The 57116-nt window shown below is 62.4% G+C and carries 50 protein-coding genes, 2 tRNA genes and 1 pseudogene (1 of these 53 running past the window's edge); 28 read left to right on the plus strand and 25 right to left on the minus strand.

Annotated elements, in window-relative coordinates; translation table 11 throughout:
- The 9 genes and pseudogenes from VCB98_RS14005 to VCB98_RS09055 all read left to right on the plus strand — a co-directional run.
- Positions 1-95 (plus strand): annotated as a pseudogene (locus tag VCB98_RS14005) (tryptophan 2,3-dioxygenase); the annotation flags it as partial.
- A gap of 89 nt (positions 96-184) precedes the next feature.
- Positions 185-616 (plus strand): hypothetical protein, encoded by a 432-nt coding sequence (locus VCB98_RS09020; RefSeq protein ID WP_346051895.1) that lies wholly within the window; start codon positions 185-187, stop codon positions 614-616.
- Positions 617-674: 58 nt separating this feature from the next.
- A complete protein-coding gene (locus tag VCB98_RS09025) occupies positions 675-2720 on the plus strand; it encodes a TonB-dependent copper receptor (protein ID WP_346051897.1) in 2046 nt (681 codons plus the stop codon).
- Positions 2721-3142: 422 nt separating this feature from the next.
- Positions 3143-4201, plus strand: coding sequence for a 4-hydroxyphenylpyruvate dioxygenase (gene hppD / locus VCB98_RS09030; RefSeq protein ID WP_346051899.1), 1059 nt, complete (start codon positions 3143-3145; stop codon positions 4199-4201).
- A gap of 116 nt (positions 4202-4317) precedes the next feature.
- Positions 4318-5622 carry a homogentisate 1,2-dioxygenase gene (gene hmgA, locus VCB98_RS09035; RefSeq protein WP_346051901.1) on the plus strand — a complete coding sequence of 435 codons (1305 nt, stop codon included), beginning with the start codon at positions 4318-4320 and terminating at the stop codon, positions 5620-5622.
- A gap of 199 nt (positions 5623-5821) precedes the next feature.
- Complete coding sequence (locus VCB98_RS09040; RefSeq protein WP_346051903.1) at positions 5822-6802, plus strand: fumarylacetoacetate hydrolase family protein; 981 nt, start codon at positions 5822-5824, stop codon at positions 6800-6802.
- 171 nt (positions 6803-6973) lie between these two features.
- Positions 6974-7636: a maleylacetoacetate isomerase gene (gene maiA / locus VCB98_RS09045; RefSeq protein WP_346051905.1), complete on the plus strand. Its 663-nt coding sequence runs from the start codon at positions 6974-6976 to the stop codon at positions 7634-7636.
- An 8-nt stretch (positions 7637-7644) separates the two neighbouring features.
- Positions 7645-7944, plus strand: coding sequence for a hypothetical protein (locus VCB98_RS09050; RefSeq protein WP_346051907.1), 300 nt, complete (start codon positions 7645-7647; stop codon positions 7942-7944).
- Positions 7945-7986: 42 nt separating this feature from the next.
- A complete protein-coding gene (locus VCB98_RS09055) occupies positions 7987-10476 on the plus strand; it encodes an acyl-CoA dehydrogenase (protein ID WP_346051909.1) in 2490 nt (829 codons plus the stop codon).
- Between the two features lie 115 nt (positions 10477-10591).
- Here VCB98_RS09055 and VCB98_RS09060 read toward each other — a convergent pair whose 3' ends face one another.
- The 18 genes from VCB98_RS09060 to VCB98_RS09145 form a co-directional block, all read right to left on the minus strand.
- Entirely contained in the window at positions 10592-11080 is a 489-nt protein-coding gene (locus tag VCB98_RS09060) for a DUF4826 family protein (protein ID WP_346051911.1), read from the minus strand.
- 30 nt (positions 11081-11110) lie between these two features.
- A complete protein-coding gene (gene zapE / locus VCB98_RS09065) occupies positions 11111-12250 on the minus strand; it encodes a cell division protein ZapE (RefSeq protein WP_346051913.1) in 1140 nt (379 codons plus the stop codon).
- Entirely contained in the window at positions 12222-14180 is a 1959-nt protein-coding gene (locus tag VCB98_RS09070; protein WP_346051915.1) for an acetoacetate--CoA ligase, read from the minus strand. The genes zapE and VCB98_RS09070 overlap by 29 nt, the downstream gene beginning before the upstream one ends.
- 36 nt (positions 14181-14216) lie before the next feature.
- Positions 14217-15155, minus strand: a complete 939-nt coding sequence (locus VCB98_RS09075) for an electron transfer flavoprotein subunit alpha/FixB family protein (protein WP_346051917.1) — start codon at positions 15153-15155, stop codon at positions 14217-14219.
- Positions 15152-15901: an electron transfer flavoprotein subunit beta/FixA family protein gene (locus VCB98_RS09080; RefSeq protein WP_346051919.1), complete on the minus strand. Its 750-nt coding sequence runs from the start codon at positions 15899-15901 to the stop codon at positions 15152-15154. Before VCB98_RS09080 ends, VCB98_RS09075 begins: the two co-directional genes overlap by 4 nt.
- A gap of 224 nt (positions 15902-16125) precedes the next feature.
- Positions 16126-17727 (minus strand): electron transfer flavoprotein-ubiquinone oxidoreductase, encoded by a 1602-nt coding sequence (locus tag VCB98_RS09085; protein ID WP_346051921.1) that lies wholly within the window; start codon positions 17725-17727, stop codon positions 16126-16128.
- Between the two features lie 90 nt (positions 17728-17817).
- Entirely contained in the window at positions 17818-18576 is a 759-nt protein-coding gene (locus tag VCB98_RS09090; RefSeq protein ID WP_346051922.1) for a sulfite exporter TauE/SafE family protein, read from the minus strand.
- Positions 18566-18808 (minus strand): cbb3-type cytochrome oxidase assembly protein CcoS, encoded by a 243-nt coding sequence (ccoS, locus tag VCB98_RS09095; protein ID WP_346051924.1) that lies wholly within the window; start codon positions 18806-18808, stop codon positions 18566-18568. Before ccoS ends, VCB98_RS09090 begins: the two co-directional genes overlap by 11 nt.
- 159 nt (positions 18809-18967) lie before the next feature.
- On the minus strand, positions 18968-21361 hold the full coding sequence (locus VCB98_RS09100) for a heavy metal translocating P-type ATPase (protein WP_346051925.1): 2394 nt from the start codon (positions 21359-21361) through the stop codon (positions 18968-18970).
- A gap of 60 nt (positions 21362-21421) precedes the next feature.
- The gene (locus VCB98_RS09105) at positions 21422-21985 is read right to left on the minus strand and encodes a FixH family protein (protein ID WP_346051927.1); all 564 of its coding nucleotides are present in this window, start codon (positions 21983-21985) and stop codon (positions 21422-21424) included.
- A gap of 15 nt (positions 21986-22000) precedes the next feature.
- The gene (ccoG, locus tag VCB98_RS09110; RefSeq protein ID WP_346051929.1) at positions 22001-23407 is read right to left on the minus strand and encodes a cytochrome c oxidase accessory protein CcoG; all 1407 of its coding nucleotides are present in this window, start codon (positions 23405-23407) and stop codon (positions 22001-22003) included.
- Between the two features lie 5 nt (positions 23408-23412).
- Positions 23413-23682 carry a hypothetical protein gene (locus VCB98_RS09115; protein WP_346051931.1) on the minus strand — a complete coding sequence of 90 codons (270 nt, stop codon included), beginning with the start codon at positions 23680-23682 and terminating at the stop codon, positions 23413-23415.
- A complete protein-coding gene (gene ccoP, locus VCB98_RS09120; protein ID WP_346051933.1) occupies positions 23669-24595 on the minus strand; it encodes a cytochrome-c oxidase, cbb3-type subunit III in 927 nt (308 codons plus the stop codon). Before ccoP ends, VCB98_RS09115 begins: the two co-directional genes overlap by 14 nt.
- Positions 24588-24767, minus strand: a complete 180-nt coding sequence (locus tag VCB98_RS09125) for a cbb3-type cytochrome oxidase subunit 3 (protein WP_346051935.1) — start codon at positions 24765-24767, stop codon at positions 24588-24590. The genes ccoP and VCB98_RS09125 overlap by 8 nt, the downstream gene beginning before the upstream one ends.
- A complete protein-coding gene (gene ccoO / locus VCB98_RS09130) occupies positions 24767-25378 on the minus strand; it encodes a cytochrome-c oxidase, cbb3-type subunit II (protein WP_346051937.1) in 612 nt (203 codons plus the stop codon). Before ccoO ends, VCB98_RS09125 begins: the two co-directional genes overlap by 1 nt.
- Positions 25379-25381: 3 nt before the next feature.
- Positions 25382-26815 (minus strand): cytochrome-c oxidase, cbb3-type subunit I, encoded by a 1434-nt coding sequence (ccoN, locus tag VCB98_RS09135; protein WP_346051939.1) that lies wholly within the window; start codon positions 26813-26815, stop codon positions 25382-25384.
- Positions 26816-27100: 285 nt separating this feature from the next.
- Positions 27101-27382, minus strand: coding sequence for a peptidylprolyl isomerase (locus VCB98_RS09140; protein WP_346051940.1), 282 nt, complete (start codon positions 27380-27382; stop codon positions 27101-27103).
- Positions 27383-27456: 74 nt separating this feature from the next.
- A complete protein-coding gene (locus VCB98_RS09145) occupies positions 27457-29073 on the minus strand; it encodes a sensor histidine kinase (RefSeq protein WP_346051942.1) in 1617 nt (538 codons plus the stop codon).
- Positions 29074-29238: 165 nt separating this feature from the next.
- On the opposite strand from VCB98_RS09145, the gene sucC reads away from it, so the two are divergent.
- The 3 genes from sucC to VCB98_RS09160 all read left to right on the plus strand — a co-directional run bounded on the left by sucC (position 29239) and on the right by VCB98_RS09160 (position 33062).
- Positions 29239-30402, plus strand: coding sequence for an ADP-forming succinate--CoA ligase subunit beta (sucC, locus tag VCB98_RS09150; RefSeq protein WP_346051943.1), 1164 nt, complete (start codon positions 29239-29241; stop codon positions 30400-30402).
- Positions 30403-30449: 47 nt separating this feature from the next.
- Positions 30450-31319, plus strand: coding sequence for a succinate--CoA ligase subunit alpha (sucD, locus tag VCB98_RS09155; RefSeq protein WP_346051944.1), 870 nt, complete (start codon positions 30450-30452; stop codon positions 31317-31319).
- A 120-nt stretch (positions 31320-31439) separates the two neighbouring features.
- Positions 31440-33062 carry an NAD+ synthase gene (locus VCB98_RS09160; RefSeq protein WP_346051946.1) on the plus strand — a complete coding sequence of 541 codons (1623 nt, stop codon included), beginning with the start codon at positions 31440-31442 and terminating at the stop codon, positions 33060-33062.
- A 3-nt stretch (positions 33063-33065) separates the two neighbouring features.
- Here VCB98_RS09160 and bamD read toward each other — a convergent pair whose 3' ends face one another.
- Positions 33066-33884, minus strand: a complete 819-nt coding sequence (bamD, locus tag VCB98_RS09165; RefSeq protein WP_346051948.1) for an outer membrane protein assembly factor BamD — start codon at positions 33882-33884, stop codon at positions 33066-33068.
- Between the two features lie 168 nt (positions 33885-34052).
- Here bamD and rluD point away from each other — a divergent pair, with 168 nt between their 5' ends.
- From rluD to mrtJ, 4 genes are all read left to right on the plus strand, one after another.
- Complete coding sequence (gene rluD, locus VCB98_RS09170; protein WP_346051950.1) at positions 34053-35021, plus strand: 23S rRNA pseudouridine(1911/1915/1917) synthase RluD; 969 nt, start codon at positions 34053-34055, stop codon at positions 35019-35021.
- A complete protein-coding gene (gene pgeF / locus VCB98_RS09175) occupies positions 35018-35773 on the plus strand; it encodes a peptidoglycan editing factor PgeF (RefSeq protein WP_346051951.1) in 756 nt (251 codons plus the stop codon). Before rluD ends, pgeF begins: the two co-directional genes overlap by 4 nt.
- 117 nt (positions 35774-35890) lie before the next feature.
- Positions 35891-38494 (plus strand): ATP-dependent chaperone ClpB, encoded by a 2604-nt coding sequence (clpB, locus tag VCB98_RS09180; protein ID WP_346051971.1) that lies wholly within the window; start codon positions 35891-35893, stop codon positions 38492-38494.
- Complete coding sequence (gene mrtJ / locus VCB98_RS09185) at positions 38491-38976, plus strand: JDVT-CTERM system glutamic-type intramembrane protease MrtJ (RefSeq protein WP_346051953.1); 486 nt, start codon at positions 38491-38493, stop codon at positions 38974-38976. The genes clpB and mrtJ overlap by 4 nt, the downstream gene beginning before the upstream one ends.
- Before the next feature lie 269 nt (positions 38977-39245).
- Here the strand turns inward: mrtJ and aspS are convergent, their stop codons facing one another.
- The 3 genes from aspS to VCB98_RS09200 all read right to left on the minus strand — a co-directional run bounded on the left by aspS (position 39246) and on the right by VCB98_RS09200 (position 42277).
- Positions 39246-41039, minus strand: coding sequence for an aspartate--tRNA ligase (gene aspS, locus VCB98_RS09190; RefSeq protein ID WP_346051954.1), 1794 nt, complete (start codon positions 41037-41039; stop codon positions 39246-39248).
- Positions 41040-41282: 243 nt separating this feature from the next.
- On the minus strand, positions 41283-41981 hold the full coding sequence (locus VCB98_RS09195) for a DUF502 domain-containing protein (RefSeq protein WP_406672048.1): 699 nt from the start codon (positions 41979-41981) through the stop codon (positions 41283-41285).
- On the minus strand, positions 41978-42277 hold the full coding sequence (locus VCB98_RS09200; protein ID WP_346051955.1) for an FmdB family zinc ribbon protein: 300 nt from the start codon (positions 42275-42277) through the stop codon (positions 41978-41980). Before VCB98_RS09200 ends, VCB98_RS09195 begins: the two co-directional genes overlap by 4 nt.
- A gap of 250 nt (positions 42278-42527) precedes the next feature.
- Here VCB98_RS09200 and VCB98_RS09205 point away from each other — a divergent pair, with 250 nt between their 5' ends.
- The 4 genes from VCB98_RS09205 (at position 42528) to VCB98_RS09220 (ending at position 46077) form a co-directional block, all read left to right on the plus strand.
- Positions 42528-43394: an SDR family NAD(P)-dependent oxidoreductase gene (locus VCB98_RS09205; RefSeq protein WP_346051957.1), complete on the plus strand. Its 867-nt coding sequence runs from the start codon at positions 42528-42530 to the stop codon at positions 43392-43394.
- A gap of 11 nt (positions 43395-43405) precedes the next feature.
- Positions 43406-43849: a dihydroneopterin triphosphate diphosphatase gene (nudB, locus tag VCB98_RS09210; protein WP_346051958.1), complete on the plus strand. Its 444-nt coding sequence runs from the start codon at positions 43406-43408 to the stop codon at positions 43847-43849.
- A 774-nt stretch (positions 43850-44623) separates the two neighbouring features.
- Entirely contained in the window at positions 44624-45289 is a 666-nt protein-coding gene (locus VCB98_RS09215; protein WP_346051959.1) for an alpha/beta hydrolase, read from the plus strand.
- A gap of 29 nt (positions 45290-45318) precedes the next feature.
- Positions 45319-46077 carry a DUF3429 family protein gene (locus VCB98_RS09220; protein WP_346051960.1) on the plus strand — a complete coding sequence of 253 codons (759 nt, stop codon included), beginning with the start codon at positions 45319-45321 and terminating at the stop codon, positions 46075-46077.
- Here the strand turns inward: VCB98_RS09220 and mutS are convergent.
- Positions 46063-48672: a DNA mismatch repair protein MutS gene (mutS, locus tag VCB98_RS09225; RefSeq protein ID WP_346051961.1), complete on the minus strand. Its 2610-nt coding sequence runs from the start codon at positions 48670-48672 to the stop codon at positions 46063-46065. The genes VCB98_RS09220 and mutS overlap by 15 nt on opposite strands.
- Positions 48673-48831: 159 nt before the next feature.
- Between mutS and VCB98_RS09230 the strand changes: the two genes are divergently transcribed.
- From VCB98_RS09230 to VCB98_RS09265, 8 genes are all read left to right on the plus strand, one after another.
- A complete protein-coding gene (locus VCB98_RS09230) occupies positions 48832-49353 on the plus strand; it encodes a CinA family protein (RefSeq protein WP_406672926.1) in 522 nt (173 codons plus the stop codon).
- 4 nt (positions 49354-49357) lie between these two features.
- On the plus strand, positions 49358-49891 hold the full coding sequence (gene thpR, locus VCB98_RS09235) for an RNA 2',3'-cyclic phosphodiesterase (RefSeq protein ID WP_346051963.1): 534 nt from the start codon (positions 49358-49360) through the stop codon (positions 49889-49891).
- Between the two features lie 248 nt (positions 49892-50139).
- Positions 50140-51186: a recombinase RecA gene (gene recA, locus VCB98_RS09240; protein ID WP_346051973.1), complete on the plus strand. Its 1047-nt coding sequence runs from the start codon at positions 50140-50142 to the stop codon at positions 51184-51186.
- A 69-nt stretch (positions 51187-51255) separates the two neighbouring features.
- On the plus strand, positions 51256-51741 hold the full coding sequence (locus VCB98_RS09245) for a regulatory protein RecX (protein WP_346051964.1): 486 nt from the start codon (positions 51256-51258) through the stop codon (positions 51739-51741).
- A gap of 208 nt (positions 51742-51949) precedes the next feature.
- Entirely contained in the window at positions 51950-54589 is a 2640-nt protein-coding gene (gene alaS, locus VCB98_RS09250) for an alanine--tRNA ligase (RefSeq protein ID WP_445353996.1), read from the plus strand.
- A gap of 296 nt (positions 54590-54885) precedes the next feature.
- Complete coding sequence (gene csrA / locus VCB98_RS09255; RefSeq protein ID WP_346051965.1) at positions 54886-55077, plus strand: carbon storage regulator CsrA; 192 nt, start codon at positions 54886-54888, stop codon at positions 55075-55077.
- Positions 55078-55212: 135 nt separating this feature from the next.
- Positions 55213-55302 (plus strand) — tRNA-Ser (locus VCB98_RS09260).
- Between the two features lie 345 nt (positions 55303-55647).
- Positions 55648-55724 (plus strand) — tRNA-Arg (locus VCB98_RS09265).
- Positions 55725-55820: 96 nt separating this feature from the next.
- Here the strand turns inward: VCB98_RS09265 and VCB98_RS09270 are convergent.
- Both VCB98_RS09270 and VCB98_RS09275 read right to left on the minus strand, forming a co-directional pair.
- A complete protein-coding gene (locus VCB98_RS09270) occupies positions 55821-56591 on the minus strand; it encodes a nuclease-related domain-containing protein (protein WP_346051966.1) in 771 nt (256 codons plus the stop codon).
- 22 nt (positions 56592-56613) lie between these two features.
- A protein-coding gene (locus VCB98_RS09275; RefSeq protein ID WP_346051967.1) for a nuclease-related domain-containing protein crosses the window boundary here: on the minus strand, positions 56614-57116 show its 3' portion. Its footprint extends 292 nt past the window's final position; only the last 503 of its 795 coding nucleotides appear in the window; its start codon lies off the right edge, out of view; its stop codon occupies positions 56614-56616.

The following is a 57116-nucleotide window of genomic DNA, read 5'->3' on the forward strand; positions in this document are numbered from 1 at the left end:
CCGGCACCGGCGGGTCGTCCGGAGTGAGCTTCCTCAAGCGTGCCCTGGACCTGCAGTTCTTTCCGGAACTGATCGAGGTTCGTACTGAATTGTAATCCGCCCGCCGCAGGGGTTCTTGACGGCCTTAATCTCGAGAATTGATCAGAGGTTCCTTAGACTTGGACCCAGTCTGAAAGGACTGTGAATGAAGATGGCTTCTATCCTGACCCGTTATGGTTTCCTGCTGCTGTTGTCCCTGTCACTGGGGCTTCGGGCAGTGGTGCCGGCGGGCTTCATGCCCGGGCAGTCGGATTGGATTGATTTCTGCCCTCATCAGGGTTGGGATTCGGGCTTTCTTGAGCGAGTGCAGGCTGGCGGCGACCATGAGTCGGACCACCACGCCCACCATTCCCACCATTCCCACCATGCCCACCACGAGGGTGGTGATGCCGAAGGCAATCCCCCTCATTGTCCCTGGTCTCCCCTGGGCAGTGCCGTGCCCGGCCCCTGCCCGCCGGCGGAACAGCCCTTGCCGCTTGCCAGTCGGCTTCAGCCGGCAGCGGCTTCCCAATGGCTCGGCAGAGTCAGCGGTTTCCTTCCCCCCGTCCGTGCGCCTCCCCTCAATCGTATTGCCTGAATGCATCGACCTGCTCCGGCAGGTCGGCACAAGAATCACAAACGATTGAGGACGGATCATGAATCGAATTCTGACGACCGCCCTGGTGGTGGCGCTCGCCTGCGCCCCTGCCTGGGCAAAACAAACTGAGGGGGCCGAGCAGGCCCAGGATCATTCTGCTGGCGAGAAGGCCAGTGACACCGAGTCGCAGTTAGGCTTGCTGGAAGACTTGCGTCGCTCCCTGCGCCTGGACACTGTGGTGGTGACCGCGCCGGCCATGCTTGACCCTTACCGGCTTCTTCTGGATCCCCGGCAACCACAGGTGGGGATGCCGGCCCACGATGGCGGTGCCTATTTGAAGTCCATTCCGGGGTTTGGACTTAGCCGCAAGGGGGGCACCAGTGGTGACCCGGTATTGCGGGGCATGGGTGGCTCGCGTCTCAGTATCCTGCTGGATGAAAGCGTCATCCTGGGCGGCTGCGGTGGACGCATGGACCCGCCCACGGCTTATGTCTACCCGGAAGCCTTCGACCGAATCGAGGTAATCAAGGGCCCGCAGTCAGTGCGCTACGGTGCCAGTAGTGCCGGCGTGGTCCGCTTTGAACGGGAGCGCAGTCGTTTTCATGAACAGACCATTGAAGGCTACGCCGGCTTCTCCGCAGGCAGTTTCGAGCGGCGGGATTTCACCGGCGAGGTGACCAGCGGCGGTTCCCAGGGTTATGCCCGCCTGATTGGTACCACTTCCAGTCAGGGCGATTACCGGGATGGGGATGGCGAGCGGGTCCATTCCGCCTACCAGCGATGGAGCAATAGCGTGGTGCTGGGCTGGACGCCCGACAGTCGCACCCATGTGGAACTCAGTCACGAGCGCAGCGATGCCGAGGCTGCCTACGACGATCGCGGCATGGACGGTACCCGTTTCGAACGAACCGGCTACAGTCTCCGGGCCTCACGAGAGGACCTCAACGGCTGGCTGGACGAGATCGAAGCGCTGGCCTTTTACAATTACATCGACCATGTCATGGACAACTTCCGCCTGAGACAGCCACCCATGATGCCCATGGTCAGCTATCCCGATCGGCACACCCGGGGCCTGAGGGCGACGGCCAGCATGACGCCGGCGAGCCATTGGCAGCTGCAGTTGGGAGTGGACTGGATGGAAAACCGGCATCGAGGCAATCGGATCATGGGATCGGATGCCTTCGGGTTTCGGCAGGTGCCGCGCGAGGATACGGCTGAGTTCAACGACGCAGGTGTTTTCCTGGAAGCGGAGCGGATGCTCGACGAGCGCCGTGGCGTGAAACTGGGTTTACGCCTGGACCGGGCCAGGGCCACCGCCTTGGATGAAGACGGCTTCGGCGGCGCGACGACGGGTGAACGAGCTCGTTCCAGCCAAAGTAGCGGATTCATTCGCTATAGCCACGATCTCGTTGAGCAGCCGCTGACCTTGTACGTGGGCCTGGGACACGCTGAGCGAGCCCCCGATTTTTGGGAGCGGCGTCGGGTGTTCGATCTGAATGACGAGGCGCTGACCCAGCTGGACATGGGAATGCAATACCGTGGCGAACGCGTGAGCGCCAATCTGTCTCTGTTCTACGGCCAGGTGCGAGACCATGTTCTGATTGTCGAGCCGGGCCGGGAGGCGAGTGAGGCGCGGAATATTGATGCCACCACCCAGGGTGGCGAGGCGGATCTCACTTATCGATTCAATTATGCCTGGCACTTCAACGCCAGTCTGGCCTGGCTGCGTAGCACCAATGACAGCGACAATCGCCCACTGGCCCAGGCTTCGCCCCATGAACTTACCCTGGGCCTGGGGCATGACAACGGACGCTATTTTGGCGGTGTCCATGCCCGTGCCGTCGCGCGTCAGGACCGGGTTCACTCGGGCTACGGCACCATCTACGGCCTCGACAGCGACACGACACCGGGTTTCTGGGTTCTTTCCGCCTATGCCGGCGGCCACCTGGGTGATCATTTCCGGCTGAGCCTGGGGATAGATAATCTTCTTGACGAGGCCTATGCAGAACACATCCAGAGGGGCGAGGCTGAGCTGGGGGCGGTCAGTGCCCGGATCCCGGAGCCGGGGCGCAATGTGTGGCTGCGTCTGGCTAGCGAGTTCTAGGCAATTCCATGCTGAAGCGCGGACACAGGGAGGTGTCCGACCGTTTCTGTCCGAATTTGTCGGAATCCAGACCGGTTTGGATTGAAGGGCAGGATAGACGGATCGCGATTGGCCGGTCATAAAGGCTTGAATTGGGCCTCGACGCCGCGAATCCGCTCCGTGGGGGTGCGCTGAGTCGAGGGTAGAGCCCTCTGGGCGGTTCATTAGGGTTTTCTCATAAGTCCAGGCGGGGGCAAAAGAATTTGATTTGGATCAATGCGGTGAGCCCCCATTGCCTGACGGTAGCGGTCGGCCTCCGGTATAATGGCCGCCAGAATTCAGTTGTGGCGGCACTCCCCACAAGAAGCCGGGCCCGCAGCGAGCCGGGAGGGGCGGACCTTGTGGGGTGGCCGCGTTGTATGGCTTTTCAATGGAGAGCGATCATGAGCGAACAGTATGACAATCCCATGGGCACCGACGGTTTTGATTTCGTCGAGTACGCCGCGCCCGATCCGCAGTTGCTGCACGACCTGTTCAAGGCCATGGGCTTCACCGCCGTGGCCAAGCACAAGAAGCGCAATGTCACCCTGTATCGCCAGAATGACAGCCATTTCCTGGTGAACGAGGAGCCGGGCAGCTTTGCCGAGGACTTTGCCAAGGCGCACGGCCCCTGTGCCACCGGCTTCGCCATCCGCGTCAAGGATGCCGATCACGCCATGAAACTGGCACTGGAAAAGGGTGCCACCAAGTTTGGCAAGAAGCCCGAGACCCTGGCGGTGGATGTCCCGGCCATTGAAGGCATCGGCGGCAGCGCCCTGTATCTGGTGGATCAGTACGGTGATCAGGGCGATCTCTATGAAGACCAGTTCGACTTCTTCGAGGGTGTTGAGAAGAATCCCAAGGGCTTTGGTCTGGAATATGTGGACCACCTCACCCACAACGTCCACTTCGGCAACATGGACGAGTGGTGCAAGTTCTACGAGGATCTCTTCAACTTCCGCCAGATCCGCTACTTCGACATCAAGGGCAAGAAGACGGGCCTGAACTCCCGGGCCATGACCAGCCCTGACGGCATGGTGCGGATCCCGATCAACGAGTCCTCCGACGACAAGTCCCAGATCGTCGAGTACCTGAATGAGTACAACGGTGAGGGCATCCAGCACATTGCCCTGTTCACCGATAACATCTACGACACGGTGGAGAACCTGCTCAGCAAGGGCATCGATTTTCTCGACACACCCGATGCCTACTATGAGCTGATCGATGAGCGCATCCCCGGCCACGGCCAGCCCGTGGACAAGATGAAGGACCTGCGTCTGCTGATCGATGCCGATCAGGAAAACAAGGACCGTCTGCTGCTGCAGATCTTCACCAAGAACGTCATCGGCCCGATCTTTTTCGAGATCATCCAGCGCAAGGGCAACGAAGGCTTCGGCGAAGGCAACTTCACTGCCCTGTTCGAAGCCATCGAGCGCGACCAGGAGAAGCGGGGCGTTCTCTGAGCTACGAGCTACGAGCTACGAGCTACGAGCTACGAGCTGGCTTGCTGCCGGCTCGTGGCTCGCTGCTCGCCGCTCGCAGCCCCTGTGAGATTGGTTCTATCAACTGGGGGTAAGCAATGAATGGATCGAAGGGCTACATGACCGGCTTTGGCAGCGAATTTGCCACCGAAGCGGTCGAGGGGGCCTTGCCGGAGGGGCAGAATTCACCCCAGCGGCCGCCCCATGGGCTGTATGCCGAACAGCTGTCGGGCACGGCCTTCACCGCACCCCGGCATCGCAATCTGCGTAGCTGGCTGTATCGTATTCGTCCGGCGGTCATTCACGGTGAATTCCGCCAGATCAAGGAAGGCAGCTTCCACAACCGTTTTGAGGAAATGCCGCCGACGCCCAATCAGTTGCGCTGGGGCAAGTTGCCCATGCCAAAGGGCAAGGTGGATTTCGTGGACGGTCTGTTCACCCAGGCCGGCAATGGTTCGGCGGCTGCCCAGGCGGGCATTGCGGTCTACCAGTATCTCGCCAACCGCTCCATGGAAGATCGTTTCTTCTACAGCGCCGATGGTGAGTTTCTGATCGTGCCTCAGCAGGGCCGTCTGCGCCTTGACACCGAGATGGGTGTGATCGAGATCGAGCCCCAGGAAATTGCCGTCATCCCCCGCGGGGTGCGGTTCCGGGTCGTGTTGCTGGATGAGATTGCTCGTGGCTATGTGGCCGAGAACTTCGGCGCGGCCCTGCAGCTCCCGGATCTGGGCCCCATCGGTGCCAATGGTCTGGCCAATCCCCGTGACTTCCTCTATCCGGAAGCGGCCTGGGAAGATGAAGAAGGGGATTTCGAGCTGGTGGCCAAGTTCCAGGGCCATCTGTGGTCGGCAGCCATCGACCATTCCCCGCTGGACGTGGTGGCATGGCATGGCAACTACGCCCCTTACAAGTATGATCTGCGCCGCTTCAACACCATCGGCTCGATCAGCTATGACCACCCGGATCCGTCCATCTTCACCGTGCTGACGTCGCCCTCGGGTAAGCCCGGTGTGGCCAATATGGATTTCGTGATCTTCGGACCGCGCTGGCTGGTGATGGAAGACAGCTTCCGTCCGCCCTGGTATCACCGCAACATCATGAGTGAGTTCATGGGGCTCATTCATGGCGAATATGATGCCAAGGAAGCCGATGAGGAAGGCGGTTTCGCACCGGGTGGTTCCAGCCTGCACAACTGCATGTCCGGCCACGGGCCGGATGCCGGCAGCTTCGAGAAGGCCACCGCAGCCGATACCTCGAAACCGCAAAAGATCGAAGACACCATGGCCTTCATGTTCGAGACCTGTCTTACCTACAGGCCCACGAAACAGGCCATGGAAAGCCCGGCCCTGCACAAGAACTACCAGGATTGCTGGAAAGGTCTTAAAAAGCATTTCAAGGCCTGAGGCCTTGAAATGCCAGCAGCGAGCGACGAGCGGCGAGGGACGAGCAGGTAATGCTTGCGCCTGGCTCGTTGACCTGAATCGCAGATCATGCAGGCGTCGAGCTATGAAGAATCACTTTTGAGCTTGCACGGCCAGCTCGCCGCTCGCCGCTCGAAGCTCGCAGCTCGCAGCTTAAAAACAACTGAAAGGAGTTTTCCAAATGAAACTGGCATCCCTGAAAAAGGGTCGTGATGGTGAGCTGATCATCGTCAGCCGTGACCTCAAGCAGGCCGTGAAGGCCAGTGATATTGCCCCGACGCTGCAGGCCGCTCTGGAAGACTGGGCCAATGTGGAGTCGAAGCTCAAGGCCCGCTCTGATGAGCTGGAGGCCGGCAAGGCCGAAGGCAGTTTTGCCTTCAAGCAGGATGACGTGGATGCCGTGATGCCACGCAACTTCCAGTTTCTGGATGGCAGCGCCTATCTGCCCCACGTGGAGCGTGTTCGCAAGGCCCGTGGTGCCGAGCTGCCGCCCCAGCTTCTGGATGATCCCCTGATGTATCAGGCCGTCAACGACGGCTATGACAGCCCGCGGGATCCCATTCGGGTGGCCAGCGAAGATTACGGCATCGATTTCGAGTCCGAAGTGGGCGTGATCGTGGATGATGTGCCAATGGGTGTCTCCGAGGAAGAGGCCGGCGAGCATATCAAGCTGATCCTGATCCTCAATGATGTCTCCCTGCGCAAGCTGATTCCCTCCGAACTGGCCAAGGGCTTTGGCTTCATTCACGGCAAGCCGCGTTCGGCCCTGTCCCCGGTCGCCATCACCCCGGATGAGCTGGGTGAGGCCTGGAAAGGCTATAAGGTCCATCTGCCGCTGATTACCCATTACAAGGGTGAGGAATTCGGGCGTCCGAACTGTGGCGTGGACATGCAGTTCAGTTTCGCCCGCCTGGTGGCCCACGCCGCCAAGACCCGGCCGCTGGCCGCCGGCACACTGGTGGGCTCCGGCACCATTGCCAACCGGGACGAATCTCTCGGTTCTTCCTGCCTGGCCGAGAAGAACGTGCTGGAAGTCATCAATGAAGGCGAAGCCAAAACCGGCTTCATGCGTTTTGGTGATACGGTCAAGATTGAAATGCTGGATGCCGATGGCAACTCCATTTTCGGATCCATCGAGCAGACCGTGGAAGAGTATAAGTGAACAGTGAACAGTGCCCAGTGAACAGCAGGCCGTGCCCACGGGGTTGCCGTGCCGCTTCGGCAGGGCAGCGCACGCTCCAGGCTTGGAACTCAACAGTAGACAAGCCGTGAATGCTCGGCGAGCCTGTTCACTGGGGACTGGGAACTGTTTGCTCTCTATAGGAGGGCCGGGATGAAGCTGTATACCTATTGGCGCAGTACCGCCGCCTACCGGGTTCGCATTGCCCTGCATCTGAAGGGCCTTCGCTGTGAGCAGGAGCCCGTGCATCTGGTCAAGGACGGTGGTGAGCAGCACAAGGGCGAGTATCGCGCCATCAACCCCCAGGGCCTGGTGCCAACACTGGTGGATGGCGGCCATGTGATAACCCAGTCACTGGCCATTCTCGAATACCTGGAGGAAAAGCACCCGGAGCCGGCGCTGTTGCCGTCCAAGCCGGTGGAACGCGCGCGGGTTCGCAGTCTGGCCCAGATCATTGCCTGTGAGGTGCACCCGCTGAATAATCTTCGGGTGTTGCAGTACCTGAGCAATGAACTGGACGTCAGCGACCGCCAGAAGACCCGCTGGTATCACCACTGGCTGGAGCAGGGTCTGAAACCCCTGGAGCGTCGGCTTGCCAATGAGGGCCGCACCGGGCGTTTCTGTCATGGTGATTCGCCGACGCTGGCGGATGTCTGTCTTGTGCCTCAGCTCTACAATGCGCGGCGCTTCGATTTTCCGCTGGATGCCTATCCCACCCTGCGCCGAATCGATGAGGCCTGTCGTGAACTCAATGCCTTTCGGGCGTCGGCACCTGAAGCCCAGCCGGACGCCGTGGGCACGGCGGGCAGCAACTGAGGCTCCCCATGCGGCGTAGTGGTCTGATTCTCAGCCTCTCCGGTGCCTTGATGGCAGTATTTGCCGCGGCCTTGTTGCTTTACACGGCTGCTCTTATCCTCACCGAAAGTCTGCTGCCGGCGGTTCGAATGGAGCAGCCGGAACTGGCCCGGGCAAGCATTCTCGGGCAGGAGTTCTCGGGTTATGCCGTATTGTTCCCGGCGGTCGCCTATCTCTTGATGGGCTTTATCGCTCTCGCCCTGGGAATCCGGCAGGCCCGTCGCGGGCGGTTGATCTGGCGGGGCGATGACGACGGGGATGAAACCTGAATTGCAATCTGCGCCACGCGCGTGTTGCCGGAGTATGGATGAATGGAAACCTATCTTGCTGAACAATCCCTTTGGTGGGCCCTGCTGATCTTTCTGCTGCTTGGCAGTGTTCTGTTCTCCATCAATCGATGGGTCTGGGCGCCTCTGTCCCTTGCCGCGACGGCCGGCCTTGTCCACTTTGCCAGTCCCGGTCCGCTGTCGCTGGGTTTTGCCGTGGTCCTGGTCTTGCTGCCTGCCCTGATTGCCTTGCTGGGGCCGCTGCGCCGTCTGCTCTTGGTCTGCCCGGTAATGGCATTCTATCGCCGTGCCATGCCGGAAATCTCCGAGACGGAGCGGGCGGCCCTGGAGGCCGGCAGTACCTGGTGGGATGCCGAGCTATTCACCGGTCGGCCGGATTGGCATTCTCTGCTCCGATATACGCCCGCCAACCTCAGCGAGGAAGAACAGGCATTCCTGGATGGTCCGGTGGAAGCACTCTGTGCCCTGTTGGACGATTACCAGATCGATAATGTGGATCGGGATTTGCCGTCTGAAGCCTGGGAACTGATTCGTAAAGAGCGCTTCTTCGGCATGGTCATTCCCAGGGAATATGGCGGGCTGGGCTTTTCCCAGTACGGCCATGCGGCCGTGGTGATGAAGATTGCCACACGCAGCATTAGCGCCGCATTGACTGTGATGATCCCCAATTCCGTGGGGCCTGCCAAGCTGCTGCTCAAGTACGGCAGCACCAGTCAGAAGCAACACTATATTCCCCGCCTTGCCCGGGCCGAAGAAATTCCCTGTTTTGCCCTGACCAGCAACGACGCCGGCAGTGATGCCGGCTCGCTGCAGGACAGTGGCGTTATCTGTCGCGGCAAGAATGATGATGGCGAAGAGGTGCTTGGGATCCGCCTCAATTTCGACAAGCGCTACATCACCCTCGGTCCCGTGGCCACCCTCCTGGGTGTCGCCTTCCGTCTCTACGATCCAGAAGGTCTGCTGGGGGATAACAAGGATCTGGGTATTACCCTGGCGCTCGTGCCGGCCACCGCGGCGGGGGTGGAGACCGGTCAACGTCATGACCCCAATCAGATGTCCTTCATGAACGGGCCGGTTCGCGGCAAGGATGTCTTCGTGCCCCTGGCCAACGTTATTGGCGGTCGGGAGTTCGTGGGGCGTGGCTGGCGCATGCTGATGGAAAGCCTGACCGACGGCCGGGCCATCTCCCTGCCGGCCCTGAGCACGGCGACTGCCAAGTCCAGTCTGCGACTGGCCAGTGCCTATGCTCGGGTGCGTGAGCAGTTCGGTGTCGCCATTGCCGAGTTTGAAGGCATCCAGGAAAAGCTGGGCCGCCTGGCCGGGAACACCTATGCCATGGATGCCGCCCGCCTGGTTACCCTCGCCGCGCTGGATGAGGGGCACAAGCCCTCGGTGATCTCCGCGATCATGAAATACAACATGACCGAGCGTGCCCGTGAGGCCGTGAATGATGCCGTGGAAATCCACGGCGGTGCCGGCGTCTGTCTTGGGCCGCGCAATCCCCTGGGTCAGCTCCAGCGTTTCCCCGCCATTGGCATCACCGTGGAAGGCCATAATATCCTGACCCGGACCCTGATCACCTTTGGTCAGGGCGCCATTCGCTGTCATCCCCATCTGCTGGATGAGCTCAACGCGGTTCAGGGCCAGGTAGCCGGTGACCCGCTCAAGGCCTTCGACCAGGCCTTCAGTGGTCATCTGGCCCACGGTATCCGCAATGGACTGAGAGCGATTCTGCTGGGCATCAGCGATGGTCGTTTCAGCAAGGTTCCAGGCGGGACGCCGAGAGAACTGAAGCGGATCTACCGTCGCCTGAATCGCGCATCCGCCAGTTTTGCCATCATCTCGGATCTCCTGCTGCTGAGCTATCGAGGTGAGCTCAAGCGCAAGGAACAGCTCTCTGGTCGAATGGCCGATGCCCTGAGCCAGCTCTACCTTGCCTCCGCCGTGCTCAAGCATGGCCATGACCGTGGCTATCCCGAGGCGGAACGTGACGCCATGTTGTGGAGCCTGGAAGACAGTCTCCATCGCATTCACGTGGCCTTCGAGACACTGTCCCATAACGTCGGCGGGCCCATTGGCTGGTTTATCCGTCGTCTCGCGTTCCCGGTGGGTCGCCGTTGGCGGTCCGTGGCCGACGAGAGGCAGCGCAGTCTGGCTGCTCAGGTGAGTCGGCCGGGTGAGGTTCGCGACACCTTGAGCCAGGGAATGTATCTTCCCGATGCCGACGGTGATGAGCGGATGGCGGTGCTGGATCGCGCCCTGGCGCTGATGCTTGAGACCGGCAAGCTTCGGCGCAAGCTGCGAAAGGCGGCGCGCAAGGGCCAATTGGGTGAACCCGGCGCCGATTACGAAACCATGATCAAGACCGCCCTTGCCAAGGAACTCATTACCGCCGAAGAGGCCGAGTTGCTGGAGCGGACCGAACAGGCCCGGCGCGAAGCCATCCAGGTGGACGAGTTCGACAGCCTGGGCCTGATGCGGGAGGAAGGCAGCCGCGTGGCCGGAATGGGCTAGGGTGAGTCTATAAAGAGACTGACTGTATGGCTGGATAGGGGCGTGCCCGTTAGCAGCCGCTTATGCCGAAACCGCCGAGGGGCGAATTGATTGCCAATTCGCCCCTCGGTCTCCATCAATCCTTCCGGTCGCTCCCCGCGCCTGGCTCGTCCTCGAGATTCGGCCACATATTGTCATCCTCGGCCAGGGCGTACATGAGTTCCGCCTGCTCCTGCAGGGACTGATCCATGGAGCCCCAGTCGAGCTGGCCCTGCTCCTCACCTTCCTTCGCGTCCCCGGCACTGGCCAGCCGTGCACCCTTGGCTTGCCAGTCGAGGGCAAGGTGCCGGGCAACTTCACGGGGATTGCGGGCCACCTTCAGGGCAACAAAGTCAGGCGTGATCTGCTCGCCGCCCACGACCCAGAGTTTGCTCTGCGCCGGATTGGATTTCTCGAAAGCCACACCAATGACCAGCCTGCCAGGCCAGACCCAGCGGCTCTCCACTCGCGTGTCCTTGCCAAGGATCTCACGCTGCACCAGACGGCGCGCCAGATCCTGGCAAACGGATTCCACCCATCGGGTCAACTGCTCCCGCTGCTGGGGCGTCATTTCATCATGAGGCATTACATCTCACTCCTGATTGGAGCCCTCCCTTCAAGGCAGGTGGGGGAGGGCCAGATATTCACGTGTCTGCATTTCCTGCAGCCGACTGATCGTCCGTTGGAATTCGAATCTCAGCCGTTGCCCCTGATAGAGGGTTTCCGGTTCCGCTTCCGCGGAAACGATAAGCTTCACGTTGCGATCGTAGAATTCATCCACCAAGGCAATGAAGCGGCGGGCCGCATTCTCCCTGGTTCTGTCCATCACCGGTACATTGGCGATCAGGACCGTGTGGTACTCGCGGGCCAGCTCCATGTAATCATTCTGACTTCGCGGGCCTTCGCACAGTGCCGGGAAATCGAACCAGGCAACGCCGTCGCCGTCGGCGATGACCGGAATTTCCCGTCCCTCGATGGCGAGAGAGTCCAGGTCGTATCGGCCGTCGGGGGCAAGACGGGAAAAGCTGTCCCTCAAGCGTTCATCGGCTTCCGCGTCCAGGGGGGCATGATAGATCTCCGCCTTCTCCAGCACACGAAGGCGATAATCCACCCCGCTATCCACGTTCATGATCCGGGTATGGCGCTTGATGGCATCGATGGCCGGCAGAAAGCGCTGCCGCTGCAAGCCCCCCTCATAAAGACGGTCGGGGGGAATGTTGGAGGTTGCCACAAGGGTGACACCACGACGGAACAAGGCCCCCATGAGCGTGCCCAGGATCATGGCATCGGCGACGTCCGAGACGAAGAACTCGTCGAAACAGAGCACTCGCGTATCCCGCGCCACTTCATCGGCCACGGCTTCCAGGGGGTCCTGACGGTCTCCGAATCGTTTCAGGCCCTCATGGGCCTGGCGCATGAAACGATGAAAATGAAGCCGCCGCTTCTGTGGGAAGGGCAGGCTGTCGTGAAACAGGTCCACCAGGTGCGTCTTGCCACGGCCCACGCCACCCCAGAGATAAAGTCCGGTGACAGGACTCAGATCCCGGGATGGACCGAACAGGCCGCTCCTGAGCCTCTCCAGCCAGCCTGGCCGGTGTTGGCAAAGGGCATGGTGCAGCTCATCCAGGGCTTCAACCGCCTGCTCCTGAGCGGCGTCATATTCGAAACCCGCAGCCAGGTCGGCTTTCCAGCGAGCCAGTGGGCTGTTCCCGCCATTTGTTTCCAACTCAGTCTTGGGCAAGCTCTGGGCGCTCACGGAAATGTTCCAATGCTTCCGGATTGGCGAGGGCTGACTTGTTCTTCACGTCCTCGCCGTGAATGATCTGCTGAACCGCCAGTTCCACGATCTTTCCGCTCACGGTGCGGGGAATGGCTGGCACCTCAAGGATCTTGGCCGGTACATGTCGCGGAGTGGCATTGGCGCGGATGGTCTTGCGGATGCGTTGCGCCAGTTCATCGTTCAGGCTCAGGCCTTCCTTGAGTACCACGAATAGCACCACGCGCTGGTCGTCTTTCCAGTTCTGACCCACGGCAATGGATTCCACTACCTCGTCCATTTTCTCCACTTGCCGATAGATCTCGGCAGTCCCGATGCGAACACCCCCGGGATTGAGAACAGCGTCCGAGCGACCGTAGATAACCATGGTCTCCCGCTCGGTCAGTTCAGCGTAATCGCCGTGGCACCAGACATTGTCGAAGCGGTCGAAATAGGCATTGAAGTAGCGCTTGTTGCCTTCATCGTTCCAGAAGTAGACCGGCATGGAGGGGAAGGAGTGGGTGCAGACAAGCTCCCCTTTCTGATTGCTGACCGGCTTGCCGTCGTCATCGAAGACATTGACCGCCATGCCGAGACCTCGGCACTGGATCTCGCCCCGGTAGACGGGAAGCATGGGGTTGCCGAGAACGAAGCAGGAAACGATATCGGTGCCGCCGGAAATGGATGCCAGGCAGACATCGTTGTTGATCCGCTGATAGATATAGTCGTAGTTCTCCGGCAGCAGGGGCGAGCCGGTGGACAGAATGGCCTTCAGGCTGGACATGTCATGGTCACGGGCCGGCTCCGCGCCTGCCTTTTCAAGGGCGGAGAAATACTTGGCGGAGGCGCCAAAGACGGTAATGCCTTCCTCCTCGGTCAACCGCAACAGGCTCTCGGGGCCGGGATGGAAGGGGGAGCCATCATAAAGGATCACGGTGCTGCCCACTGCCAGGCCACTGACCAGCCAGTTCCACATCATCCAGCCACAGGTGGTGAAGTAGAAAAAGCGATCTTCCCGCTTGAGGTCCGTATGCAGCACCAATTCCTTCAGATGTTGAATCAGGGTGCCGCCCGCACCGTGGACAATGCACTTGGGCTTGCCCGTGGTGCCGGAGGAAAAGAGGATGTAGACGGGATGATTGAAGGGCAGTTGTTCGAACTCGATCTCGCCACCCTCGTCAGCGGCAAAGTCCTTTAACAGCCTGGCCTGTTTCAGGCCAGACAAATCCGGGGCGTCGGAGAGATTGGGTACCACCACGACGTGCTCAACGGAGGGCATGGCGTTCAGGGCTTCCTGCACCTTCGGCAGGGCATGGATCTCCTTGCCGTTGTACCAGTAACCGTCAGCGGTGATTAGCACCTTGGGCTCGATCTGGCCAAAGCGGTCCTGCAGGCCGCTGACGCCAAAGTCCTGGGAGCAGGAAGACCAGATGGCACCGATGCTGGTGGCGGCGAGCATGCCGATGATCGTCTCGGGCATATGCGGCATGTAACCCGCCACCCGGTCACCGACACCCACACCGGCCGCCTTGAGACCCTTGGCCAGTTTGGCAACTTCCTCGTGAAGTTCCCGATAGCTCAATGACCGCTGATGACCCTGCTCATCGCGAAAGATGATGGCGGTCTGGTCATCCCGGAAGCGGAGCAGGTTCTCGGCGAAATTCAGCCTTGCCCCGGGAAACCAGCGGGATTCCAGCATATGGCCGCCCGGCTCGAAGACCTTGTCCCAGGGCTGGGAGGCCTTGATGCCGCAGAAGGCCCAGACCGCTGGCCAGAACTTCTCCGGGTTCTCCACCGACCACCGGTGCAGACCGGCATAGTTGGCCACCTCGCCCGCGTACTCATTGCGGACGTGGTCCATGAAGCGGGCCATGTTGGTTTCGGCCGCACGATCTTCACTCGGTTGCCAGACAGGTGTCGGTTCCGACATGTCGCCTTCCTTTATCGCCGTTGCAAATGCAGGGTTTTAGCCCAGTTTTTCTTCCAGTTCCGGAATGATCTCGAACAGATCCCCCACCAGGCCAATGTCGGCAATCTCGAAGATGGGGGCATCGGGATCCTTGTTCACCGCCACAATGGTGCCGGCGTCCTTGATGCCAGTGACGTGCTGGATGGCGCCGGAGATGCCGAAACACATGTAGAGCTCGGGAGCGACAATCTTGCCGGTCTGGCCCACCTGCATGTCATTGGGCACAAAGCCGGCATCCACCGCCGCACGAGAAGCCCCCACCCCGGCGCCGAGCTTGTCGGCGATGCGGTAGATGATCTCGAAGTTCTCCTTGTTGCCCACGCCACGGCCGCCGGAGACCACACGCTGGGCGGACTGCAGGTCCGGGCGGTCGCTCTTGTGCACTTCCAGTTCCACGAAGCGACTATGGCCGGGCAATTCCACATCCAGGCTCTTGTCCGTGATCTCGGCCTGGCCGCCGGCCGGGGCATCCTTGAATGAGGCGGTGCGGATGGTGCCGGTGACGACGGTATCGCTCGGCGCCTTGACCGTGACAATCACATTGTTGGCATAGATCGGACGCTTGAAGCTGTGAGCATCCAGCACTTCCATGATGTCACTGACCTGGGGCGAGCCAAGCAGGGCCGCGGCCCGGGGCATCACATCCTTGCCGAAGGTGGTGGAAGGCATGAAGACATGGCTGTAATCCGCTGCCAGTGCCTCGATCTGGGGCGCTAGGGTGGCGGCCAGGGGGTGCTCGTTTTCGGCCCGTTCCACCTTGAGCACCTTGTCGGCCCCTTCCAGGCTGGCGGCCTGCTCGGCAACCGGGCCGGCATCAGCGGCAAAGACGGCGATGTCCACCGGATGACCCACCGCGAGGGCGCCGGTAAGGGCCTTGGCGGTGGAAGGATTGAGTTGTTTCCCGTCGTGTTCAGCAATCAGCAATGTGCGGCTCATGACAGCACCCCCCGCTCTTTCAGTTCGGCGACCAGTTCGTCCACGGACTCCACCTTGTGTCCACCCTTGCGTTCCGGGGGTGGCTCATGGGTACCCACTTCCAGCTTGGCGGGAGCCTCAACGCCCAGTTCTTCCAGCTTGCGCTGATCCAGGGGCTTGCGCTTGGCCTTCATGATGTCCGGCATTTTTACAAAGCGGGGCTCATTCAGCCGCAGATCGGTGGTCACCACCGCCGGCAGTTCCACTGCAATGGTCTCAAGGCCGGCATCCACTTCCCGGGTTGCCTTGAGCCAGCCATCCTCAAACGTCAGTTTGGAAGTAAAGGTGGCCTGGGGACGGCCCCAGAGTGCGGCCAGCATCTGACCGGTCTGGTTGGCGTCGTCATCAATGGCCTGCTTGCCCATGAGTACCAGATCGGTGCCTTCTTCCTCACGGATCTTGAGCAGGATGCGCGCAGCATGCAGGGGCTGGGTGGCCTCCTCGGTTTCCACCAGGATGGCCCGGTCGGCGCCCATGGCCAGGGCCGTACGCAGTTGCTGCTGAGCACCACTGACACCAATGCTGACAGCGATGATCTCCTCGGCCTCGCCCCGCTCCTTGATGCGGATGGCCTCTTCCAGCGCGATCTCATCGAAGGGGTTGATGCTCATCTTCACCCCGTCAGTGACCACACCACTGCCATCACGAGTGACCTTGGCCTTGATGTTGTAGTCGATGGTTCGCTTGATCGGAACCAGGATTTTCATTGTCGTCTCCCAGGTTTGAGAAATTCTTCGAGCTTGGAGCTGCGAGCTACGAGCTACGAGCTACGAGCGCTTAATGCCGCTCTGCCTGGCTCGATAATCGGCTTGGCCGCCCGGGAGTCATTCCCCACGCAGCCAGTATCCCTTAGTGTCCTGCCCAACCAAATCGACCTTTAGTCCAATGCAGCCGGGCAAGTTTCCTTAGCTCGTAGCTCGCTGCCCGCCGCTCACAAATTCTGATAATTCGGCCCCGAGCCGCCCTCGGGGGTGACCCAGTCGATGATCTGATAGGGGTCCTTGATGTCGCAGGCCTTGCAGTGGACGCAGTTGGCGGCGTTGATCTGCAGGCGCTTTTGGCCGTCTTCCTCGACCATTTCATAGACATTGGCCGGGCAGAACTTGGTGCAGGGGTTGCCAAACTCCTCGGCACAGCGAGTCACGCAGATGTCCGGATCGCGGACCTTGAGGTGTACCGGCTGGCTTTCATCGTGGGCAGTGGCCGCATGAAACACCGAAGCCAGGCGGTCCCGGGGCGGCAGTTCACGTTGCACCCAGGGCCGTTCCAGCTTTTCCTGTTCGTCCAGCCGCTTGAGGGCGGCATGGTCGGCATGATTGGGCAGGGTGCGGGGCAGCTTGCCCAGGGTGGCGGTTTCCACCGCCGCGGTGAACAGGCCGCGCCACAGACCCTTGTTGAAGCCGGGGCGGATATTGCGGACCTTTTTCAATTCCCGGCCGGCGGCCGAGGCTCGGAAGCGCGCGTCAAAGCCGGCGGTTTCACCCTTCTCATGCCAGTGTTCTGCGGCTTCCATGCCGGAGCGGATGGCCTGGTGAATCCCCTTGATCTTGGGGACGTTCAGGGTGCCGGCGGCGTCCCCGATGAGCAGGGCGCCGGGCATGTCCATGCTGGGCAGGGACTGCCAGCCACCTTCGACAATACTGCGGGCGCCGGCGGAGATGATCTCGCCGCCTTCGAGTAGCTTTTTCATCTCCGGGTGGTGCTTGAACTGCTGGAAGGCCTCGAAGGGGGAAAAGTGGGGGTCTTCATAATCGAGCCCGACCACGAAGCCGATGTAGACCTGATCGTTTTCCAGGTGATAGACGAAGGAGCCGCCATAGGTCTTGCGGTCCAGCGGCCAGCCCTGGCTGTGCTGGATCTTGCCGGGCTCGCCCCGGCCTTCCGGCAGTTGCCAGAGCTCTTTCATGCCCAGGCCATAGGTCTGGGGCGAGGCCTGCTTGTCGAGCTCGAATTTCCGGATCAGTGTCTTGGACACATTCCCCCGGCAGCCTTCGGCCAGCACGGTCAGACCGGTATGGATATCAACGCCGGGGGCATAATTGGGCCCAGGGCTGCCATCGGCCTCCAGGCCCATGTCGCCGCAGCGCACGCCCTTCACACGGCCGTCCTCGTCAAACAGGGCCTCGGCGGCCGGGAAACCGGGAAAGACGTCAATCTCAAGACTCTCGGCCTTCTCCGCCAGACGGCGGTTGAGCGCGCCCAGGGAGATAATGAAATTGCCGTGATTCTTCATCTGCGGCGGGGTCGGCAGGCGATAGCGCTTTTCCCGGGTCAGAAAAAGAAATTCGTCCTTGCCGGCGGGCACACAGACCTCGGGGGGATTGTCCCGCCATTCCGGCCACAGGGTGTCCAGGGGGCCGGGCTCCATGACCGCGCCGGAGAGACTGTGGGTGCCGATTTCAGCGCCTTTTTCCAGCAGGCAGATGCTGCTGTCCGGATTGAGCTGACGCAGTCGGATGGCAAAGGCCAGGCCCGAGGGGCCACCCCCGACAACGACTACGTCATATTCCATTACATCGCGCTCTTCGGCCATGCGACCCCCTTGCTGGATAGGATGCGGATGCCCCGGGCAGGCCCGGAGCCAGAGGCAAGGCGCCAATTTTAACGGAGACAGGGGTTTATTTCAGCCGCGGGGGCCAGTATCGGCGACCAGCACCGCCATGTGATCGTGGCCGTGGTCCGGATGATCGTGATCATGGTTGAGGTGACCAAGGGGCATGACCGCCGTCCAGAGGCCGAAAATGATCATCAGCGCGCCTGCTCCCCGGCGGAAGGCCGGGTGGCCGCGCAGGCGGCTGAATTGTCGACCGAGCAGGGTGGTGCCGGTCATGGCCGGCAGGGTGCCCAGGCCGAAGGCCAGCATGATGCCGGCACCGGTGGCCGGGTTTCCCGAGACGGCGGCGGCCAGGACCAGGGTGTAGACCAGGCCGCAGGGTAGCCAGCCCCAGAGGGCACCCAGGGCCAGGGCGTGAAAGGGCGTCCGGGGTGGCATGAAGCGCCTTGCCAGTGGTGCCAGCCGTTGCCAGACGCGGCCACCCAGGGCTTCGATTCGTCGCAGCCCGGCCCAGTTGAAGGCCAGTTGCACACCGATGGCAATCAGGATCAGCGCCGTTGCCAGACGCAGGGCGCCGCCCCAATGGGACAGGGAGAGGGCGGCGCCGCCCAGAGCCACAAGGCCCGCAGCCAGGGCACCGATCAGGGCATAGCTGCCGATCCGGCCAAGATTGTAGGCGAGGGCATTGATGCCGGGCCGCAGACCGCCCTGGCCGGCCCCGCCCGCCATGCCCAGGGCACCGGCAATACCGCCACACATGCCGAGACAGTGGGCGCTGCCGGCCAGACCGGCCACGAATGCCGCCAGCAGGGTGATTTCAGCGCCCATCCTCATCCTCCGAGGGCAGTTGCTGCTGATCCGGCCGGTCTGACGGGTCTTCCGTCTCCGACGGCTTGCCTTCCCGACGCCGGCGCTCTTCCCGGTCTTCGTCCATCAGAATGGAATAGGCCGGGCTGTCCAGGTCGTCATACTGCCCGCTGCGCACCGCCCAAAAAAAGAAAGCGATGGCCAGACCGATGAGGACGATGCCGATGGGGATGGAGACAAAAATGATGTTCACGGTTTCCTCAACATCCAGTTATTGAGCTTCGAGCTACGAGCTACGAGCTACGAGCTACGAGCTACGAGCTACGAGCTACGAGCTACGAGCTACGAGCTGAACCGTAAAAACCGGCACGGCGCGGTTCTGTCTTTTCAGCTCGCAGCTCGAAGCTCGCAGCTACTTCTTTGCCAGCCGCCTCGCATTCAGCACCACCACCACCGAGCTCAAGGTCATGCCCGCGGCGGCGACATAGGGCGCCACCAGTCCCAGTGCGGCCAGGGGCAGCATACTGGCATTGTAAGTGGCGGACATCCCCAGGTTCTGACGCACCACCCGCAGGGTGCGGCGGGCGGCGGCCACGCCCTCGGCGATGCTGCCCAGGCGATCGCCAACGGCGATCATGCCGGCGCTGGTCTGGGCCAGGGCGGTCCCCCGGTTGAGGGCGGCGGAGATGTTGGCGCCAGCCAATACCGGCGCATCATTGATGCCATCGCCCACCATCAGGACGACTGCCCCCTGAGCCTGCAGTTCACGGACATGGGCCAGCTTGTCTTCGGGACTCATCCGCGCCCGCCAGTGTTCCACGCCGGTTTCCCGTGCCACGCGCCCGACCGGTCCGGGGGCGTCACCACTGAGTATTTCCACGTTCAGGCCCATGGTCTGAAGCCTGGCCACGATCTCCGCGGCATCGTGCCGCAATGGGTCGTCCAGGCGGAACAGGGCCGCCGGCCCCGATTCACTTCCCATGGCCACCCAGGCCTCTTCCGTCTCGTCGGCACTAAGGCCGTGGCGGCCGGAGAGGGCGGCCACCCAGTCTGGACGGCCAATGCGGTAACGCTGTCCCTGGATGGTCCCTTCCACCCCCCGCCCGCGCACGCTTTCCACGTCCTGGGCCTCGAATTTCCCGGCATGGCCGTCGAAGGCACGGGCCAGGGGATGCTCGGACCGCTGTTCCAGTGCGGCGGCCAGGGCCAGGCAGTCATTGTTCGATCGGCCGTCCAGCGCTCGGGTTTCGACGATGCGCAGTTGACCGTGGGTCAGGGTGCCGGTCTTGTCCAGCATCACGTGGCTGCACCGGGAGAGGGTTTCCAGGGCATCTCCCTGGGTTACCAACAGGCCCTTGCCGGCCATGTGATTGGTGCCGGCCGCCAGCGCGGTGGGCGTGGCCAGGGACAGGGCGCAGGGGCAGGTGGCAATGAGCATGGCCAGGGTGACGGGGAATGCCATCGCCGGATTCACATGCCACCAGATGGCAAAGACCACCGCCGTGGCGAGCAGAACCAGGGTCACGAAGACCCGGGCGACCCGGTCGGCAAGGCGGGTCAGGCCGGGGCGTTCGGATTGGGCTCGGCGGAGCAGCCGGCCAATATGGGCGACCGTGGTGTCCTGGCCGGTCTCGCTGACGCGCATCATCACGGGCTGGGAGACATTGAGACTGCCACCCACCAGCCGTTCACCCACGCCCCGCCTGAGGGGGCGGGATTCGCCGGTGAGCATGGATTCATCCACTCGGGTTTCACCGTCCTCAACAGTGCCGTCGGCGGGAATGGCGTTGCCGGGGCGGACCAGGAGGCGGTCACCCACTGCAAGGTCCCGTACTGGTACCTGTTCCTCTTCGCCGTCGGCATTCAGTCGGGTGGCCACATCGGGAACCAGACGGGCCAGGGCGTCGGTGGTGGCATTGGCCCGGTGGCGAGCGGCCATTTCCACATAGCGCGCCACCAGGAGGAAGAAGGTAAACATGGCCACGGAGTCAAAGTAGACTTCCGGGCCACCGAAGAAGGTCACCCAGGCGCTGGCAAAGTAGCCGGTACCGATGGCCAGGGAGACGGGGACATCCATGCCGGGGGCCAGATTGCGCAGATCCCGGATCGCGCCCATGAAGATGGGCAGTCCGGCGTAGAGAATCACCGGGGTCGCCACCAGCAGGCTGACCACCCGCAGGAACTGCTCATGGGTGGCTTCCATGCCGTGGAACTGGCCGGCATAGAGGGCCACGGCAAACATCATGGCCTGCATCATGCCCAGGCCGGCCACGATCAACCGGCGCAGGGCTGATCGTCTTTCTTTCATGGCCTGGGAATCAGCGGCCTCCGGCAATACCGGGTGGGGTTGATACCCCAGCCGGCTCATATGGGCCATGAGGCTGCTCAGGCGTATTCTGTCGGGTTGCCACCGCAGCAGGGCCCGGCCGGTTGCCGGATTGACGCGGATTTCCTCCACCCCCTCCACATCCTGCAGGCCGCGTTCAATCAACCAGCCACAGGCGGCGCAGTAGAGGCCGTCCACCAACAGGGCCGCCTCCCGACTGCCGTCTTCATGGCGATGACTGAAATCGGCCTGAACGGTTTCCTCGTCGAAGCGGGCAAAGGCCTGGCTGTCCAGGGGCTGTTCTTCGGGGCGACCGGTGGGTTCCGGGCGGTAGCGATAGAAGGCATCCAGGCCCGAGTCCAGAATCAGCGAGGCAACGGCCTGGCAGCCGTGACAGCAAACCGGCTGGGACTTGCCGTCAACCTCCACCTTGAGATCCAGCTCTGGCGGGACGGCCTCGCCACAGTGAAAGCAGTCCACGGCTGCCTTATCATGGCCGCGATCAGAGACGGGCGCTTTTGATACTGCGGTGTTCACCGATCAGTAGTCCCAGTCGTGCTCGTCTCTGGCGCCGTTTTCATCGGCCTTGGCGGCTGGATTGATGTCCAGCTGATCCTGATTGACGTCCAGGGCGGCGGCCAGGCGCCATTCGCCATCACTGGGTTCCAGGCGGACGTAATGTCGGCCGACCACCGGCTTGCCGATCTGACCCCGAAACAGTCCGCTGCCATCCGATTCCAGGACCAACTCCCGGTCGCGACGGGCATGGGTGGCGTGAGACAGGTAGAGGCGGAGGCTGTCCATGTCTTCCGTTTCGCCCTGGAGATGAACGCTGATGCTGCCGTCTTCCCGGTCCACCACGAAACTGGCATCCAGACCCAGTTCCTTTGCCCGGCGTTCCAGGGCGAAGTCCTTGTGAATGGCACGGCCGGCCTGATAATAGTTATCCACGACCTTGTCGTCGCCCTTGGTGACGGCCGTGTAAACCAGACTCAGGCCAATGACAATGGATGCCATGGGTGGTGCCAGCACAAACCAGAACCAGAATTGACGCCAGGCCGGTCCCTTGTCACCCGCCTGTACGGCCGAGATCTTTTCATTCATGCTCATACCCTCCGTTCACTCGGGCGAGGGGCCATGGAAGCGGGCCCGGCTGCGACTTTGGACCGATGGATCGTCCTCGGCCACCAAGGTAAATTCAATCGGATTGCCAGGACCACTGACCTGGTCCCGGGGAACCCGGACCCGTGCATTGATGTTGTCGGTGCCGCCGGGCCCCAGCTGGATGACCTCCGGTCGTGTCAACACTTCAACGTCGTCGAGGCCGCTGACCTCAAGACGGAAGCTTCGCGCCTCCATTGACTTGTTGAGGATGCGCAGGCTGTAGACATTCTCCACGGTGTGGAAATCCACCTCACGGTACATCACATTGCGATCGGCCAGCACTTCCATGTTGACCTCGCTGCGCAGGCTGATTCCGGTGATGGCCCCTGCAATCAAGATCAACAGGAGCAGGCCGTAAATGAGAACCCGGGGACGCAGTACCCGCGAGGGATTGCCTTCCAGGGCATTCTCGGTGGTATATCGAATCAGGCCCCTCGGGTATTCCATCTTGTCCATGACCTGATTGCAGGCATCAATGCAGGCGGCACAGGCAATGCACTCGTATTGCAGGCCCTGGCGAATATCAATGCCGGTGGGGCAGGCCTGAACGCAAAGGTTGCAATCAATGCAGTCGCCCATCCCCTTTTCTTTCGGGTCGATCCCACGCGGGCGACCGCCCCGCGGCTCACCTCTTTCCTCATCATAGGAAATGATCAGCGTGTTGCGGTCGAACATGGCGCTCTGAAAGCGGGCATAGGGGCACATGTAAATGCAGACCTGTTCCCGCAGAAAGCCGGCATTGCCCCAGGTGGCGAAACCGTAGAACAGGGACCAGAAAGTCTCCCAGGGGCCCAGGTCGAAGGCCGCCGCCCGAGTGGTCAGCTCGCTTATTGGAGTGAAGTAGCCGACGAAAGTCAGCCCGGTCCAAAGACCGAGCAATATCCACAGCAGATGCTTGCTGCCCCGACGAAGGATCTTTTCCCGGCTCCAGGGGGAGCGGTCCAGCTTGATCCGTTTCTGGCGCGGCCCTTCCGTCCACCGCTCGATCCACATGAAGAGTTCTGTCCACACCGTCTGGGGGCAGGCATATCCACACCAGAGGCGTCCGGCCAGTGCCGTGAAGAAGAACAGACTCAGGGCGGCAATGATGAGCAGCAGCGCCAGGAAGACGAAATCCTGAGGCCAGAAGGTGAGACCGAAGACATGGAACTGGCGGGCCGGAAGATCAAACAGCACCGCCTGGCGTTCACCCCACTGAAGCCAGGGCAGGCCATAGTAGATGCCCAGCAAAGCGATCACACTCAGAATCCGCAGATTCTGAAAGATTCCCTTCACCTCACGGGGGTGAATTTTTTCGCGGGCAGCATACATCTCATGGGATGAGTGGCCCTTGTCCTGATTCTGCTTATCCTTTTGAGCCATGCCGATTAACGCCCCCGGCTCCCTACAGAGCCAAGCAGCAGCACGGTGAGCAGGCTGGAGGCCAGGCCCACCAGCCAGAACATGAAAAAGCCAATGGTGTAGCCGGCCATGCGGCTGATTTCCACTCCGGGGAGTGTCTCAAGCCGCAAGGCCTCGGGATCAATGCTGGCAAAGAACACCCCACTGGCCATGCCCGCCACCAGGAAGGATGGCCAGAGGGTGCTGCCCAGCAATCTCAACAGCCGGGGATCCTTTTTGGGTTCATTCGTCGCCATCGGGCGCCTCTGCTCCATTGTCGCGCGTATCCATGGAGAGACTGAGTACATAGGCGGTGAGCAGATGAACGCGGTCGGCGCCAAGGATATTTTCCTGCCCGGGCATCTCCGCTTCACGGCCTTCACGGATGCTGCGTTCGATGGCCTCCCGGCTGCCGCCATAGACCCAGGTGTCATTGGTCAGATTGGGCGCGCCCATGGCCTGGTTGCCTTTGCCATCCTGGCCGTGACAGGCGGCGCACTGCTGGCTGAACAGGCCTCGACCCGCTTCCACCAATTCTTCGGGTGCATCCCGGTCGTTCAGGTGAAACACATAGGCGGTGACTGCCTCCACACCGTCTTCGCCCAGGGCATCACCCAGGGGCGGCATGATGCCTTGCCGTCCTTCCAGAATGCTGTGATGCACCTGCTCGGGGTCGCCACCCCACTTCCAGTCATCATCGGTGAGATCCGGGAAGCCGGGCCGGCCGCCGCCATCGGTGCCATGGCAGACCGCGCAGTTGTTGGCGAACAGTCTGCGTCCTGTCTGCATGGCTTCTTCGTGACGAGCCAGCTCCAGGAAATCCATTTCCGCATAGCGGGCAAACAACGGCGCGACTTCCGCCTCCATCTGTTCCACTTCCTCGTCATACTGACTGTACTGGGACCAGCCCAGCAGGCCGGGAAAGGCGCCCAGGCCGGGATACAGAACCAGATAGATCAGGCCCCAGACGATGGTCCCGTAGAACAGCCACAGCCACCAGCGGGGCATGGGCTGGTTCAGTTCGGTCAGACCGTCCCAGGAATGGCCGGTGGTCTCATCCGGTCTGGCTTCCCCGGGACGTTTTTTCTGGGTCCAACGGATCAGCCAGACACAGGCCAGGATGTTGGCCACCACGATAATGCTGATATACCAGCTCCAGGCGCTACTCATGGTCCCGTCCTCCTCCCATGCGGCGTTCAGCCGGCTTGTCATCTTCCAGTGGCAGGTTGGCTGCTTCCTCGAAATCCTTCTTGCGTCGCTTGCTGTAGGCCCAGGCCACGATGCCGATGAAGATCAGCAGCAGCAGGAGGGTCAGGAAGCTGAAGAATGTTTCCATGCTCATCACCGGTTCCTTTCCAGGGCCGTGCCCAGGCTCTGCAGATAGGCGATGATGGCGTCCATCTCGGTTTTACCCTCCAGAGCCTCGGTCTGCTCTTCGATCTGCAGATAGGTATACGGCACATTCAGGCGTTCCATCTGAGCCACCATGCGTCGGGCAACGGTATCGGGATTCAGCTCCCGTTCCGCCAGCCAGGGGTAGGACGGCATGTTGGATTCCGGCACCACATCACGAGGGTTCATGAGATGGACGTAATGCCAGTAATCCGAGTACAGGCCACCGACCCGCGCCAGATCGGGACCGGTCCGCTTGGAGCCCCAGAGGAAGGGGCGTTCATAGACGAATTCACCGGCCACCGAATAATGCCCGTAGCGTTCGGTTTCCGCACGGAAGGGACGAATCATCTGGGAGTGGCAGACATGGCAGCCCTCCCGGATGTAGATGTCCCGGCCGGCAAATTCCAGCGCCGGCAGGGGCTCTATGCCTTCCGCCGGCTCCGTGGTCTCGGTGATGAAGAACAGCGGCACGATCTGAACCAGACCGGCGACGCTGATGACCGCGGCGATCAGAATCGCCATCAGGGTCACGTTCTTTTCAACAACGGCGTGACTCATGGTTCAGGCCTCCTGTACCGGTTTGGCTTCCTGGCTGGCTTGGGTCAGGTCCTTCTTCTCCGGGCGCATGGTCATCCATACGTTCCAGGCCATGATCAACATGCCGATAAAGAAGATGAGCCCACCCAGCAGGCGCACCATGTAATAGGGATAAGTTGCCACCAGGGACTCCATGAAGGTGTAGGTCAGCGTGCCGTCATCATTCACGGCCCGCCACATCAGTCCCTGCATGACACCGGCAATCCACATGGCGGCGATGTACAGGACCACCCCGATGGTGGAAATCCAGAAGTGCCATTCAATGGCTCTGACGCTGTACATGCTGGCCTTGCCGTAAAGGCGCGGGATCAGGAAGTAGATGGCGCCATAGGTAATGAAGGCCACCCAGCCCAGTGCGCCGGCATGGACGTGCCCGATGGTCCAGTCGGTGTAGTGAGAGAGAGCATTCACCGTCTTGATGGACATCATGGGGCCTTCGAAGGTCGCCATGCCGTAGAAGGACAGGGACACAATCAGGAACTTCAGGATCGGGTCGTCCCGCAGTTTGTACCAGGCCCCCTTGAGAGTCATGATGCCGTTGATCATCCCGCCCCAGCTGGGGGCCAGCAGGATGATGGAGAAGACCATGCCCAGGGATTGGCCCCACTCTGGCAGTGCGGTGTAGTGAAGATGGTGGGGGCCGGCCCACATGTAGATGGAAATCAGGGCCCAGAAGTGCACGATGGAGAGGCGATAGGAATAAATGGGCCGATCCGCCTGCTTGGGCACGAAGTAGTACATCATCCCCAGGAAGCCGGCGGTCAGGAAGAAGCCCACGGCGTTATGGCCGTACCACCATTGCACCATGGCATCCACCGCCCCGGCATACACGGGATACGACTTGGTCAGTCCCACCGGGATCACCAGATTGTTGACGATGTGCAGCACCGCAACGGCAATGATGAAGGCGCCGTAAAACCAGTTGGCCACGTAGATGTGCTTGACCTTGCGGATGAAGATGGTGCCGAAGAACACATAGGCGTAGGCAACCCAGACCACCGCGATCAGCAGGGCGATGGGCCATTCCAGCTCGGCATATTCCTTGGCCTGGGTCAGGCCCAGGGGCAGGGTGATGGCCGCGGCCACGATCACGGTCTGCCAGCCCCAGAAGGTGAAGGCCGCCAGCCTGTCCGAGATCAGCCGCACGCCACAGGTTCGCTGCACCACCCAGTAGGAGGTGGCGAACAGGGCCGAACCGCCGAAAGCGAAGATCACGGCATTGGTGTGCAGGGGGCGCAGACGCCCGTAACTCAGCCAGGCGGTGTCAAAATTCAGGGCGGGCCAGATCAGCTGGGCGGCGATCCAGACGCCGACCAGCATGCCCACCACGCCCCACACGACGGTCGCCACGGCAAATTGCCGCACGACCTTTTCGTTGTAGTTGGGTGTTGATTCCATGGTTTCGGATCCCTTTTTCCGGAGCCTGGACGGCCAGCGGCTTCGGTGAGCCGGAGGATGAATGGAAGATTCACGGATTTACGGGCGAAATTATCGGGCAGGGCAGGGCAGACAAACTTGACTTGGATCAATTTCAGGCCAGCCCCTCTCCTCGGGACTCGAAATGAGTTGTTGATATGGGGTGGAAGCAAGGGGAGGGGCGGGGAAAATCGGCCTGACCGTTCCACGAAAAAGCGGCGCCCATGTGGGCGCCGCTGTCATCTAGCCTGGAGATGAGGGTCCAAGTCAGTCTTCCCGCTGGGTCACTTCCAGCAGGTGGTAGCCGAACTGAGTCTTGACCGGGCCCTGGACGGTGTTGACCGGAGCGGAAAATACCACTTCGTCGAATTCCTTGACCATCATGCCGGGGCCGAACTCACCCAGCTCACCGCCCCGGTTGCCGGAGGGGCAGTTGGAGTGTTTTTGGGCCAGTTCGCCGAAATCGGCGCCGTTTTCAATTTCCTGCTTGAGTTCCTCGCACTGCTCCTGGCTGTCCACCAGAATGTGCCGAGCGCTTGCCTTGGCCATGATCTGTCCTCGTGAAAATGTGGCTGGAAACCCGGAGCATAGCAGAGCCTTACGACTCAATCGTGAATCATGCCCTAGGTAATCCAGCGCTCCGGATCGGCGAAGATCACCCGAAAGCAATTGCGGCCTTCCCGGTAACGATATTCGAGTTTGGCCCGATTGCAGTCGCACAGCTCCCTGGCCATGAACAGGCCCAGCCCCGTGCCACGAGGGCTGGCCGTGTAGAAAGGCTCGAATATATGGCCGGCTTCTTCATCCGGGATGGGTTCACCGGGATTGCTGACTTCCAGGTTGGGGCGGTCGCCGCGTCCCACAAGACTCACGCTGAGTCGAACCGGTGAGTCATCACCGCCATGGCGGCGGGCATTGTCTACCAGGTTATCCACGATCTGGCGCAAATGATCGTCGTCCATGCGCGCCTCCACTGGTCTGTCTGGCAGGACGAGCTCCATCTGCTCGGCTTTCAGACGCCCTGTGTCCAGCATTTCCTGCTGATACAGGCGTAGCCACTCGGAGAGGTCGAGCCGTTCCGGCTCCGTCGCTTCCCGCCGGGATAATTTCAGGACGGTTTCAATGATCCGGTTGAGTCGGCCCGCGTGCCGGTCGATGATCTCACCCAGGCGGCGTTCCCGTTCGGTCAGCGCCTCCGATTCCATCAGCAATTGGTTGGAGTGGCTGATGGCACCGAGCGGGTTGCGCAACTCATGGGCGATACTGGCCGTGAAGCGGCCGAGGGCGGCCAGCTTCATCTCCTGGGCCCGCTGGCCCTGCAGGCTGCCATCCTCCAGGAACAGTAGTGTGCCCGGCTTGTTCGGGTCGCCCAGTTCCGTGAACTGGGGCACCACCACCGTTTCGCCGTCAGCAGCGACGAAGGAGGCGGGGCGTTCATAGGGTGTTTCCCGGCAATGACGGACCAATCGACTCAGTTGTGCCGAGACCTGGTCCACCGGCCTGTCACGGTGCCCGTCCGCCACACCCAGAAATTGGGCGGCGGTGCCGTTCATGAGCTGAACCCGGTTGCGATGATCAACCACCACGATACCGGTACGCAGATGGTGGATGATGTAGTCGTTCAGCTCGGAGAGATTGCGCAGGTCCAGACCGCGTTTGACCGCCAGGGCCTCGCTCTCCCGCAGTTGGCGTGAGAGATGGGCGCCCACCAGGGCCAGGAGCATGAACAGTGCCCCCAGAATGCCGGCCTGGGTGAACCGAGGAGCGATGTCCGGCAGGGACCAGGCGATCAGGATTTGCTGGCCCAGCAGGATCAGGGTAATCAGGGCGGCGAGGGTGATGGCGGTTCGCCGTCCCAGCAACAGACTGGCGGCAGCCACAGGGATGAAAAGCAGATTGCCAAGCCCCGTTTCCAGGCCGCCGCTGGCATGCAGGATCACCATAAACAGGGAGCTGTCGGCCAACAGGCCGAGGAAAGCCTGGACCCGCATGCGAGGGCGGCGAAGGCGGAGACAGACCCCGGCTATTGCGGAAAGTAGCACCAGGCTTGCCGCTGCGAGCAGGAATAACCAGGGCTGTAGGCTCCCGAGCATGCCGTCGTCGGGCTGCAGGAGGTAGCCCAGCAGCATGGCCGCGCCCAGTGCCAGGCGGAAACCATTGAGCAAACGCAGAGAGCGCCAGCGCAGGTCGTCGGCGGCGATATTGCGTTCTTCGCTGCGTTGGCTGACGGTGTTGCTCACTTGCGCTGCCCTCCGACTTTGCGAAATTCGCCGATTTCCGCCAGAATACGCCCTTTTCCGGCGGTTCTCGCCGGCCCAGGAGCCTCGGATTTCCCCTCAAAGGGGGAGCTGCGCCCTGGCCGACCGGCGGCCGTTCCATCCATCCCCGAAGCCTGAGCTTACACGATGAATCTTCACGAATACCAAGCAAAACAGATATTTGCGGAATTCGGCGTTCCCGTTTCCGATGGTCGAGTGGTGAAATCCGCTGAAGAGGCCGTGGCAGCGGCCAAGGAACTGGGCGGTGATCTCTGGGTGGTCAAGGCCCAGGTTCACGCCGGTGGTCGCGGCAAGGCCGGTGGCGTCAAGCTCACCAAGAGCCCGGAAGAAGCCGGTGAGAAGACCAAGGAAATGCTGGGATCGACCATTGTCACCCACCAGACCGGTCCGGAAGGCCTTCCGGTTCACGAGGTCTACATTGAGAAGGGCTCCGACATCGAACGTGAGCTCTACCTCTCCGTGGTGGTGGACCGTGCCTCCGAGCGGGTCGTGTTCATGGCCTCCCCCGAAGGTGGCGTGGATATCGAGGAAGTCGCCGAATCCACTCCCGAAAAGATCTTCAAGGTCGAGGTTCATCCGGCCGCCGGCCTGCAGCCGTATCAGGCCCGTCAGCTGGCTTTCGGCCTGGAGCTGACCAAGGCGCAACTGGGTGCCTTCACCAAGATTGCCGGTGGTCTGTACAAGATGTTCGAGGCCTGCGATTGCAGCCTGGTTGAGATCAACCCCCTGATCGTGACCCCCGATGGCGAGATCAAGGCCCTGGACGGCAAGGTCAATCTGGACGACAACGCCCTCTATCGGCAGAAGAAGCTTGCCGAAATGCGCGATCTGAGCCAGGAGGACGAAGCCGAAGTCGAGGCCAGCAAGCATGACCTCAACTATGTCTCCCTGGAAGGCAATATTGGCTGCATGGTCAACGGCGCCGGCCTTGCCATGGCCACCATGGACGTGATCAAGCTGTCTGGCGGCCAGCCCGCCAACTTCCTGGATGTGGGCGGCGGTGCCACCAAGGAGCGTGTCACCGAGGCCTTCAAGCTGATCGTCTCCAATGAAGGCGTGAAGGCCATCCTGGTCAACATTTTCGGTGGCATCGTGCGTTGTGACCTGATCGCCGAAGGCATCATTGCCGCGGTGGAAGAGGTGGGCGTGAAGGTGCCGGTCGTGGTGCGTCTGGAAGGCACCAACGTGGATGAAGGCAAGGCCCTGCTGGAGAAGAGCGGCCTGGATATCATCCCCGCCGATGACCTGAGCGATGGCGCGGCCAAGGCCGTGGAAGCCGCGGGCAAGTAAGCCCGGTACCCTTACATCCACAAGCAGAATTTCAAACGGGAAGCGACATGAGCATTCTTGTCAACAAAGACACCAAGGTGATCTGCCAGGGTTTCACCGGCAAGCAGGGCACCTTCCATTCCGAACAGTGCATCGCCTATGGCACCAAGCTGGTGGGCGGCGTCACCCCGGGTCGCGGTGGTGAAAAGCATCTTGGTCTGCCGGTTTTCAACACCGTGCATGACGCCGTGGCCGAGACCGGCGCCGAAGCCAGCATGATCTATGTGCCGGCCCCCTTCGCCGCCGACGCCATCCTGGAAGCGGCTGATGCCGGTATCAAGACCATCGTCTGCATCACCGAGCACATCCCTGCTCTGGACATGGTCAAGGTCAAGGAGGCCATGAAGGAGCATGATTGCCGCCTCATCGGCCCCAACTGCCCGGGCATCATCACGCCGGGCGAGTGCAAGATCGGCATCATGCCCGGCCAGATCCACAAGGCCGGCAAGGTGGGCGTGGTCTCCCGCTCCGGCACCCTGACCTATGAAGCCGTGCATCAGACCACTCGTACCGGCCACGGCCAGTCCACCTGCGTGGGCATTGGTGGCGACCCGGTTCATGGCATGAGCTTTATCGACTGCCTTGAGCTGTTCGAGAAGGATCCCAAGACCGAAGCCATCATCATGGTGGGTGAAATCGGCGGCACCGACGAAGAAGAGGCGGCCGAGTTCATCAAGCAGAACGTGAGCAAGCCGGTGGTGGCCTACATCGCTGGCGTCACCGCGCCGCCCGGAAAGCGCATGGGCCATGCCGGCGCCATCATTTCCGGTGGCAAGGGCACCGCGGACGACAAGTTCGCCGCGCTGGAAGATGCCGGCGCCACGACGGTGAAGTCCCCCGCTGAGCTGGGTGAGGCGATCCAGAAAGTGCTGGGCTAAGCCGCTTAGGCTGCCGACTCGCGGGATTCAGGTTCCCGCGGATCCCAGGGTCCCTGTCCGGTAACGGGCGGGGACCCGTTGTTTTAGCATCCCGCAACAGGCAGGGAGTCAACAGGCAAGATGGCGGAAAACTTGAGAATCGTGGTGGCGCAGACCAACCCGACCGTGGGCGCAATCTCGGACAACCTGGATGCGCTCATCAGTCAGGTGGCGTTGGCGGTCAGTGAGCATGGCGCGGACCTGGTGCTGTTCCCCGAGCTCAGCTTCACCGGCTATTGCCCGGAAGACCTGCTGCTCAATCCGGATTTCGCGGATCAGGTGGGTGCCGCCGAGCAGGCCCTGCGCCAACGGCTGCCCGCTGGCGTTGGAGTGTTATACGGCGTCCCCGAGTATCACAGCGCCGGCCTCTACAACGTCGCCTGTCTGGTGGCGGATGGTCGGGAACTGGCCCGCTATCGCAAGGCCTGCCTGCCCAATTACGGGGTATTCGATGAATCCCGATGGTTCCTCGCCGGAGATGGCGCCTGCGTGGTGGATTTTCGTGGTCACCGCCTTGGTCTCACCGTCTGCGAGGACCTGTGGGTCCCCGGGCCGGCATCGGCCTGTGCCGAGGCCGGGGCCGAGCTGATTCTGAGCCTGAGCGCTTCTCCCTATGCCCGCGACAAGGCGAGCGAGCGTCAGAGCGTCTTCCGGCGTCGGACCCGGGAGGCGGGACTGCCCTTGCTGGTCTGCAATCTCCTGGGAGGGCAGGATGAGCTGGTATTCGATGGCGCCAGCGTGGGCATGAATGCCGACGGTGGGCTTGCCATGCAGGCACCCGAGTGGGAGAGCGGTCTGTTCCCGGTGGACTTGGACCAGGGCCGTCTTGCTTCCCCGGTAAAGATCGATCCCCTGCCGACCGATGCCAGCCAATACCGGGGTGCGGTCCTGGCCACCCGCGATTATCTGCGCAAGAACGGCGCCCCCGGGGCACTGATCGGGCTTTCCGGCGGCATTGACTCGGCGCTGACGCTGGCAATCGCTGTGGATGCTATCGGCGCGGACAAGGTCAGCGCCGTCATGATGGGCTCCCAATATACCCGCGAGCTCAGCTACCGCCTGGCCCGAGCTCAGGCCGAGGCGCTGGGCGTGCGTTACCTGGAAATCGGGATCGACGAGCCGGTGGCGGCAGTGGAGCAGGACCTGGCCAGGGCATTGGCCGAGCCGGTGCAGGGGGTGGCGGCGGAGAATCTGCAGGCCCGTCTGCGGGGGGTGAATCTGATGGCCCTCTCCAATCAGTTAGGAGCCATGGTTCTGGCCACTGGCAACAAGAGCGAGTTGGCGGTGGGCTACGCCACTCTCTACGGCGACATGGTGGGTGCCTATGCCCCCATCCGGGATCTGACCAAGAGCCGGGTGTATGCCCTGGCCCGCTGGCGCAATCAGCAGGGCGAGGTGATTCCGCCGGAAGTCATTGAGCGCGCGCCCTCGGCCGAACTGCGTGCCGATCAGTACGACAGTGACAGCCTGCCGGATTATGCCGTGCTGGACGCCATCATCGAAGGATTCGTGGAAGAGGACCGGCGGGCTGAGGAACTGGTGGCCGAGGGGCATGAAGCGGCACTGGTCCATCGCGTCCTCGCCCTGATCCAGCGCAATGAATACAAGCGCCGACAGGGGGCCCCCGGCCCGCGGCTGAGCGCACGGGCCTTCGGGCGCGATCGGCGTTACCCGATTACCTCGGGGTTTCGTTTCCGCGGCTGAGGATCAGCGGATGGGCGGTTCGCCGCCTTCCTGGTGGTTCGGGAAACTGCGGCCTCGAAGGCTGCGCACATCGGCCGCCATGCTGCTTTCTCCCACGCCGTCGTAGGCGGCTGCCAGGATGTCCATGGCAAAAGGGGTGACTTCGTTGGGCTGCATTTCCTCGATCACCTTGCTGGCCCGTGCGGCGGCCGCCATGTAGGCGCCCCGTTCCAGATAGTGGTTGGCCACATGCCAGTTGTGCCTGGCGATCACATTGCGCAGATAGATCATGCGCAGACGGGCGTCCTGGCTGTATTCGCTATCGGGGAAGCGCTCCACCAGCTCGCGGAAGGCATCAAAGGAGCGGTGGGCATTGGTCACGTCCAGGCGGGCGTGATCCAGGTTCAGAATCCGGCGGCTCAGGGAGCTGCGCATGTCGAACCAGGCGATACCCTGCATGTAGTAGGCATAGTCCAGGTGATCCGAGCGGGGATTCTCGCGGATGTAGCGGCGTGCCACCTCAGCAGTGCCGCGGCGATCACCGGCCAGATGCGTGACATAGATCTGGTCCAGCTGAGCCTGCTGGCCTTCCGGGGTGAAAGGATGGCGGGCCTCAAGGGCACGCAGCATCTGCATGGCGCCGTCGTAGTTGCCCGCCGTCATCCGCCGCCAGGCCCGTTCGTAGATTTCCTCGGCGGTGATGGAGGTGTCCACCTGCACCGGTTCCGGGGTGCCGGCACAACCGATGAGCAGGCCAAGGCTTAGGACCAGCAGTAGTGCGCGGACGCTGAGGCGGTGGCGGATAGGACCCGTGCTGGTGATCTGCATGCGATTGACCTGCATTGCTTGATTGGCTCCAGAATACTCAGAATGCTCCCGGCTCATTGGAGATAGCCGGCTCCAACCCGATAGTATAAACCCACCGGCGGCCCGACTCGAAGCCCCCGCCGATGACCGGGAGCAAATATTGCCTGGATTCCGGGCTTGAACAGGTGCAAGGAGAGAGAAAGATTGTCCCACCATGACCCCGACAGAGAGGCCCAGGTACCCGAGGAACTCGCCGGTGAACGCTTTGATCGCGCCCTGGCACGCATGTTCCCGGAATATTCCCGCAGTCGCCTCAAACAGCTCATCGAGCGTGGTGAAGTGTTGCTGGACGGGGGCCAGTGCCGGCCCCGTGAGGCCGTGGTCGCCGGTCAGACGGTCAGCCTGAGCGCGGAGCCGACACCCCAGCCCAGCCGGGTGACTGCCCAGGCCCTGCCACTGAATGTTCGTCATGCCGACGAAGAGCTGATCATCATCGACAAGCCCCCGGGGCTGGTGGTCCACCCGGGCGCCGGCAATCCGGACGGCACCCTGGAAAACGCCCTGCTGCATCATTTCCCGGAGCTGAGCGCCGTGCCGCGGCATGGTCTGATCCACCGCCTGGACAAGGACACCAGTGGGCTGCTGGTGATCGCCCGCAGCAATCGCGCCCATGTGGTGCTGACCGAGGCCATGCAGGCAAGAGAGATCAGCCGGGAGTATCTGGCCGTGGTGGTGGGCAGCATGCCGGCCGGGGGTACGGTGCGGGCGTCGATCGCCCGCCATCCGGTGGATCGCAAGCGCATGGCGGTGCGTGACGGTGGTCGCGAGGCGGTCACCCATTACCGGGTGGCTGAACGCTTTGCGCACCATAGCCTGCTGCGGGTGAAGCTCGAGACCGGCCGTACCCATCAGATCCGGGTCCACATGGCCCATATCCGCCATCCCATCATCGGTGATCCGGTCTATGGCCGGCGTCTGGCCATTCCCCGGGGCGCGACGGAGGCATTGGCGGAGGCCCTGCGCGGCTTTCGCAGGCAGGCGCTGCACGCCACCGCGCTCTCGCTGCACCATCCAGTGACGGGAGAGCGGATCAGCGTGCAGGCGGATCCCCCCGAGGACATGCAGGCCCTGCTCGATGTGCTGCGCCAGGATACCGAGGCCCGGGGCTCATGAGCGGCGTCTTCCTGCACCCCGACTGGCCGGTGTCCGGGCCTGTGCGGGCCCTGACCACGCAACGGCATCATCCCGGGCTGCCCGGGTCCAGTGAAGGCCCCTGGCGGGGGCTCAATCTTGGTGCCCACGTGGGTGATCAGCCTCGGCATGTGGCGGCCAATCGCTCGGTTGTCCGCCAGGCAGCCGGCTTGCCCGCCGAGCCGCAATGGCTGGATCAGGTCCATGGCCGCCATGTCCTCTACCTGTCGGGCGCCGCCCCCGAGGCCCCGGCAGATGCGGCCTGGACCGACCGGCCCGGCCGGGTCTGCGCCATCCTGACCGCGGATTGTCTGCCGGTGTTTCTGGCCCATGAAGCAGGGCGATGGGTGGGGCTGGCCCATGCCGGCTGGCGAGGGCTGGCCGAGGGGGTGATCGAGGCGACGGTGGCCGCCATGCCCGGGCCGGCCAGTGCGCTCCATGCCTGGCTGGGGCCGGCGATCGGGCCCGCCGCCTTTCAGGTCGGTGAAGAGGTTCGTGAAGCCTTTGTCGCCAGGGACCCGGAGGCCGAAGCTGCCTTTCAGGCCGATGGCCCCGAGCACTGGCGGGCGGATCTGCCCGCGCTCGCCCGGCGGCGTCTGGAGGCACTCGGAGTCGCCAGCGTCGGCGGTGACGGTCTCTGCACCTGGAGTGATCCGGCGCGCTTTTTCTCCCACCGCCGCCAGGCCCCCTGCGGTCGCATGGCCAGTCTTATCTGGATCGAACCCGAGGCCTGATCCGCCGCCATTCGCGCACAACTGCGGTCGCTTCTGTGGGCAAGCTGCTTGAATACGCGGCAAATGCCACCAATGTAGAAGGCAGTTGAGTAATCTTTGGGAGCAAGACCCATGCGAATGGACAAATTGACGAGCAAATTCCAGATGGCGTTGTCGGATGCCCAGTCCCTGGCCCTCGGCCGGGACCACCAGTTCATGGAGCCGGTGCATCTCATGCTGGCCATGCTGGATCAGGACGGTGGCGGCCTGCGTCCGCTGCTGGACAAGGCAGGTGTGGAAATCAATCGCCTGCGCTCCAGCCTGGGCGAGGCCCTTGATCGTCTGCCCACGGTGTCCGGCGCCGAGGCCGAGGTGCACCCTTCCCAGAATTTCATGCGCCTGTTGAACCAGTGCGACAAGCTGGCCCAGAAGCGGGGTGACAGCTACATCTCCAGCGAGCTGTTCCTGCTCGCCGCGGTGGATGAGAAGGGGGATCTCGGGGCCATTCTGCGCGACTGTGGCGCGGTCAAAGGGGCCATCGACAAGGCCATTGAAGAGGTGCGTGGTGGCCAGAACGTGGACGATCCGAATGCCGAGGACCAGCGCCAGGCCCTGGAGAAATACACCATCGACATCACCGAGCGGGCCGAGCAGGGCAAGCTCGACCCGGTGATCGGTCGTGACGAGGAAATCCGCCGCACCGTGCAGGTGCTGCAGCGGCGCACCAAGAACAATCCGGTGCTGATCGGTGAGCCCGGCGTGGGCAAGACTGCTATTGTCGAGGGCCTGGCCCAGCGCATCGTCAACGGTGAGGTCCCCGAAGGTCTCAAGGACAAGCGCGTCCTGTCCCTGGACATGGGGGCCCTCCTGGCCGGGGCCAAGTACCGCGGCGATTTCGAGGAACGGCTCAAGGCCGTGCTCAAGGAACTGGCCCAGGAAGAGGGCCGGGTGATCCTGTTCATCGACGAGATCCACACCATGGTGGGCGCCGGCAAGGCCGAGGGCTCTATGGACGCCGGCAACATGCTCAAGCCGGCCCTGGCCCGCGGCGAGTTGCACTGCGTGGGTGCCACCACCCTGGATGAGTATCGCAAGTACATCGAGAAGGACGCCGCCCTGGAACGTCGTTTCCAGAAGGTGCTGGTGGATGAACCCAGCGAGCAGGATACCGTGGCCATTCTCCGTGGCCTCAAGGAGCGTTACGAGGTCCACCACGGGGTGGAGATTACCGACCCGGCCATTGTCGCCGCCGCTGCCCTGTCCCATCGCTATATCACCGATCGGCAACTGCCGGACAAGGCCATCGACCTGATCGACGAGGCCGCCAGCCGCATCCGCATGGAGATCGACTCCAAGCCGGAGGAAATGGATCGTCTGGACCGACGGCTTATCCAGCTCAAGATTGAGCGCGAGGCCCTAAAGAAGGAAAAGGACGAAGCCTCCCGGCGTCGGCTGGACAATCTCAATGAGGAGATCGGGGAGCTGGAACGTCAGTACGCCGATCTTGATGAGATCTGGCAAGCCGAAAAAGCCACGGTTCAGGGCGCCACGCACATCAAGGAGGAGCTGGACCGGGCTCGCACCGAACTGGAGGCAGCCCGCCGAGCCGGCGATCTGGGGAGGATGTCGGAAATTCAGTACGGTCAGATTCCCGAACTGGAAAAGAAGCTTGCGGAATCCAGTGACAGTGAACAGAGTGCTGAAACAAAACTCCTGCGCAACCGCGTGACCGACGAGGAAGTGGCCGAAGTGGTTTCCCGCTGGACGGGCATTCCGGTGGCCAAGATGCTGGAGTCGGAAAAGGAGAAGTTGCTGAAGATGGAAGACGCCCTGCGCGAGCGGGTGGTGGGCCAGGACGAGGCATTGAAGGTGGTGTCCAACGCCATTCGCCGTTCCCGGGCCGGTATCTCCGACCCCCATCGGCCCAATGGCTCCTTCCTCTTTTTGGGTCCCACCGGGGTGGGCAAGACCGAACTGTGCAAGTCCCTGGCGAACTTTCTGTTCGACACCGAAGAGGCCATGGTTCGCATCGACATGTCGGAATACATGGAAAAGCATTCCGTGGCCCGTCTGGTGGGCGCACCCCCCGGCTATGTAGGCTATGACGAAGGCGGGCAACTGACCGAGAAGGTCCGCCGCCGACCCTATTCGGTGATCCTGCTGGACGAGGTGGAAAAGGCCCACCCGGATGTCTTCAACATCCTGCTGCAGGTGCTGGACGATGGTCGTCTGACCGATGGCCAGGGTCGTACCGTGGATTTCCGCAACACCGTGGTGGTGATGACCTCCAATCTGGGATCACAGGAAATCCAGGGCTTCACCCAGGACAGCGATTACCAGGAGATGAAGTCAGCGGTGATGGAGGTGGTCGGTCAGCATTTCCGGCCCGAATTCATCAACCGCATCGACGATGTGGTGGTCTTCCACGCCCTGGGTCGTGAACAGATCCGTGACATTGCCAACATCCAGTTGGCCCAACTGCGGGCACGGCTGGCTGAGCGCGACATGCAGCTGGAGATCAGCGAGGCGGCCCTGGATCGTCTCGGCGAGGCCGGCTTTGATCCGGTCTATGGTGCCCGCCCACTGAAGCGGGCCATTCAGCAGCGCATCGAGAACCCGCTGGCCGAGCGGATTCTTGCTGGCGAGTTCGGGCCCGATGACACCATCTGGGTGGATGTGGATGGCGAGGCGTTCAGCTTCTCCGCTCAGGAGCAGGCACCGAAAGAAGCGGCGGTCCATTGAGTCGCCGCTGGCTGAACAGGCTGCGCTGGCAGCCGGTCTATCGATTTCGCTTCGGCGGCATCCAGTGGACGGACCCGGTCCTCGGCCTGGCCCTTGCGGCCGGGCCGATGGCCTGGACCGTCATGCTTTTCCTGCTGGTTCCTACCGATGACTGGCTGTGGCCCCTGAGTGAACCCTGGCTGTTTCTGATGCCGGTGCTGGTCTATCCGGTGCTGGAGGAGATCGTCTTTCGGGGCATGTTGCAGGACTGGCTGGCGTCTCTGAGCCGCAAGACCTGGGGGATTCTGAGCCTGGCCAATGTAATCACCAGTCTCTGTTTCGCGGCACTGCACCTGATTCACCAGCCGCCGCTGTGGGCGGCCCTGGTGTTCTTCCCCTCACTGGTCTTTGGCTACTTCCGGGAACGCCACGATACCCTGGGCACACCCATCCTGCTGCATGTGGTCTACAACTTCGGGGCGGTGTGGTTCTTCTGGGGATGAAAAAGCGGAAGCATTGCCTCGCGCCAAGCACGCCAAGGGCGCAAAGCTAAAGGCTAGCCTCGCGCAAAGACGCGAAGGCGCAAAGGAAAAGCAATTCATTTTGTTGTAGGAGAGGCTTTAGCCTCGATTGCTGTCACCCGGTGGCACCGTCTAGGCCGAAGCCTCTCACGGCTCCACCACACCCCCTACCCAAAAAACCTTTCTCTGCGTCTCCGCGTCTCTGCGCGAAAAATATCCTCTTTTCTTTGCGTCTTCGCGCGAGGCCGCCCTTATTCCTTCGCCTCGCCATCCTGGACGGTCTTGCGCAGGCGAATGCCCAGGTCACGCAGCTGCTTGTTGTCCACCGTGCCGGGGGCGTCGGTGAGCAGGCAGGCGGCGGTCTGGGTCTTGGGGAAGGCGATCACTTCGCGGATGCTGTCGGCACCGGCCATGAGCATGACCAGACGATCCAGGCCGAAGGCGATGCCGCCATGGGGCGGGCAGCCGTACTTGAGGGCCTCGAGCAGGAAGCCGAACTTTTCTTCCGCTTCTTCCTCGCTGATCCCCAGATAATCGAAGACCGCCGATTGCATTTCGGTGTCGTGGATACGGACGGAGCCGCCACCGATTTCCGAGCCGTTGAGCACCATGTCGTAGGCGCGGGAGATCAGCTCTTCCGGCTTGGCGCTCTTCAGTGCCTCGGCGTTTTCCACCCGCGGTGCGGTGAAGGGGTGGTGCAGGGAATACCAGCGCTTGTCGCCCTCGTCGTATTCGAACATGGGGAAGTCCACCACCCACAACGGCCGCCAGCCGTCGGCCACCAGGCCACGGTCCTTGCCCAGCTTCACGCGCAGGGCGCCCAGGGCGTCATTGACCACGGTGGCCTTGTCGGCGCCGAAGAAGATCAGGTCGCCGGCTTCGGCAGCCGTGCGTTCCAGAATGCCGGCGACGGCCTCGTCGGAGAGGAACTTGAGAATGGGCGACTGCAGACCCTCGCGGCCCTGGCTGGGGTCATTGACCTTGATGTAGGCCAGACCCTTGGCGCCATAACGACCCACGAACTCGGTGTAGCCGTCGATTTCCTTGCGGGTCAGCTCGCCCCCCTTGGGCAGGCGCAGGGCGGCCACGCGACCGTTCTTGTCGGCGGCCGGGCCCGAGAACACCTTGAACTCGGCATCGGCCACCAGATCGGCGACGTCCACCAGTTCCAGCGGAATCCGCAGGTCGGGCTTGTCGGAGCCGAAGCGGCGCATGGCTTCGGCATAAGGCATGCGCGGGAAGGGGTTCTCCAGCTCCACGCCCATCACATCCTTGAACAGGGAGCGGATCAGGCCTTCCACCAGCTCCATGATCTGCTCTTCGGACATGAAGCTCATCTCCATGTCGAGCTGGGTGAACTCCGGCTGGCGGTCGGCGCGCAGGTCCTCGTCACGGAAGCAGCGCACGATCTGATAGTAGCGGTCCACGCCGGACATCATCAGCAACTGCTTGAACAGCTGCGGCGACTGGGGCAGGGCAAAGAACTGGCCCGGATGGGTGCGGCTGGGCACCACATAGTCGCGTGCACCTTCCGGGGTGGCGCGGGTCAGCATGGGGGTTTCCACATCAAGAAAGCCCTGCTCGTCCAGGTGACGGCGCATGGCCGAGGTGACCTGGGCGCGCAGCTTGAGCTTGCGCTGCATGTGCTCGCGACGCATGTCCACGTAGCGGTACTTGAGGCGCAGGTCTTCACCCACATCGTGCTCGTCCTGATGGAAGGGCGGGGTTTCGGCCTTGTTCAGGACCTCCAGTTCCAGACCCAGCACTTCCACCTGGCCGGTGGGCAGCTTGTCATTGGTGGTCCCTTCGGGGCGACGGCGCACCCGGCCGCGCACGCGGATCACGAATTCGCTGCGCAGGCGCTCGGCGGTCTCGAAGACCTCTGCCCGGTCGGGGTCGAACACCACCTGCAGCAGACCTTCCCGGTCGCGCAAGTCAACAAAGATCACGCCCCCGTGGTCGCGCCGGCGATTGACCCAGCCGCATACGGTAACTTCCTGATCCAGGAGGGATTCATCAACTTTTCCGCAATAATGGGAACGCATCAGCGTTGCTCCCGCTTTCTCGTGTGGGTGAGATGGATTCGGTCTGTCGGGAAACGGGGCGCCCAGGGCGCCGGAGGGGCCCGAAAGGCGGGAATCTTACGATTTGCGCGGGTTTACCGCAAGTTGCGGGGGAGCCCCCAAGCAAATTGCCTCGCGCAAAGCGCGCTAAGGAAAGGCTGATCTCGCGCAGAGACGCAATGTTCTTTCTTTGCGTCCTTGGCGCGCTTTGCGCGAGGCCGTCTTTCAGTCCTTCCCCGGCAGCTTTTTTGCCTCCGCTTCGACCGCCTTGGCCACGGTGTGGCCGTTCGGGTCCCAGACGGGCACCACCACGCCCAGGGAGATGATCATGCGCAGGGCCTCGTCCACGGTCATGTCCAACTCGATGACATCCTCGCGGGGGATCATGAGATTGAAGCCGGAGGTGGGGTTGGGGGTGGTGGGCACATAGACGCCGACCACATCGATCCCGGTCCGATACTGGATCTCACCCAGGTCGTTGTTGGTGACAAAGGCCAGAGCCCAGGATCGCTCGTGGGGGTAGGGGATCAGGACCGGTTTGCGGAAGGCGTCGCTTTGGCCCGAGAACATGGTCTCGGCAATCTGCTTGCTGCCGTAGTAGATGGAGCGGACCACCGGGATGCGGTCCAGAATGCGCTCCCCGATTTCCACCAGTTTACGGCCGAAGAAATTGGCCGCGAGCATGCCGGTGAGGATCAGCACCACCAGGCTGAGGACAATGCCCAGCCCGGGGATGGCGAAACCGAGCAATTGTTCGGGCTGGATGGCTTCCGGCAGCAGCGTCAGGGAGCGGTCCAGCAGGTTGACCAGAAAGCGCAGGGCAAAAATGGTCACGCCCACCGGCACCAGGACCAGGATGCCGGCGACAAAGTAACGCCGCAGGCGGGTGATCAGGCCGGGCTGATTGTCCGGCCCTGACGTCATGCGGGTTGAGCCGCCTTGCCCTGGCTGGAGGACTTATCCGGGCTGGAGGATTTATCCGCTTTCTTTTCCTTGCCGCCGCTCTTTTCGCTATCACCGGCAATATTCCGCTTGTTGCCCTTCTTGAAGTCGGTCTCGTACCAGCCGGAACCGGAGAGGCGGAAAGCGGCGGCGGAAACCAGGCGATTGAGACTGTCCTGCTCACATTCCGGGCAGCGGGTGAGGGGGTCCTCGCTCATCTTCTGCAGGGCTTCCAGTTCATGGCCACAGGCCTGACAGCGATATTCGTAGATCGGCATGCTCTTTACCTCTAACGATGACGGACAGGGGTGGCGGACGTGCCAGGCAAAAATCTGGGGTCAGATATTTCGATTCCAAGCCCACGGGCGCCCTCGATGCGGTCGCGGTATCCGGCCCCGCCAGCGCGGGATTATAGCCTCTGCCGCCGCCAATGTCCGGGAATCGGGTCCTTGGGGTCGGATTCCGAGGCCCGAACGCGTTAATATGCGCCTGTCACAGTCAACAACAATATGCCGGGGGATGACAGGCATGCAGAAAAGCCAGGCCATGGTTCGTCGTGAAGACGGGCAGTCTCAGCGCACCGCTCTGATCACCGGCTGTTCCAGCGGGATCGGCGAAGCGGCCGCGCAGCTGCTGAGGGATCGTGGTTGGCGAGTGTTTGCCACCGCTCGGCGGACCCTGGACGTCCATCGGTTGGAGCGGGCCGGATTCGAGGCCCTGCAACTGGATCTGAACGATTCCCTGTCGATCACCGTTGCCGTGGACCAGGTCATGGAGGCCACCGATGGTCGGATCGATGCCCTGGTGAACAACGGGGCCTTTGCTTTGCCCGGTGCGGTGGAAGACCTTTCCCGTGCCGCCATGCGCGCCCAGTTCGAAGCGAATGTCTTCGGCACCATGGAATTGACCAATCGGGTGATACCGATGATGCGTGAGCATGGTCAGGGCCGCATCGTGATGCTCAGTTCCATGCTCGGCCTGGTGGCTGCGCCCTGGCTGGGAAGCTACAACGCCAGCAAGTTCGCCCTGGAAGGCTTTACCGACACCCTGCGCATGGAACTGGCGGACAGCGGCATTCGGGTGGTGACCATCAACCCCGGCCCGGTGGAATCCCGCTTCCGTGCCAGTGCGCTGGCCAATGCCAAGCGCTTCATCAATCTGCGCGGCTCGGTGCATGCCGAGCAATATGACCGCATGGAACGCCGGGCGGCGGACCCGGATCACAAGATGCCCGGCACCTCCACGCCGGCCGCCGTCCTGCGCCGACTGGTCAAGGCCATCGAGTCGCCGCGTCCCAAGCCCCGGTACTATGTCACCACCCCGGCTTATACCCTGGCCTTTCTGCGCCGGATTCTGCCCACGTCCCTGATGGATCGGGTCATGCGGCGAGTCTAGGGACTCTCCCGGTGAGTGCCTTCAAGCGTCCGAAGTCAGTGCTGGTGCTGGTTTATACCCCGGATGCCGAGGTCCTAGTGCTTGAGCGGCGTAAGCCGGCGGCCTTCTTTCAATCAGTGACGGGCAGTCTTGAATGGGGTGAGTCGGCTCATGCCGCGGCGGCCCGTGAACTGCGCGAAGAGACCGGCCTGGATCCTGATCCGGCGCCGGTGGACTGCGGCCTGACGGCCGAGTTCGAGATCCACCCGGCCTGGCGCGACCGCTTTCCACCTGGCACTGAAACGAATCACGAAACTGTTTTCTGCTGGCAGGCGCCTGGCCGTGTACCGATCCAGCTCCGCCCGGATGAGCATGTCAGCTGGCAATGGCTTCCCTTTGACCGCGCCCTCAATGCCCTCAGCTCCTGGACCAACCGCCGGGCCCTGCTGCAGGTGCTGCCCATGCGGGTGGGATAGCATCATTTGTCCGATACCCGGTGGTTCTTGCGGGTGACTTCGATGGGGGAGTGCCTTTTGTTGTCGGTGGCAGAGTGCGTTCCGGCTTTGGTACTGCTGGGCTTGATCAGGGACGCCCTGGATACATCCCTGTACGCTCTGGGTTCGGCATCCCGCCTCACACAGCCCTGATCAAGCCCACCAGTACCAAAGCCTACTCTTGGTGGTGGCCACCTGGGCCGTGCTAACGGAGGGTTTGGTTCAGGCTTATGCCTTGGTGCCATCCGGAGGCTTTTGATCGCGAATAAATTCGCTCCCACGGTGCCTATAGCTTATGCCGAAGCCGCTGTGGGAGCGGATTTATCCGCGATTTCAGCGGCCAAATCGAAGCCAATCTACTCAGATATCAGAATACGCCATCAGCAAGCACGGCCCAGGTGACCCCCACCAAAGGTAGGCCTTGGGGCCGACAGGGCTTTCCAAGGCTGTGTGAGCCAGGATGGCGAACCCAGAGCCCCCAGGGACGGATTCACGGCGTCCTTGGAAAGCCCTGTCGGCCCCAAGGCCGGGACGCGTCTCTGTCACCGGCATCGAAAGGGCCTAATCCCATCGAAGCCACCGGCCAAGACCGGAACCCCCCGTCACCAGCATCGAAAGGGACTGCCCTCATCGAAGGGGGCTGCCGTGATCGAAGCCCACCGAACCAAGGAACACACCATCCCCATCCCCCCACGCCTGTGGCACTCTGTATGTCAGAGCTTTCATAACTCAAATTGAGCTTTCAAGGATCGATCAATGGCAAGGCAGGACGGCCCGGGGCCGGCGGAAACCGTGGTGTTCATACATGGCCTGTGGATGACAGGCATGGAACTGTATTTCCTGCGCCGAAGGGTCAGCCAGGCCGGTTACGAGACCGAGCGATTCTCCTATCGGACCCTCGCGGGTAGTCTGGACGAGAACGCCGAAAGCCTGCGGGACTGGTTGGAGGAAGTGGACAATGTTCGGGTGCACCTGGTGGCCCACAGCCTGGGCGGTCTGCTGACCCTGAGACTGTTCCAGCGTTTCGGCCCGGTGGTCAATGGCAAGGTTGTCTTCATGGGTTCCCCGGTGCGTGGCAGCCAGGCCGCCCGGGCCACCGCATCGATCCGACTGGGCGAAGTGATCCTCGGTCGCAGTGGCCAGGAAGGTCTGCTCCATGAAGACGAAGCGGAATGGCCCTGGGACAATGAGCTGGGCATTATCGCCGGCACTCGGGGCATCGGCGTGGGGACTGCCCTGAGTGATCTGCCCGAGCCCCATGACGGCACCGTGGCCGTGCGTGAAACCCATATCCATGGCGCCCGGGATCGTATCCAGCTCGATGTCAGCCATACCAGCATGATCATGTCCCGCCAGGTGGCTGATCAGATTGTTCACTTTCTGCGCGAGTCTCGCTTTTATCATTCACCCCATGATGATTGATGCAATGCAGCCCACCGGGAGTATCCAGCATGTCGGAGCATGATCAGGCAGAGCATGAGTCAGCAATTCGGGAGGCAGCGAGGAGCGCCAGAGTGGTTGCCTTCTGCTCCAATCTGACAGAGACCGGTCTGTTGCAGCGGGCGGCCGAGCAACGGGGTGAACCTTATCGCGAGATTCGCATGGGCATGGCTGATGCGGCCATGCGGGAACGCTTCCAGTATCTCAAGACCCTGACCGGGCAGACGACCCTGCCCCAGGTCTTCGTGGAGGGGCAGTTCATCGGGGGCATTGAAGATTATCTCAAGCGCGATGAGGGTCAGCCCTATGGGGAGGTAAACCATGCCAGGCGATGGGTTGAGATATTGGCCTATGCCGGCCTGTTGCCGTTCCTCGCCGGGGCCCTGGGCCTGCTGCTGTTGGCCGCAGGCATCACGTTGCCAGTGGGTTTGGGCGAGGGTTTCTTCATTCAGTGGCAACTGGCCTATGGCGCCGTCATTCTCAGCTTTCTCGGTGCCACCCATTGGGGCATGGGCTTGGCGGGTGGTAGAGGGCTGGGAAAAGGTGATTTTCTTGCCGCGGTACTGCCGGCCTTGCTCGCCTGGTTGAGTCTGCTTCTGCCCAGCAGTCCAGGGCTGATGTTGTTGATCGCCGGTTTTGTCCTGTGGTGGCTGTATGAGTACCGCATCTCGGCGCGCCTGGCTTATGCCGGCTGGTATCAGGCCGTGCGCCGAAACCTCAGCTGGACGGTGGCGGGCCTGCTGCTGCTCAGTCTTTTATTCATCCAATAGTTTTTGCAGCTCGTAGAGTCGGTCCAGGGCCTGCTTCGGTGTCAGCTCATCCGGGTTGATGGCCTTTAATTGCTCATGAAGCTGCTCGGCCGTTTCGTTGACCGGGGCTTCATTGTGCCGGGCTTCCTGCTTCTCCGGTTTGCCTTTGGGTGGCGCTTGAAACAGCCCCAGCTGCGGCTGCCCGGCCGCGACCTGGCCCTGCTCCAGTTTCGTCAGGTGCCGGCGGGCAGCTTCGATGACCGAGCCGGGCACGCCGGCCAGGGCAGCCACCTGCAGGCCATAGCTCTGGTTGGCAGGGCCTTCGCGCACCTGGTGGAGGAAGACCAGCTTGTCGCCGTGTTCGGTGGCGTCCAGGTGCACATTGGCGCAGGCCGGCAGCTGCTCGGGCAGCTCCGTGAGTTCGAAGTAGTGGGTGGCGAACAGGGTTCTGGCGCCGATCTCGCGGGCGATGTATTCCGCCGTTGCCCGCGCCAGGGAAACCCCGTCATAGGTGCTGGTGCCGCGCCCGATTTCGTCCATCAGCACCAGACTCTGTTCGCTGGCATTGTTGAGGATATTGGCGGTTTCGCTCATTTCCACCATGAAGGTGGACTGGCCCCCGGCCAGGTCGTCGGAGGCACCGATACGGGTAAAGATCCGGTCGACCGGCCCCAGCATGGCCTTGTCCGCAGGGACAAAGCTGCCCACATGGGCAAGGATGGTGATCAGCGCCACCTGACGCATATAGGTGGACTTGCCACCCATGTTGGGCCCGGTGATGACCAGCAGGCGGCGGTCATCATCGAGATTGAGATCATTGGGGACGAAGGCATCCTCGATTACCTGTTCCACCACCGGATGACGGCCATTGCGAATCTCCAGTCGCGGCGAGTCGCTGAGTTCGGGCATGACCAGATTCAGGGTTTCCGCCCGCTCCGCCAGACAGGTCAGCACATCCAGTTCAGCCAGGGCAGCGGCGGTGGATTGCATGTCCGCCAATTCATCCAGCAGATCCCGCAATAGCTGTTCGTAGAGGGCCTTTTCCCGGGCCAGGGCCCGCTCACGGGCACTGAGTACCTTGTCCTCGAAGGACTTCAGCTCCGGGGTGATGTAGCGCTCGGCGGCCTTGAGGGTCTGGCGACGCTGGTATTCGGTGGGGACTGAATCGGACTGGGCGCGGCTGACCTCGATGTAGTAACCATGGACCCGGTTGTAGCCCACCTTGAGGGTGCTGATGCCGGTGCGTTGCCGTTCCCGGGATTCCAGTTCCTGAAGATAGCCGTCGGCATTGCCCGACAGTCGCCTTAGCTCGTCGAGCTCTTCGTCGAAGCCCTCGGCGATGACCCCGCCATCGCGGATGACCACCGGCGGGTTGTCGATGATGGCCAGTTCCAGCAGTCGGACCACGGGCATGGGGTCGCCCAGGTCCTCGGCCAGTTGCTTGAGCAGGGGCGAGTCCAGTCTGGCAAGTTCTTCACGCAGGGCCGGGACTCGGGCAAGACTGTCGCGCAGGCGGGATAGATCACGGGGCCGGGCCGAGCAGAGCGCAACCCGGGCCAGGATTCTTTCCACGTCACCGATGCCGCGCAGGGTCTCCGCAAGGCCCGGATGATGCTGTCCGGTCAGCAGGGTGTCGATGGCCTGATAGCGCCCGCGCAGGGTAGCGTGATCGCGCAGGGGGCGGTGCAGCCACCGGCGTAGCAGACGGCTGCCCATGGGGGTGGCACTGCGGTCGAAGACGCCGGCCAGGGTGTGCTGGTCACGGCCGCCGAGACTGCGATCGATTTCCAGATTGCGCCGGGTGGCGGCGTCCATGATCACGCTCTCGTCCCGGCGCTCCAGCTTCAGTCCTCGGATATGGGGCAGGGCAGTGCGCTGGGTCTCGCGCACATAGATCATCAGCGCCCCGGCGGCCGCCACCGCCAGGGGGCGGTCCTCGCAGTCGAATCCGGACAGATCCCGCACCGCCAACTGCTCACACAGGAGTTGGCGACCGTTACCGGCATCGAAATGCCAGGGCGGGCGGGCCTTGATCCCCTGACGTCGTCCGATGGCGGCATCGCCGCGCTGGTCTTCATCCAGCAGCAGTTCCGCTGGATTGAGCCGCTCCAGCTCGGCCAGCAAGCCCTCCCGGCCCTGGCCTTCCTGGAGGGTGAATCGCCCGCTGCTCAGGTCCAGGGCCGCCAGCCCCCAGTTGTCCTCTTCCTGATGCAAGGCGCAAAGGAGATTATCCCGTCTTTCTTCCAGCAAGGCTTCGTCGGTGACGGTGCCCGGCGTGATGATGCGCACCACCTTGCGTTCCACCGGGCCCTTGCTCTTGGCCGGGTCACCGACCTGCTCGCAGATCGCGATCGATTCACCGAGCCTGACCAGGCGGGCCAGGTAACTCTCCGCCGAGTGGTAGGGCACACCGGCCATGGGGATGGGCTGGCCCTTGGATTCGCCGCGCTTGGTCAGGGTGATGTCGAGCAGCTCGGCGGCGCGGCGCGCATCGTCGAAGAACAGCTCGTAGAAATCGCCCATGCGGTAGAACAGCAGGATGTCCGGATAGTCCGCCTTTACCTGCAGGTACTGGCGCATCATGGGGGTATGTCCGGCGAATCGGTCTTCGCTCATGCCCTGGTCCTGCGGTCCGAAAGACTGGAAGAAATCACGGGTTCCGAAGGCGTGCTTCGGGCCGGGCATCGTATTGTGAAGGCGGCCGAGTCGCAAGCTTGGTCCCGAAAGTTGGCAGAGTTTCGCCAGCGGCGCCGCTTTCCGTTACTATCCAACGCCATGAGTCAGTACAAAGCTCCGGATGATCAGCAACTGCGGACCCTGGCGGACAACCTGGGTCAGCGTCTGCTTGCCTGTGGTTGGCGGCTTGTCCTGGCTGAGTCCTGTACCGGCGGTTGGCTGGCCAAGTGTCTCACTGATGTGGCGGGCAGTTCTGCCTGGTTCGAACGGGGCTGGGTGAGCTACTCGAACAGTGCCAAACAGGACATGCTGGGCGTTTCGGCGACATTGCTGGAAAGCCATGGTGCGGTGTCCGAAGCGGTGGTCACGGCCATGGCCCGCGGTGCCCGCCGCGCGGCCGGCACTGAACTTGCCCTGGCCGTGAGCGGTGTTGCCGGCCCGGATGGGGGCAGTGATGAGAAACCCGTGGGCATGGTCTGCTTCGGTCTTGCGGATCGCAATGACAGTCAGGCCTGGACACATTATTTCAGCGGCGACCGTGAGGCCATTCGCCGGGCCAGTGTTGCCGAAGGGCTGCGTGGCTTGATCGAATCCATCCCGCAGCTCGAAGAAGGGAGTTGATCCATTGAGTTCCGAACGACTGTTTTTTGCGCTCTGGCCGGATGAATTGACCCGTCAGGCGCTGTTCCGGCAGGCCGAAGGCGTCCAGGCTGCCGCCGTGGATGGCAAATCGGTGCCGGCCGAAAATTTCCACATTACTTTGCGTTTTCTCGGCAGTCTGGATATCGATGACTGGCGCCGGGCGGAACGGGCCGCCGGCCGCGTTCGCAAGCGGGATATCGAACTGGTGGTGGATCACGCCGGGCACTGGAGCGAGACTCGCGTGCTATGGCTTGCCTGCCAGGATGTGCCGGACCCGCTGCTGGGTCTGCTTGCCGATCTCAATACCGAATTGGGCGGCGAGGGCTTTGAGTTCCGCAGCCGGCCCTGGCGTCCTCACGTCACCATTGGCCGGGGGGTCACTCAGGTCACCGAATTACCCTCAATCGAACCCGTCCGCTGGGCCGTCACCCGCTTCGTGCTGGTCCGCTCCGAGCTGGGAGGCCGGCATTCCGAGTACGAAGTCGTGCGGGAGTGGGACCTGGCCACTTCTGATTAGGGAACCTCTGATTAATTCATTCGCGCTTCCCATTGATCCGGGACTGGCAAAGACTACTGTATGGATGTACACTTCGCCCGACCGACAGGGGTTGTCGGCCGGTACTGACAGGATGATCCGCCGAACGGGCGCGATTTGATCTTTCAGGGCCGGCCCGGGCAATGGGATAATGCTGCCCCGAATCACCTCTCACCCTGGCCCCGACCGTGTAACGGGGGCCGACAGCGGAAAAGCTCATGGGGGTTTTGATGGACGAGAACAGGAAAAAGGCGCTGGCCGCCGCCCTTGGCCAGATCGAGAAGCAATTCGGCAAGGGCTCCGTGATGCGCATGGGCGATGGCGCCCACATGCGGGATATTCCGGCTGTATCCACCGGCTCCCTGGGCCTGGACGTGGCCCTGGGCGTGGGCGGCCTGCCGCGCGGCCGGATTGCCGAGATCTACGGTCCGGAATCATCGGGCAAGACGACCCTCACCCTGCACGTTATCGCCGAATGCCAGCGCAAGGGCGGCACGGCGGCATTTGTCGATGCCGAGCACGCCCTCGACCCGGAATACGCCGAAAAGCTGGGCGTGAACCTGGACGATCTGCTGGTTTCCCAGCCGGACACCGGTGAACAGGCCCTGGAAATCGCCGACATGCTGGTGCGCTCCGGTGCGGTGGACGTGGTGATCGTTGACTCGGTGGCCGCGCTCACGCCCAAGGCCGAAATCGAAGGCGAGATGGGCGACTCCCATGTGGGGCTCCAGGCTCGCCTCATGTCCCAGGCGCTGCGCAAGCTCACCGCCAACATCAAGCGCTCCGGCACCCTGGTGGTCTTCATTAACCAGATTCGCATGAAGATCGGCGTCATGTTCGGCAGTCCCGAGACGACCACCGGCGGTAATGCCCTCAAGTTCTACTCTTCCGTGCGCCTCGACATTCGCCGCATTGGCGCCATCAAGAAGGGCGACGAAGTGCTCGGCAACGACACCCGGGTGAAGGTGGTCAAGAACAAGGTGGCCCCGCCCTTCAAGCAGGCCGAGTTCGAAATCCTCTACGGCCAGGGCATTTCCCGGCACGGCGAGATCATCGATCTGGGCGTGGCCCATGGCCTGGTGGACAAGGCCGGTGCCTGGTACAGCTACAAGGGCGATCGCATCGGGCAGGGCAAGGACAACGCCCGCCAGTTCCTCCGGGACAATCCTGAGATTGCCGAGGAGATCGAGACGGTCCTGCGCGAGAAGCTGCTGCCGCAGAAGAAACAGGCGGAAGAGTCGCAGGACCAAGAACAGGAAAAGCAGGCGGAAGCCTGATAAGCGAGTGGGCCGGCTGATTGCAGCCGGCCCATCCTTTCGTCATTCCCTCACGGTTTGCCGATTCTCATGGCCGAGCCCAACGACAGCCAGGATAGTGTCGACAAGGCCACGGCCTTCGCTGTCCGTCTCCTCTCACGCCGGGAATATGCCCGCCAGGAACTGGCCCAGCGCCTGAGCCGCAAGGGATATGGCAGCGAGACCCGAGAAGCGGTCCTTGCCCGTCTGGAAGAGCTGGGTTATCTGGACGAATCTCGTTTCGTGGAGCACTTTGTCCGCAGCCGCATTGACCGCGGCTCGGGACCCCTCAAGATTCGCGCCGAACTCATGCAGCGGGGCGTGGATGGCGCCCTGATCGATCGTGGCCTGGCCGAGGCCGACTGCGATTTCAGTCGCCTGGCCGCCAGTGTCCGCCAGCGCCGTTTCGGCGAGGAACGCCCCGCCGCGCTGGAAGAAAAGGCCCGCCAGGCCCGCTTCCTCGCCCAGCGCGGCTTCGCCGCCGACCACGTCCGCACCGCCCTCGACGTCGACCCGGCTGAACTCGGGCTGGAATGAACTGGGATCAATTGCCTCGAACAGATGGCCTCGCGCAAAGGGCGCCAAGGACGCCAAGAGAAAAGAATGATCGCGCGAGAATATGTTTTCTTCGCGTCCTTGGCGGCCTTTGCGCGAGGCCATCTTTCCGTACCCGGTCGCAAGCCACCCCCGGCTCAAGGCATAATAATCGTTTGCGCCGATTTCTCCTGAACAACGTCGAGAGACCATGTCCCAGCCCATGACCGACAAATCGAAGACCTTGAGCACCAATGAATTGCGTCAGCGCTTTCTGGACTATTTCCGGGAGCGGGGCCATGCCATCGTTCCTTCCAGTCCGCTGGTGCCGCAGAACGACCCCACCCTGCTGTTCACCAACGCGGGCATGGTGCAGTTCAAGGATGTGTTTCTGGGCCGGGAGAAGCGTGATTACAGCCGGGCCACCACTTCCCAGCGCTGTGTGCGTGCCGGCGGCAAGCACAACGACCTGGAAAATGTGGGCTACACCGCCCGGCACCATACCTTCTTCGAGATGCTGGGCAACTTCAGCTTCGGCGACTACTTCAAGCGCGAGGCCATCCAGTACGCCTGGGATTTCCTGACAAAGGAAGTGGGGTTGGCGGAGGATCGGCTCTGGGTCACCGTCTATGAGGAAGACGACGAAGCCGCCGACATCTGGCTGAAGGAGCTCGGGGTCAGTCCCGAGCGTTTCTCCCGCATCGGGGAGGCGGACAATTTCTGGTCCATGGGCGACACCGGGCCATGCGGGCCCTGTTCCGAGATTTTCTACGATCACGGCCCGGAGGTGGCCGGCGGTCCCCCCGGCACGCCGGAAGAAGACGGCGACCGCTATGTGGAGATCTGGAACCTGGTCTTCATGCAGTATGACCGGGACGCGGATGGCAACATGAAACCCCTGCCGGCGCCCTGCGTGGACACCGGCATGGGTCTGGAGCGGATCGCCGCCGTGCTTCAGGGTGTCCACAGCAATTACGACACCGACCTGTTCCAGCGCCTGATCCGGGCGGCGGCCGAGGCGGTGGGCGGCAGCCAAGACCTGGACCACCCCTCGCTCAAGGTCATCGCCGATCACATTCGCGCCTGCAGCTTTCTGATCGTGGATGGGGTCATCCCCTCCAACGAGGGCCGCGGATACGTCCTGCGCCGCATCATCCGCCGGGCGGTGCGCCATGGCTACAAGCTGGGCGCCCAGGACAGTTTCTTCCACAAGCTGGTGCCCACCCTGGTGGCCGAGATGGGCGAGGCCTTCCCGGAACTGAAGCGCAAGGCAGATGAGGTTGTCCGGGCCCTGCGGCGGGAGGAGGAGCGATTCTCCGAGACCGTGGCGCAGGGCATGAAGCTCCTTGACGAGGTCATCGCCGATCTCGACGGCGACACCATTCCGGGCGAGACCGTGTTCAAGCTATATGACACCTACGGCTTCCCGGTGGATCTGACCGCCGACATCGCCCGCGAGCGGGAGCTGAAGGTGGACCAGGCCGGTTTCGAGGCGGCCATGAAGGCCCAGCGGGAACGGGCCCGCGCCGCCAGCCAGTTCGGCAGCGGCCAGGCCGCCGCTCCGGACCTGGACGTGGAAACCGAGTTCACCGGCTACGAGCAGACCGGTCATGCCGCCACCATCACCCATATCTTCAGGGACGGCGACCCCGTGAATGGGATCGGCGCCGGGGAGAGCGGCGTGGTCGTGCTCGACGCCACCCCCTTCTATGCCGAAGGCGGCGGCCAGATGGGCGATAGCGGCGTGATCGAGTCCAATGCCGGCCAGTTCCGGGTCGAAGATACCCAGAAGCAGGGCGCCGCCGCCCATGCCCATATCGGCACCCTGAAAAGCGGACAACTCAAGGTGGGCGACAAGGTCGAGGCCCGCATCGATGAGCGGCGTCGTGCCGCCATCGTCCGCAATCACTCGGCCACCCACCTGCTCAACGCCGCCCTGCGCGAGGTCCTCGGCGACCACATCGCCCAGAAGGGCTCGCTGGTGGCACCGGACCGCCTGCGTTTCGATTTCTCCCACCCGGAGCCGGTGAGCGACGAACAGCTGACCGCCATCGAGGACCGGGTCAATGAGCAGATCCTGGCCAATGTGGCCGCGGAAGTGCGCCACATGCCCTTCGACGAGGCGGTCAAGGCCGGCGCCCTGCACCTGGCCGGGGAGCATTACACCAGCGAGGTGCGGACCCTGCGCTTCGGGGATTTCTCCATGGAACTGTGCGGGGGCACTCACGTGGCCCGCACCGGCGACATCGGCGCCTTCCGCATCACCTACGAGGGCGGCATTGCCGCCGGGGTGCGTCGCATCGAGGCGGTGACCGGCTTCGGCGCCATCCAGTGGATGCGTGATGCCGATGCCCGCCTGGCCCGGATCGCCGGCCTGGTGCGCGCCGACCGTGAAGACGCCCCCGAACGGGTTTCCCAGCTGCTGGACAAGCAGAAGAAGCTGGAGAAGGAAATCACCCAGCTGCGCGGCAGGCTTGCCAGCGGCACCGGCAACGACCTGACCAGTAAGGCCATCGACGTGGACGGCATCAAGGTCGTGGCCGAGCGTCTCGATGGCGCCGACGCCAAGGCCCTGCGGGACGCGGTGGACCAGCTCAAGAACAAGCTGGGCAGCGCGGCGGTGGTCCTGGCCACGGTCGAGGACGGCAAGGTTCGTCTGGCCGCCGGTGTCACTAAGGCCGAAACCAGGCGTCTCAAGGCAGGGGATCTGGTCAATGCCGTCGCCGGTCAGGTAGGCGGAAAAGGCGGCGGCCGGCCGGACATGGCCCAGGCCGGCGGGACCGAGCCCGATAAACTCGACCAGGCCCTGGCCTCGGTGGCGGACTGGGTACGAGGGCAGCTTTCCGCCTGATTGACAAGCTTATTCCGTCAAATTGACGGCATTTTCACGACTGCGGTCGTAGAAATGACGGGAAGCGGCGGGTATTGCCCGGAAGCCAGGGCGCTGGCAATATCCCGCCAAATCCTGTTTAATCATGAGCGCCCCGGCTTGGCCGAGGCGTTTACACTTAACTTCAAGACCGGTCATTAAACCGGCCCGTCAGTGCGCAGGGAGTCAGGACCCGACTCTCGGGTAAGGCGCCAGAGCGTCGGACGCGCACAAACGACCATTGATTGAGTGCACCAGGGATATTCCAGGAGAATGACATGCTGATTCTGACCCGGCGAGTGGGTGAAACCGTGATGATTGGTGACAACGTCACCGTCACTGTACTGGGCGTCAAGGGCAACCAGGTACGCATCGGTGTCAACGCCCCCAAGGACGTCGCCGTCCACCGTGAAGAGATCTACGAGCGCATCCGCCAGGAGAGCGAAGGCGCCGACAGCGAAGACCGCTGAATACCGACCCCAGGTTTCGAGGTTGATTGAGTGCAGAAAACGGGCCGCATCCACACCGGATGTCGGCCCGCACTTTACGATACCCACCCGCAACCGGTATCATGCTCGCCTTGTTTCGACACGACGAAACACCCCGGAGAGGTGGCTGAGTGGTCGAAAGCGCTCCCCTGCTAAGGGAGTGAGTCCTAACGGGCTCCGAGGGTTCGAATCCCTCCCTCTCCGCCAGATTGGCAGTATCAGCACCATGCATTCGGTGGCTGACCTTGTAATTCGAAGCCCTGATTCGAACCCGACAGAGGGTTCGACAAATGCGTCGGGAACGCATTTGGGCTTTCGCCGGCGGCGAAAGCGCCGGAGCGGAAGCGGAGGCCGAGGCCCACGGATGGGCCGAGCAATCCCTCCCTCTCCGCCAGATCAAGCTAAGGCCACCAGGCAGGCAGTGGCTGACCAGGGCAGACGAAGCCCTGATTCGAACCCGACAGAGGGTTCGACATTGACTAAAGAGCGCGATTTCCGCATAATGCCGCGCTTCCCGAACGGCCAGTATCCGGGCCTTCGGCAACAAGTTGAGGGGCTGTAGCTCAGTTGGATAGAGCGTTCGGCTACGAACCGAAAGGTCGGGGGTTCGAATCCTCCCAGCCCCGCCAAACAAAAAACCCGCCCTTGTGGCGGGTTTTTTGTTTGGCCGTAGACGGACTTTTCGAACCCCCGCCCCCTGTTTTCTCCACGTTGTGCCCCAGAGCCTAGTACCCAGATGCCGGATACGGTCGCGCACTGTTCTCCAGCGCCTGTTCGATCCCGGCGAAGAATCGCTGATTCATGCCCGAGCGATAGGGCTGAATCGCAGGCACCCGCTCAAGAAAATCACCCACCTCGTCCAGGGTCAGCACCTTCGTGCTGCTGCTCAGCCGTTCCCGGCCCACCAGACGGGCATTGGGGTTGACCAGCACCACCAGGCGACCCACGGGCGCGGCAGTCAGGCCATTGCGCTCAAGCAGATAACGGAACAGCCGAGTGGTCCGCCGCACCTGGGTGATCGGGTTGGAAAGGAAGCGTTCATGGTGATTGCCATACCGGTCCCGCTTCACCTGAAGCCAGTCACCCACCTCCGACACATGCAGATCGCCGGTCCAGTTCTTCACTTCGACCACGATCAGGCAGCGGTTGGGGATTGCCAGCAGATTGTCTATCTGGAAGAAATTCGGCTCCTGGCGCACATTGATGGCCAGGCTGTCGGTTTCCAGATGACCGGCCAGCGGCAGCCGCGCCTGATTTCTCTGCAGGTACTCGCAAAACATCCGCTCGCCCACCTCGCCGGCCTCTTGCTGCCAATCATGGGCTGATTTTCGGCCACGCCCGCTATCGCGCCGACGCCGCGCCGGCCACTCCTTGCGGCGAGGCCGATATTGCCGATGGTCACTGTCCTCGCCCGGTGTGCAGACTTCATTCAACCAGTACAGGAACAGGAGCAGGCCGCCAACGACCAGCGAAATGCCAAGATTGCTGAATTCCATGGTCAGTCCCCCTTTGTAGCGCTCACGCGGCCCGGCGCTCATCCTTCCAGTGCGGTCGGGCATGTGATTCCAGTGCCGTCACAACGCCATCGAAGAACCCCCGGTTGATCCCCGGCCGGGGCGGCAGCACACGACCCAGTTTCTGCAGGTAGTTCAAAAACGCCTCGCCCTGAAACACCGGCGTCTTGGGCGAAAGTGTCTCCAGGCCGGTCAGGCGGGTCCGGTCGTTCATGATCACCACCGCGCGGGTAATCGGCGCCGCCGACAGCCCGTGCCGTTCCAGCAGCCAATTGAACAGCCGGGCACTGCGTTCCACCTGCACAATCGGGTTGTTCAGTTTCTTGCACTCGGTCTGTCCATTGCGGTGCTCCCGGATCTGCCGCCACTTTCGACGATCGCTGACGCGCAACTCCCCGCCCCAGTTCTTGATCTCCACCACCACCAGGCAACGGTTCCTGACCAGCACCACATGATCCAACTGAAAGGACTCGCCCCGTCCCCCGCCCATGGGCAGCACGATGTTGT

The sequence above is a fragment of the Natronospira elongata genome (assembly GCF_034931365.1).
GTDB classification, from domain to species: Bacteria; Pseudomonadota; Gammaproteobacteria; order Natronospirales; family Natronospiraceae; genus Natronospira; species Natronospira elongata.

What these genes read in the sequence shown, in the direction of transcription:
- VCB98_RS09020 (WP_346051895.1), top strand. Translation starts at nt 185, where the DNA reads ATGAAGATGGCTTCTATCCTGACCCGTTATGGTTTCCTGCTGCTGTTG.
- VCB98_RS09025 (WP_346051897.1), top strand. Translation starts at nt 675, where the DNA reads ATGAATCGAATTCTGACGACCGCCCTGGTGGTGGCGCTCGCCTGCGCC.
- hppD (WP_346051899.1), top strand. Translation starts at nt 3,143, where the DNA reads ATGAGCGAACAGTATGACAATCCCATGGGCACCGACGGTTTTGATTTC.
- hmgA (WP_346051901.1), top strand. Translation starts at nt 4,318, where the DNA reads ATGAATGGATCGAAGGGCTACATGACCGGCTTTGGCAGCGAATTTGCC.
- VCB98_RS09040 (WP_346051903.1), top strand. Translation starts at nt 5,822, where the DNA reads ATGAAACTGGCATCCCTGAAAAAGGGTCGTGATGGTGAGCTGATCATC.
- maiA (WP_346051905.1), top strand. Translation starts at nt 6,974, where the DNA reads ATGAAGCTGTATACCTATTGGCGCAGTACCGCCGCCTACCGGGTTCGC.
- VCB98_RS09050 (WP_346051907.1), top strand. Translation starts at nt 7,645, where the DNA reads ATGCGGCGTAGTGGTCTGATTCTCAGCCTCTCCGGTGCCTTGATGGCA.
- VCB98_RS09055 (WP_346051909.1), top strand. Translation starts at nt 7,987, where the DNA reads ATGGAAACCTATCTTGCTGAACAATCCCTTTGGTGGGCCCTGCTGATC.
- VCB98_RS09060 (WP_346051911.1), bottom strand. Translation starts at nt 11,080, where the DNA reads ATGCCTCATGATGAAATGACGCCCCAGCAGCGGGAGCAGTTGACCCGA.
- VCB98_RS09070 (WP_346051915.1), bottom strand. Translation starts at nt 14,180, where the DNA reads ATGTCGGAACCGACACCTGTCTGGCAACCGAGTGAAGATCGTGCGGCC.
- VCB98_RS09075 (WP_346051917.1), bottom strand. Translation starts at nt 15,155, where the DNA reads ATGAGCCGCACATTGCTGATTGCTGAACACGACGGGAAACAACTCAAT.
- VCB98_RS09080 (WP_346051919.1), bottom strand. Translation starts at nt 15,901, where the DNA reads ATGAAAATCCTGGTTCCGATCAAGCGAACCATCGACTACAACATCAAG.
- VCB98_RS09085 (WP_346051921.1), bottom strand. Translation starts at nt 17,727, where the DNA reads ATGGCCGAAGAGCGCGATGTAATGGAATATGACGTAGTCGTTGTCGGG.
- VCB98_RS09090 (WP_346051922.1), bottom strand. Translation starts at nt 18,576, where the DNA reads ATGGGCGCTGAAATCACCCTGCTGGCGGCATTCGTGGCCGGTCTGGCC.
- VCB98_RS09105 (WP_346051927.1), bottom strand. Translation starts at nt 21,985, where the DNA reads ATGAATGAAAAGATCTCGGCCGTACAGGCGGGTGACAAGGGACCGGCC.
- ccoG (WP_346051929.1), bottom strand. Translation starts at nt 23,407, where the DNA reads ATGGCTCAAAAGGATAAGCAGAATCAGGACAAGGGCCACTCATCCCAT.
- VCB98_RS09115 (WP_346051931.1), bottom strand. Translation starts at nt 23,682, where the DNA reads ATGGCGACGAATGAACCCAAAAAGGATCCCCGGCTGTTGAGATTGCTG.
- ccoP (WP_346051933.1), bottom strand. Translation starts at nt 24,595, where the DNA reads ATGAGTAGCGCCTGGAGCTGGTATATCAGCATTATCGTGGTGGCCAAC.
- VCB98_RS09125 (WP_346051935.1), bottom strand. Translation starts at nt 24,767, where the DNA reads ATGAGCATGGAAACATTCTTCAGCTTCCTGACCCTCCTGCTGCTGCTG.
- ccoO (WP_346051937.1), bottom strand. Translation starts at nt 25,378, where the DNA reads ATGAGTCACGCCGTTGTTGAAAAGAACGTGACCCTGATGGCGATTCTG.
- ccoN (WP_346051939.1), bottom strand. Translation starts at nt 26,815, where the DNA reads ATGGAATCAACACCCAACTACAACGAAAAGGTCGTGCGGCAATTTGCC.
- VCB98_RS09140 (WP_346051940.1), bottom strand. Translation starts at nt 27,382, where the DNA reads ATGGCCAAGGCAAGCGCTCGGCACATTCTGGTGGACAGCCAGGAGCAG.
- sucC (WP_346051943.1), top strand. Translation starts at nt 29,239, where the DNA reads ATGAATCTTCACGAATACCAAGCAAAACAGATATTTGCGGAATTCGGC.
- sucD (WP_346051944.1), top strand. Translation starts at nt 30,450, where the DNA reads ATGAGCATTCTTGTCAACAAAGACACCAAGGTGATCTGCCAGGGTTTC.
- VCB98_RS09160 (WP_346051946.1), top strand. Translation starts at nt 31,440, where the DNA reads ATGGCGGAAAACTTGAGAATCGTGGTGGCGCAGACCAACCCGACCGTG.
- bamD (WP_346051948.1), bottom strand. Translation starts at nt 33,884, where the DNA reads ATGCAGGTCAATCGCATGCAGATCACCAGCACGGGTCCTATCCGCCAC.
- pgeF (WP_346051951.1), top strand. Translation starts at nt 35,018, where the DNA reads ATGAGCGGCGTCTTCCTGCACCCCGACTGGCCGGTGTCCGGGCCTGTG.
- clpB (WP_346051971.1), top strand. Translation starts at nt 35,891, where the DNA reads ATGGACAAATTGACGAGCAAATTCCAGATGGCGTTGTCGGATGCCCAG.
- aspS (WP_346051954.1), bottom strand. Translation starts at nt 41,039, where the DNA reads ATGCGTTCCCATTATTGCGGAAAAGTTGATGAATCCCTCCTGGATCAG.
- VCB98_RS09195 (WP_406672048.1), bottom strand. Translation starts at nt 41,981, where the DNA reads ATGACGTCAGGGCCGGACAATCAGCCCGGCCTGATCACCCGCCTGCGG.
- VCB98_RS09200 (WP_346051955.1), bottom strand. Translation starts at nt 42,277, where the DNA reads ATGCCGATCTACGAATATCGCTGTCAGGCCTGTGGCCATGAACTGGAA.
- VCB98_RS09205 (WP_346051957.1), top strand. Translation starts at nt 42,528, where the DNA reads ATGCAGAAAAGCCAGGCCATGGTTCGTCGTGAAGACGGGCAGTCTCAG.
- VCB98_RS09215 (WP_346051959.1), top strand. Translation starts at nt 44,624, where the DNA reads ATGGCAAGGCAGGACGGCCCGGGGCCGGCGGAAACCGTGGTGTTCATA.
- VCB98_RS09220 (WP_346051960.1), top strand. Translation starts at nt 45,319, where the DNA reads ATGTCGGAGCATGATCAGGCAGAGCATGAGTCAGCAATTCGGGAGGCA.
- mutS (WP_346051961.1), bottom strand. Translation starts at nt 48,672, where the DNA reads ATGAGCGAAGACCGATTCGCCGGACATACCCCCATGATGCGCCAGTAC.
- VCB98_RS09230 (WP_406672926.1), top strand. Translation starts at nt 48,832, where the DNA reads ATGAGTCAGTACAAAGCTCCGGATGATCAGCAACTGCGGACCCTGGCG.
- recA (WP_346051973.1), top strand. Translation starts at nt 50,140, where the DNA reads ATGGACGAGAACAGGAAAAAGGCGCTGGCCGCCGCCCTTGGCCAGATC.
- VCB98_RS09245 (WP_346051964.1), top strand. Translation starts at nt 51,256, where the DNA reads ATGGCCGAGCCCAACGACAGCCAGGATAGTGTCGACAAGGCCACGGCC.
- alaS (WP_445353996.1), top strand. Translation starts at nt 51,950, where the DNA reads ATGTCCCAGCCCATGACCGACAAATCGAAGACCTTGAGCACCAATGAA.
- csrA (WP_346051965.1), top strand. Translation starts at nt 54,886, where the DNA reads ATGCTGATTCTGACCCGGCGAGTGGGTGAAACCGTGATGATTGGTGAC.
- VCB98_RS09270 (WP_346051966.1), bottom strand. Translation starts at nt 56,591, where the DNA reads ATGGAATTCAGCAATCTTGGCATTTCGCTGGTCGTTGGCGGCCTGCTC.